48 protein-coding genes (1 of these 48 running past the window's edge) are annotated in these 57,671 nt (G+C 38.3%); 26 read left to right on the top strand and 22 right to left on the bottom strand.

What is annotated here, in order from left to right; translation table 11 throughout:
- Positions 1 to 701: 701 nt before the first annotated feature.
- The 6 genes from SOM16_RS00005 to SOM16_RS00030 all read right to left on the bottom strand — a co-directional run bounded on the left by SOM16_RS00005 (position 702) and on the right by SOM16_RS00030 (position 11,964).
- Complete coding sequence (locus SOM16_RS00005) at positions 702 to 1,820, bottom strand: glycoside hydrolase family 43 protein (RefSeq protein ID WP_320461954.1); 1,119 nt, start codon at positions 1,818 to 1,820, stop codon at positions 702 to 704.
- 53 nt (positions 1,821 to 1,873) lie between these two features.
- On the bottom strand, positions 1,874 to 3,118 hold the full coding sequence (locus SOM16_RS00010) for a DUF2264 domain-containing protein (protein WP_320461955.1): 1,245 nt from the start codon (positions 3,116 to 3,118) through the stop codon (positions 1,874 to 1,876).
- Between the two features lie 11 nt (positions 3,119 to 3,129).
- On the bottom strand, positions 3,130 to 4,263 hold the full coding sequence (locus SOM16_RS00015; protein WP_320461956.1) for a glycoside hydrolase family 88 protein: 1,134 nt from the start codon (positions 4,261 to 4,263) through the stop codon (positions 3,130 to 3,132).
- Positions 4,260 to 6,428 (bottom strand): family 43 glycosylhydrolase, encoded by a 2,169-nt coding sequence (locus SOM16_RS00020; protein WP_320461957.1) that lies wholly within the window; start codon positions 6,426 to 6,428, stop codon positions 4,260 to 4,262. The genes SOM16_RS00015 and SOM16_RS00020 overlap by 4 nt, the downstream gene beginning before the upstream one ends.
- A gap of 3 nt (positions 6,429 to 6,431) precedes the next feature.
- A complete protein-coding gene (locus SOM16_RS00025) occupies positions 6,432 to 7,790 on the bottom strand; it encodes a BNR repeat-containing protein (RefSeq protein ID WP_320461958.1) in 1,359 nt (452 codons plus the stop codon).
- An 88-nt stretch (positions 7,791 to 7,878) separates the two neighbouring features.
- Positions 7,879 to 11,964 (bottom strand): hybrid sensor histidine kinase/response regulator transcription factor, encoded by a 4,086-nt coding sequence (locus SOM16_RS00030; RefSeq protein WP_320461959.1) that lies wholly within the window; start codon positions 11,962 to 11,964, stop codon positions 7,879 to 7,881.
- Between the two features lie 801 nt (positions 11,965 to 12,765).
- On the opposite strand from SOM16_RS00030, the gene SOM16_RS00035 reads away from it, so the two are divergent.
- Entirely contained in the window at positions 12,766 to 13,275 is a 510-nt protein-coding gene (locus tag SOM16_RS00035) for a hypothetical protein (protein ID WP_320461960.1), read from the top strand.
- Between the two features lie 144 nt (positions 13,276 to 13,419).
- On the opposite strand, the gene SOM16_RS00040 is transcribed toward SOM16_RS00035, so the two are convergent.
- From SOM16_RS00040 to SOM16_RS00085, 10 genes are all read right to left on the bottom strand, one after another.
- Complete coding sequence (locus tag SOM16_RS00040) at positions 13,420 to 14,019, bottom strand: FMN-dependent NADH-azoreductase (RefSeq protein WP_320461961.1); 600 nt, start codon at positions 14,017 to 14,019, stop codon at positions 13,420 to 13,422.
- 195 nt (positions 14,020 to 14,214) lie between these two features.
- Positions 14,215 to 15,882, bottom strand: a complete 1,668-nt coding sequence (locus SOM16_RS00045; protein ID WP_320461962.1) for a protein-disulfide reductase DsbD family protein — start codon at positions 15,880 to 15,882, stop codon at positions 14,215 to 14,217.
- Positions 15,883 to 15,891: 9 nt separating this feature from the next.
- Positions 15,892 to 16,341 carry a protein-disulfide reductase DsbD N-terminal domain-containing protein gene (locus SOM16_RS00050; RefSeq protein WP_320461963.1) on the bottom strand — a complete coding sequence of 150 codons (450 nt, stop codon included), beginning with the start codon at positions 16,339 to 16,341 and terminating at the stop codon, positions 15,892 to 15,894.
- On the bottom strand, positions 16,341 to 17,417 hold the full coding sequence (locus SOM16_RS00055) for an alpha/beta hydrolase family protein (RefSeq protein ID WP_320461964.1): 1,077 nt from the start codon (positions 17,415 to 17,417) through the stop codon (positions 16,341 to 16,343). Before SOM16_RS00055 ends, SOM16_RS00050 begins: the two co-directional genes overlap by 1 nt.
- Positions 17,417 to 19,405: a TlpA disulfide reductase family protein gene (locus SOM16_RS00060; protein WP_320461965.1), complete on the bottom strand. Its 1,989-nt coding sequence runs from the start codon at positions 19,403 to 19,405 to the stop codon at positions 17,417 to 17,419. Before SOM16_RS00060 ends, SOM16_RS00055 begins: the two co-directional genes overlap by 1 nt.
- Positions 19,406 to 19,460: 55 nt before the next feature.
- Positions 19,461 to 20,858: a RagB/SusD family nutrient uptake outer membrane protein gene (locus tag SOM16_RS00065; RefSeq protein ID WP_320461966.1), complete on the bottom strand. Its 1,398-nt coding sequence runs from the start codon at positions 20,856 to 20,858 to the stop codon at positions 19,461 to 19,463.
- Between the two features lie 13 nt (positions 20,859 to 20,871).
- On the bottom strand, positions 20,872 to 24,354 hold the full coding sequence (locus SOM16_RS00070; protein ID WP_320461967.1) for a SusC/RagA family TonB-linked outer membrane protein: 3,483 nt from the start codon (positions 24,352 to 24,354) through the stop codon (positions 20,872 to 20,874).
- A 145-nt stretch (positions 24,355 to 24,499) separates the two neighbouring features.
- Positions 24,500 to 25,522 carry a FecR family protein gene (locus SOM16_RS00075; RefSeq protein ID WP_320461968.1) on the bottom strand — a complete coding sequence of 341 codons (1,023 nt, stop codon included), beginning with the start codon at positions 25,520 to 25,522 and terminating at the stop codon, positions 24,500 to 24,502.
- A gap of 159 nt (positions 25,523 to 25,681) precedes the next feature.
- Complete coding sequence (locus tag SOM16_RS00080) at positions 25,682 to 26,275, bottom strand: sigma-70 family RNA polymerase sigma factor (protein WP_320461969.1); 594 nt, start codon at positions 26,273 to 26,275, stop codon at positions 25,682 to 25,684.
- A 485-nt stretch (positions 26,276 to 26,760) separates the two neighbouring features.
- The gene (locus tag SOM16_RS00085) at positions 26,761 to 27,291 is read right to left on the bottom strand and encodes an NAD(P)H-dependent oxidoreductase (RefSeq protein ID WP_320461970.1); all 531 of its coding nucleotides are present in this window, start codon (positions 27,289 to 27,291) and stop codon (positions 26,761 to 26,763) included.
- Positions 27,292 to 27,389: 98 nt separating this feature from the next.
- Here SOM16_RS00085 and SOM16_RS00090 point away from each other — a divergent pair, with 98 nt between their 5' ends.
- From SOM16_RS00090 to SOM16_RS00110, 5 genes are all read left to right on the top strand, one after another.
- Positions 27,390 to 27,746, top strand: coding sequence for a helix-turn-helix domain-containing protein (locus SOM16_RS00090; RefSeq protein ID WP_320461971.1), 357 nt, complete (start codon positions 27,390 to 27,392; stop codon positions 27,744 to 27,746).
- A gap of 249 nt (positions 27,747 to 27,995) precedes the next feature.
- Positions 27,996 to 28,376: a hypothetical protein gene (locus tag SOM16_RS00095; protein WP_320461972.1), complete on the top strand. Its 381-nt coding sequence runs from the start codon at positions 27,996 to 27,998 to the stop codon at positions 28,374 to 28,376.
- A 17-nt stretch (positions 28,377 to 28,393) separates the two neighbouring features.
- Positions 28,394 to 29,545 carry a zinc-dependent alcohol dehydrogenase gene (locus SOM16_RS00100; protein WP_320461973.1) on the top strand — a complete coding sequence of 384 codons (1,152 nt, stop codon included), beginning with the start codon at positions 28,394 to 28,396 and terminating at the stop codon, positions 29,543 to 29,545.
- 4 nt (positions 29,546 to 29,549) lie between these two features.
- Positions 29,550 to 30,032: a hypothetical protein gene (locus SOM16_RS00105; RefSeq protein ID WP_320461974.1), complete on the top strand. Its 483-nt coding sequence runs from the start codon at positions 29,550 to 29,552 to the stop codon at positions 30,030 to 30,032.
- Between the two features lie 310 nt (positions 30,033 to 30,342).
- Positions 30,343 to 30,627, top strand: a complete 285-nt coding sequence (locus tag SOM16_RS00110; RefSeq protein ID WP_320461975.1) for a TIGR03643 family protein — start codon at positions 30,343 to 30,345, stop codon at positions 30,625 to 30,627.
- Positions 30,628 to 30,884: 257 nt separating this feature from the next.
- Here the strand turns inward: SOM16_RS00110 and SOM16_RS00115 are convergent, their stop codons facing one another.
- Complete coding sequence (locus tag SOM16_RS00115) at positions 30,885 to 32,669, bottom strand: ABC transporter ATP-binding protein (protein WP_320461976.1); 1,785 nt, start codon at positions 32,667 to 32,669, stop codon at positions 30,885 to 30,887.
- 546 nt (positions 32,670 to 33,215) lie between these two features.
- Between SOM16_RS00115 and SOM16_RS00120 the strand changes: the two genes are divergently transcribed.
- From SOM16_RS00120 to SOM16_RS00145, 6 genes are all read left to right on the top strand, one after another.
- Positions 33,216 to 34,541: a serine hydrolase domain-containing protein gene (locus SOM16_RS00120; protein WP_320461977.1), complete on the top strand. Its 1,326-nt coding sequence runs from the start codon at positions 33,216 to 33,218 to the stop codon at positions 34,539 to 34,541.
- Between the two features lie 202 nt (positions 34,542 to 34,743).
- Entirely contained in the window at positions 34,744 to 35,844 is a 1,101-nt protein-coding gene (locus SOM16_RS00125) for a sensor histidine kinase (protein ID WP_320461978.1), read from the top strand.
- Between the two features lie 4 nt (positions 35,845 to 35,848).
- Positions 35,849 to 37,111: a hypothetical protein gene (locus SOM16_RS00130; protein WP_320461979.1), complete on the top strand. Its 1,263-nt coding sequence runs from the start codon at positions 35,849 to 35,851 to the stop codon at positions 37,109 to 37,111.
- A 9-nt stretch (positions 37,112 to 37,120) separates the two neighbouring features.
- Entirely contained in the window at positions 37,121 to 37,873 is a 753-nt protein-coding gene (locus SOM16_RS00135; protein ID WP_320461980.1) for a LytR/AlgR family response regulator transcription factor, read from the top strand.
- Between the two features lie 55 nt (positions 37,874 to 37,928).
- Positions 37,929 to 38,999: a DUF5700 domain-containing putative Zn-dependent protease gene (locus tag SOM16_RS00140; RefSeq protein ID WP_320461981.1), complete on the top strand. Its 1,071-nt coding sequence runs from the start codon at positions 37,929 to 37,931 to the stop codon at positions 38,997 to 38,999.
- Between the two features lie 42 nt (positions 39,000 to 39,041).
- Positions 39,042 to 39,431, top strand: a complete 390-nt coding sequence (locus SOM16_RS00145) for a DUF3667 domain-containing protein (RefSeq protein ID WP_320461982.1) — start codon at positions 39,042 to 39,044, stop codon at positions 39,429 to 39,431.
- A 789-nt stretch (positions 39,432 to 40,220) separates the two neighbouring features.
- On the opposite strand, the gene SOM16_RS00150 is transcribed toward SOM16_RS00145, so the two are convergent.
- The gene (locus SOM16_RS00150; protein WP_320461983.1) at positions 40,221 to 41,075 is read right to left on the bottom strand and encodes an ion transporter; all 855 of its coding nucleotides are present in this window, start codon (positions 41,073 to 41,075) and stop codon (positions 40,221 to 40,223) included.
- Positions 41,076 to 41,126: 51 nt separating this feature from the next.
- Here SOM16_RS00150 and nhaA point away from each other — a divergent pair, with 51 nt between their 5' ends.
- From nhaA to SOM16_RS00200, 10 genes are all read left to right on the top strand, one after another.
- Positions 41,127 to 42,473, top strand: coding sequence for a Na+/H+ antiporter NhaA (nhaA, locus tag SOM16_RS00155; RefSeq protein ID WP_320461984.1), 1,347 nt, complete (start codon positions 41,127 to 41,129; stop codon positions 42,471 to 42,473).
- Positions 42,474 to 42,493: 20 nt separating this feature from the next.
- Positions 42,494 to 43,831 carry a TIGR00341 family protein gene (locus SOM16_RS00160; protein ID WP_320461985.1) on the top strand — a complete coding sequence of 446 codons (1,338 nt, stop codon included), beginning with the start codon at positions 42,494 to 42,496 and terminating at the stop codon, positions 43,829 to 43,831.
- A gap of 303 nt (positions 43,832 to 44,134) precedes the next feature.
- Positions 44,135 to 44,464, top strand: coding sequence for a metalloregulator ArsR/SmtB family transcription factor (locus SOM16_RS00165; RefSeq protein WP_320461986.1), 330 nt, complete (start codon positions 44,135 to 44,137; stop codon positions 44,462 to 44,464).
- A 43-nt stretch (positions 44,465 to 44,507) separates the two neighbouring features.
- Positions 44,508 to 44,978 (top strand): DUF6428 family protein, encoded by a 471-nt coding sequence (locus tag SOM16_RS00170; RefSeq protein ID WP_320461987.1) that lies wholly within the window; start codon positions 44,508 to 44,510, stop codon positions 44,976 to 44,978.
- A 793-nt stretch (positions 44,979 to 45,771) separates the two neighbouring features.
- A complete protein-coding gene (locus SOM16_RS00175) occupies positions 45,772 to 46,020 on the top strand; it encodes a hypothetical protein (protein ID WP_320461988.1) in 249 nt (82 codons plus the stop codon).
- The gene (locus tag SOM16_RS00180; protein WP_320461989.1) at positions 46,020 to 46,286 is read left to right on the top strand and encodes a type II toxin-antitoxin system RelE family toxin; all 267 of its coding nucleotides are present in this window, start codon (positions 46,020 to 46,022) and stop codon (positions 46,284 to 46,286) included. Before SOM16_RS00175 ends, SOM16_RS00180 begins: the two co-directional genes overlap by 1 nt.
- Before the next feature lie 614 nt (positions 46,287 to 46,900).
- The gene (locus tag SOM16_RS00185; protein ID WP_320461990.1) at positions 46,901 to 47,470 is read left to right on the top strand and encodes a Crp/Fnr family transcriptional regulator; all 570 of its coding nucleotides are present in this window, start codon (positions 46,901 to 46,903) and stop codon (positions 47,468 to 47,470) included.
- Positions 47,471 to 47,520: 50 nt separating this feature from the next.
- A complete protein-coding gene (locus SOM16_RS00190) occupies positions 47,521 to 48,477 on the top strand; it encodes an alpha/beta hydrolase (protein WP_320461991.1) in 957 nt (318 codons plus the stop codon).
- Positions 48,478 to 48,488: 11 nt separating this feature from the next.
- Positions 48,489 to 49,385, top strand: a complete 897-nt coding sequence (locus SOM16_RS00195) for an NmrA family NAD(P)-binding protein (protein WP_320461992.1) — start codon at positions 48,489 to 48,491, stop codon at positions 49,383 to 49,385.
- A 337-nt stretch (positions 49,386 to 49,722) separates the two neighbouring features.
- Positions 49,723 to 50,187, top strand: coding sequence for a hypothetical protein (locus tag SOM16_RS00200; protein ID WP_320461993.1), 465 nt, complete (start codon positions 49,723 to 49,725; stop codon positions 50,185 to 50,187).
- Positions 50,188 to 50,555: 368 nt separating this feature from the next.
- Here the strand turns inward: SOM16_RS00200 and SOM16_RS00205 are convergent, their stop codons facing one another.
- Positions 50,556 to 52,997 carry an outer membrane beta-barrel family protein gene (locus tag SOM16_RS00205; protein WP_320461994.1) on the bottom strand — a complete coding sequence of 814 codons (2,442 nt, stop codon included), beginning with the start codon at positions 52,995 to 52,997 and terminating at the stop codon, positions 50,556 to 50,558.
- An 815-nt stretch (positions 52,998 to 53,812) separates the two neighbouring features.
- Here SOM16_RS00205 and SOM16_RS00210 point away from each other — a divergent pair.
- Entirely contained in the window at positions 53,813 to 54,382 is a 570-nt protein-coding gene (locus tag SOM16_RS00210; RefSeq protein WP_320461995.1) for a hypothetical protein, read from the top strand.
- Between the two features lie 186 nt (positions 54,383 to 54,568).
- Positions 54,569 to 55,015 (top strand): DUF4468 domain-containing protein, encoded by a 447-nt coding sequence (locus tag SOM16_RS00215; RefSeq protein ID WP_320461996.1) that lies wholly within the window; start codon positions 54,569 to 54,571, stop codon positions 55,013 to 55,015.
- Positions 55,016 to 55,041: 26 nt separating this feature from the next.
- Here the strand turns inward: SOM16_RS00215 and SOM16_RS00220 are convergent, their stop codons facing one another.
- From SOM16_RS00220 to SOM16_RS00230, 3 genes are all read right to left on the bottom strand, one after another.
- Entirely contained in the window at positions 55,042 to 55,857 is an 816-nt protein-coding gene (locus SOM16_RS00220) for an RES family NAD+ phosphorylase (protein ID WP_320461997.1), read from the bottom strand.
- Positions 55,858 to 56,014: 157 nt separating this feature from the next.
- Positions 56,015 to 56,797, bottom strand: coding sequence for a hypothetical protein (locus tag SOM16_RS00225; protein ID WP_320461998.1), 783 nt, complete (start codon positions 56,795 to 56,797; stop codon positions 56,015 to 56,017).
- A 52-nt stretch (positions 56,798 to 56,849) separates the two neighbouring features.
- Positions 56,850 to 57,089, bottom strand: coding sequence for a hypothetical protein (locus SOM16_RS00230; RefSeq protein WP_320461999.1), 240 nt, complete (start codon positions 57,087 to 57,089; stop codon positions 56,850 to 56,852).
- 119 nt (positions 57,090 to 57,208) lie between these two features.
- On the opposite strand from SOM16_RS00230, the gene SOM16_RS00235 reads away from it, so the two are divergent.
- Both SOM16_RS00235 and SOM16_RS00240 read left to right on the top strand, forming a co-directional pair.
- Positions 57,209 to 57,505 carry an SH3 beta-barrel fold-containing protein gene (locus SOM16_RS00235; RefSeq protein ID WP_320462000.1) on the top strand — a complete coding sequence of 99 codons (297 nt, stop codon included), beginning with the start codon at positions 57,209 to 57,211 and terminating at the stop codon, positions 57,503 to 57,505.
- A 1-nt stretch (position 57,506) separates the two neighbouring features.
- Positions 57,507 to 57,671: the 5' portion of a hypothetical protein gene (locus tag SOM16_RS00240; RefSeq protein ID WP_320462001.1), read on the top strand. Its footprint extends 42 nt past the window's final position; only the first 165 of its 207 coding nucleotides appear in the window; it begins with the start codon at positions 57,507 to 57,509; its stop codon lies beyond the right edge, outside the window.

Below are 57,671 nucleotides of genomic sequence, written 5' to 3' on the forward strand. Positions count from 1 at the left end.
ATACCTCAAGGCTTGGATCTGATGTCGGATAAAATCGTTCAAGCTTTTTTCGGCAGCACAAGCACCCGATGAAGAATCGGGCAAAACGCGCTGCCTTGGGTAGTGGTAATTTGAAAGATTGTGGTCGAAGCTTTAAACGTTTTCTCCTTCCATCATCTCCTAGGCCGGAGCGCATGGTGGCCATAGCGATATTGTCATCCGGAGGTACGAAGAATCCCTGCGTTTTAACCTACTGCCTCCAGGTAACACCGAACCTTTTTTATTACGTCATTTCATGAACGGTAGGTTAAAGCGGTCGTCATTCTGAACTTGATTCAGAACCTATGTTTTATTGATTTTTTTGAATCGCTAGCCGCGAAAAGTCCTTATTATACCCCCTTTCCCATCCGGGGAAAGGGGGCCAATAGGCGGATAGTGGCTTTTTTTGCTTCATCTCGGCTGCGCCGAAAGGCTTTCTTCTTTATTCTTGATATAAAAGAGGCAAAACCGAGCTTTTCTGCGCGCTCATGAATGCCTGTAAAAACATACACAACTTATGAATACCTCAAGGCTTGGATCTGATGTCGGATAAAATCGTTCAAGCTTTTTTCGGCAGCACAAGCACCCGATGAAGAATCGGGCAAAACGCGCTGCCTTGGTAGTGGTAATTTGAAGATTATGGTTGAAGCTTTCCTTTTCCGCTCGCCTGAACGGCAAACTATTTACTTATTAAAAGTACTCAAATCCCATTCATCCTGCCAGTTGATTTTGATTTTTTCTCCCTCAAACTTAATTGGGAGCCAAAGGTAACGACCATCAATGGCATTTTTCGGTTCCCATTTATCGGCCATAAAAATGAAGTCACCTTTTTTCCCGGGCGCGGGTAGTACATGAGTACTTTGTCCGCCATAGGTGATATTTGCGCCAGGACCTTCGCAAGGGTTGCCCATAAAAGTCCAGGGGCCCCAGATGGAAGTTGCTTTGAACCACCTTGCCGGGTTGGGTGCCCAGCCTGTACAACCCGAACCCACCATATAGTAATTGCCGTTTTTCTTAAATAAAGCAGGCGCTTCGGTTTGCTGCCCTACATAAATCCTGATGAATTTACCTGTATGGCTTAAATAATCAGGCGATAATTCGGCCAGCTGAAGCGTAAAGTTTTCTTCAGAAGAAAATACATGATAAGCTTTTCCATCATCATCTACAAAAACCGTCATGTCTCTCGCCATTTGTCCGCCTGGCAAATCTCTGCAAAAGAAACCATCACTTTTATTTGCAGGCTTTTCACAATTCACTTTTTCATCAGCTGGTGTACCTTCCGCATAAAAAGGCATTTTCCCTGCGTTTGGCCGGTAGCTTTTAACAAAGGTATATGGTCCGGTAGGCTTATCTGCAACGGCTACACCCGATCTGGCTGCCTCATAACTTTTGCCAAGCAGTTCCAGGTGAAACCACATCACAAATTTTTTGGTTTTTTTATTATAAACTACTTTGGGTCTTTCCAGAATACAACCCTTTGCGATATCACTTTTTAAATCGTCAGAAACGGCTAAAGATATGCCCTCATCTTTCCAATTGTATAAATCTTTTGAAGAATAGCAGTGTACGCCAACCTGTGCAGTGTTTCCCTTTTCTCCTTCAACTTTATGTTCGCCAAACCAATAATAGGTTCCTTTATATTCCACTACACCACCGCCGTGGGCATTAATATGAACGCCCTTATCATCATTCCAGATTTTGCCTGGAGTAAATGAGGCATATTTTTGCTGTGCAAAAACAACCTGCTGAGCCATTAGGAAAATGGTTAAAAAACACATTATAAAATCGATTTTTCTCTTCATGATAATTTGCTTGTTAAATAGATGAATGGGTTATTAAACGCTATTGAAAAATTCTATTTTAGATTTACGCTATGGTCATTTTGGAAATTTTCGCCGCTCCATATTTTTTGTGCGCTCCATTTTGCAGCTGGATTTGCCCAGAAAGGGTCAGTGGCTGCCAAACCTAAAGGTAAAAAAATATTAGAAGCGATATAAGGACTTCCCTGATTATTATAAAAATCACCTAACTCCGGCTGCTCTCCGTATAGCCCGATCGTTAACCAGCCATTTTTATAAGTGCCCGGGCTTTCCAATGTCTTCCTGATTACCGCTGTTAATGCACATCGGACCTGTTCCGGACTCAATTGCTTAGGTAATGCATTTCGCAAAGCCATGTCTGCCAGATGGTGAAAAGCGGCACCACGGTAGATAATTGAACGGCCCGTTGCAGGGTAAGTTCCATCAGTATTGATTAGTCTTTCCTGGATAATGGCATAACGCTCATTCCTTTTTTTAATCTTTTCGAACATGTCTTTGTAGGCATTGGTTTTCTTCCCCACGATATCAACTAGTGTGGCCAGGTAAGGATGAATTACATAACTATTGTAATAATCAAAAGCGAACGAAGTACCATCAGCATACATACCATCGCCCACATACCATTGCTCCATTTGTTGCAATGCATAATCTACACGCATCGGGTCCCAATCATAACCAAATTTAGCCAGGAAGGCCTCATTCACCGCAGAAAACAACAGCCAGTTAGAAAAAACAGGCTTAAATCTCCTCGTCGTAACAATAGACTTCATCAATAAAGTTTGATTTTTTTTATCCAGATTTTCCCATAACCAGGGTGCGCGGATTACGGCAAGGGCTACGTAAGATGCATCTACCAGTTGTTGCCCACCGATATCAAAATTCATAAAATCTTTGGCATTAGAATCAAGCGCATTTTTTAACCCACTCAATGCCCATTCACGATATTGTTTGCGCAAAGCCACTTCTTCCGGAGCGCCGCCTTCCAGTTGTAACCAAGGTGCAATGCCACTTAAAACCCGACCTAGCACCTCCACGTATTGCACTTTAATCCGGTGGTCTTTATTATCCACATGGATAGATGTTACCTTGGGCATTGCAATCCTAAGGCTGTCTTTCGCCAGGTTACACATCACCGGACGAACCATTTTATCCATCTGTTGAAGCCAGAATTGCCTGTCGCCTAGTACTACATTCTTTTTACTTTTTGTCTTTTGCGCAAGAGCTGTTCCACTGATGCAAACCAGCATCATCAACCCAACGGTAATATTTTTAATTCTCATTTTGAAAACGTTTATTTTTGATCAGCTAAATAACGATACATTTCACAGCCAGCTAATAAAAAAGCTCCAACTCCAAAATTTGCGGTAGAGTTAGCATTAACTACCTGGCCAGGAATGGCTTTTTCGCCAATTGGCTGTACGTAACCTACTTTACCATCTTGCTGCAAGGCAGTTTCTGATAAATATTTCCATGCTTTTTTTGCAGTTGGCAGATAAGTTTTTGCTTTTAAGTGGCCATTATTAATGCCCCAAAGCAAACCATAAGTAAAAAATGACGTTCCACTTGTTTCTGCTCCCGGCGCATGTTCAGGATCGAGCATGCTCCGGGTCCAATAGCCTTCTTTTTGCTGAGATTTAGCAATTGCTTTGGCCATATTTTTATACTTGGTTAAATATTCCTTTCTATGTGGATCATTTTCAGGAAGATCTTTCAGCACCTTGGCCAAACCGGCGAAAACCCAACCGTCGCCCCTTGCCCAGAAATCCTTTTTGCCGTTGGCACTTTTATGTTTCGGGTAGATATATTTGGCATCGCGGTAATATAATTTCTCTTCCTGATCGTACATAATGCTATTGGCATAGGTGAAATATTCGTACAGTTTTTCTGAATATTTTTGATCGCCGGTTAATTTGTAAAGCTTCGTCATTACAGGCATCACCATGTACAAGCCGTCTGCCCACCACCAATAGTCATTTTTCGCCGTGCTCATTTCAAATTGCATTACTTCCTTTGCACGGGCGATTTTATGTTCAGCAGGTTGCAAATGGTACAGATCGATATAAGTTTGAAAGCAGATTTGCCAATCGCCGAAGAGCACATAATCATCCGTTTCGCCATAAGAATATTTCCATTTGGATTGGTCTGAAGACTTCGCTCCCATCCATTGATTATGCGCTGCCCAGTCTTCTGCATATTTCCGGTAAGCCTCATCTTTGGTTAAGGCATAAAGTTCCATGTTTCCAGTCTGATAAGCTGCATGATCCCAAAAAGCCCGTACTTGTGGCTTATTGTTTGTTTGCCAATAAGCATTAGCCAGATTTAGTTGTTTAAGAACCGTTTCTTTTGTTTGAGCAGTAGTTTTCGTCGCGACAGCAAACAGCAATACCACTGCTGCTACAACTGGCAATAATTTTATATTTTTCATTGTTTAATCGGTTTAATGCCCGCTAGCGTTGGTATCACTTTTTTAATGGCACCATTTTCATCAAATTCCATTTTATCAATGCAAACCTCCCGGTTATAACCTGCAGATTCGCCCATTGTGATGCCTTTTGGTCGGGTAAAACGGTGATAAACGATATACCACTCATCTTTTCCGGGGATTTGAATAACGCTATTATGCCCGGTACTATAAATGGCCTGTTCTGGTAATTTTGTTAAAATTAAATTATTCTCTGGAATGGTGATTTTCCCTGTAGGTGAATCAGAGAAGCCATATCTTACCCCATAATCAGGATCTCTGGTATCATTCTCCGACCATAGAAAATAGTACTTTCCATTTCTAAAGAAAACTTCTGTACCCTCTCTGAAAGTTTCATCTGGGGTAATTACTTTGATGCTGTTCGTATCTATGGAAACCATGTCGGCATTTAGTTCGGCAACCGCCATGTGGCCATTTCCCCAATACAGATACGTTTTACCCGTTTTCGGATCGGTAAACACATCGGGATCTATTTCCTGTCCGCCTTTGGTACCTGCTGGTCGTTTAGCAATCAGTGCTTTTCCGCTGTCTTTAAAAGGACCTGCCGGATGATCAGCAACTGCAACCCCAATTTTCTGCGCCGCAGTGAAGTAATAGAAATATTTGTAGGCTCCATTTACCTTCTTTTCAATGGCTGTTGGTGCCCAGGCATTTTTCTTGGCCCAGGAAACATCCTTATTTAAATCTACAATTACCCCTTCATCTTTCCAGTTCACCAGATCTGGTGATGAAAATGTTTTAAAATAGGTACCACTCCAACCTGTAAATCCATCGCTGGTTGGATACAGATAATATTTTGATGTTTGATTAGAATAAAGAATCTCTGGATCTGCATAATAACCGTTTAAAACAGGGTTGTTATTTACCGCTGCAGATACCACATAGGTTTCTGCCGCCTGGCTGCCAACTTTAATGGTATAATTTACTGGTCCTTTAGAAAAATCTACTTTTCCGGCAGGTTTAATGTTTACCCCAGCGAATCTGGCAAATTCTGGATCGAATGCCTTTAAATCCGTACCAAAGTTAACCGGTAAAAAAGCAGTTTTGGTTACAGAATCAATTACGATATTATTTTTCTTAATGGATGAATTTTGTGCGCCTTGCAACACTGACTTTGCTGCATACCATTTACTCAGCAAGCGGTTTTCTTCCTCAGCCGTTATGGCCATCACCGTACCATGGCGGGGATGAAAATCCATACTGATTTCCTCATCAATTACTTTAAAGTTATTTAAGTCTTTTGATTTCGTAAACTGGTAACGGCCTTTGGTATACACATCATACATCAAAATATACTCATCAGTATTGTTCAGCTTAAAAACACCAGCACCTTCAACCGCATCTTTTGTTTGCTGTAAATACTTATCGCCAAGTACATAACCCTTCGTTAATTCGTTGGAAACAGCTTTTTTGATTCCGTTACCATTTCCTTCGGTTTTAAAGAAAAGGTTATATTTTCCTTTATCATAAATAATGTCACCATCAATACAAGAACCATTTGTAGGACTGAAAAACAATTGCTTTGGCGTTCCTTCCAGATCTGTAAAATCGGCATTTGCATAGGCGTAATAGATTTTATCCGGCTCATCGCCATGTTTCATAGACCAGTAAACCATATATTTTTTCGCCGCCGGATCGTAAATGGTTTGAGGTGCCCATACCCTTTTCAAATTTTCCTGGTTAGGGTATTTTTTCTGGATGTTGATGATACTGGAGGTCCATTTAAGCAGGTCGTTAGATTTTAAAAGCACCATCGCCCGATTGGCATCCCAGCCTTTTGCCGAAACCATATCGGTAACCACCATATAAAAGGTTTTTCCATCGGCACCACGTAAAATATGTGGATCGCGAACCCCACCTGTAGAACTGATTTGCGCTGAAGAAATAATTGGCTCATTGTTATTCAATGCTTTATAACGGTAACCATCTTCACTTATGGCGAAACGAATTGATTCTTCTGCTTTGGTATTTCCGGTAAAATAAGCAAACAGGTAAGCACTTTTTACGCCATATTTTTTACCTTGTGCAGATGCGCTGGCACCCAGCGTAAAAGCGTATAAAAACGCGAATACAACTGTTGCCCTGGCATTTATCTTCAATCTTCTCATATTTTATTTTACGGATTTATTTGGTTTCCAATTTAATACTTGCACGGCAGTAGGCGGCTGATTTGCTTTTCCTTCGCCATCAATTTGCTTCACTTCCTGCAAAAACAAACTTAACACTTTTCTATTTTTCCAGAGTTCGGTATCGTAACTGGGCTCCCAATCGCCAACACTTTTCTCTGTTAAATCTTCAATGCGCCAATCATTCGATTCGATATTAGTGTTTAGGGCTATAGAAGCTTTTCCACCCCGCTCTTCATCTCTAAAAACTAACCCCGCAGCATAAAATCCGGCAGCTTTCCAAACGATTATTTGAGGCCGTGCGATGGGAATACGTTTGGTACCCCCACCGATTAAGCTAAATGCCGTTTTTCTGAAGTGTAAATTATTTACCCGCCAACTGCTATCGGTTTTATATACCAGGTGATATTGCGGAATTTTTTCATTTTCCTCGCGCCAGTAACCTGCGATAAATACCCGCCCGCTGGCATCTGCAAACATCGAGGTCTGATTAATCAGTTCGCTCTTTTGTGGAATGTTGAGTGCATATTCTGCATTACCCGCGTTAATGGGAAGCGTATAGTTTTGTCCGCTGGATTTTTGCCAGGTTAGGCCACCATCTGTAGATTTTGCATAACATAAATCATGGTTGCTGGCCACATCCGGGCTTTCCCGCCACACCCAGGAAATGTGAATTACACCTGCCAGGTCAATAGCCACCTGCCAGTAAGCATTCCGCTTTCCTTCTCCATCGATCAGGTTATTCTGAATTCTGCTCCATCTTTGTGTGTTCAACGCATAGCGATTAATCACCAGGTTACCATTTCCTGATCCGCCATCACGGTAAAGAAACAATAAGTCGCCATTGGCAAGCTTGTAAAACTCAGGATAACTTACTTTGTTCTCCCGTTCGGCCAACATGGATTTTTTCTCACTTAAAATTAAACCGCCACTGATCGTTGAATGTGCATAATTTAAATTATTGTTGTGCTGACTCCAGGCCACATGTAAGATTCCTTTTCCATCAACCATAATACTGATCGATTTATGGGCATCAGCGGCATCACCTTTATAATTGCTTTTTAAAGTTTCCCATTTGCTATCACTTGCTTTTCTTTTGGCCAGCACCAGGTATTCATCACTGTCGTAGAAGGCTGCATATTGAACATTTTTGAAGGTGACTAATGCGTTTTTTCTAAATATTACGGTGTTTACTGAATTGTTAGACCAGCCATTTTGCGCAATGGTGCTTAACCCACTTTGTTGGGCCGTACAACTTAACGTTAACAAACCTAATATTGCACTGAAAAGTATACTCTTAATATGGAAATGCATTTGCGGTTTAAGCTGCTCGTTTTTTTTCATTTGGTTAATGTTCGAAGTACCGAATTTTTAAGGTTTTAAACAGGGGGCTAAATCACACTTTAAGGGGGACAGATTAATATTAGCCCCGCTACACTGTAGCATTGATGTTATAATACTTGTGAAAGCTTTTGCGGTGTTTCTTAATAAACTCTGATGGCGTAAGCTTAAAAAGTTTCTGAAATTGCTCTCTAAAATATTTAATATCATTGATACCTACCCTAAAAGCAGCTTCATTAATATTTAGATTTGTATTAATAAGTAACTCCGCAGCTTTACGTAACCTAATGAAACGGATAAAGCCATTCACCGACTGACCGGAGGTAGATTTAATTTTTTTATACAGATTTGAGTGACTCATTCCTAAATCAGAAGCCAGTATTTTAACGTTGAAACTTTGTTCCATCAGGTTTTCTTCAATAATGGTAATGCACTTTTGCAGAAAGCCTTTGTCATCTTGCGATACCTTGTGGGCATCAGATTTCAAGGTAATCTCATTATAAAAATAAGATTGCAGATTGGTTCTGTTTTTAATGATTCCATTGATTTTTGCCGTAAAAAGTTCCGTATCAAAAGGTTTGCTGATGAAATCATAAGCCCCCACTTCAATGCCTTTCAATTTCACTTCCGGGCTTGGATCGCCGGTAAGGAGAATCACCGGAATGTGGCTCAAAGCCGAATCTTCTTTTACCGCCCTGCACAGTTCTATTCCGTTCAGGCCATCCATATTTACATCAGAAATCACAATATCGGGTAAATATTCTTTACAAAGTCTGAGTCCTTCCAATCCATTATCAGCAGTGTAAATTCTAAAGTTTTCTTTAAAAATTTTACGGATATAATCGATGATTTCCAGGTTATCATCAACAATTAAAATGGTATGGAGATCAGAAATCAGCAGTTCCAGGTTGCCCATACTTTCGTTGGTACTATTTCCGGAATCTTCCTGCTCTTGGGCAATCAGCTCATTTACATAGGTTAACTCATTTTGAAAAGCAAGCACTTCTTCGTTCACGTTGGCTTCTCCTACCGGAAGTTCGATTGAAAAGACGGTTCCAGTACCCGGATTTGATACAAAAGAGATCTTACCCCGATGCAGTTCAACAAAGTTTTTGGCGAGATAAAGTCCGATTCCAAAACCCATTTTAAGCGATTCGTTAGACATTACCTTGTAAAACTTATCAAATAATTTTTCGCCAACACCTGCCGGAATCCCAGGTCCGCTATCACTCACTTCTATTTTTATACCGCACTGGTTACTTTGAATCGCAAGCGCTACAAAACCACCTTTCGGCGTAAATTTGAGTGCGTTGGATAACAGATTGAACAATACGATTTCAATTTTATCCTTATCTCCATAAATGATCAGTTCCGTTTCTTCGCATTCGAAGGTATAATCGATATCATTGTTTTTAGCAAGGTAATTAAAGCACAAAAAGATTTCTTTAGCAAAGCTATACAGGTTTATCCGCACAATTTTTAACGCATCATTTTCGCTTTCGGTTTTCCTGAAAAGTAGCAGCTGATCTACCAGACTCAATAACCGTCGAGAATTCCGGTACACCACATTAAGGTTATCTTTCTCTACGCCTGACTCTTTTTTGTTTAAAATATCTTTAATTGGATTTACAATTAACGTTAACGGCGTTCTCAGTTCATGAGAAATATTGGTAAAGAAATTCAGTTTTTTCTCATTCAAATCCTTTTCGCGCTCCATTTTTACGTTTGTGATTTCTATTTCATGTTTTAACCTGCGTTGACGGTTTCTATAGGTTTGGAAAAGATAAAAGAGTGATGAGCCGATGATTAAATAAAAAGCATATGCCCACCAGGTACGGTACCATGATGGTAGAATAATAATGGTAATCACCTTTTCGTTATTGCTCCAAACACCTTCTGTATCTGTGCTTTTAATATGAAGCTTATAAGTGCCTTCATCGAGGCGGGAATAGTAAGCGGTGCTTAATTTGTTAACATAATTCCAGTTCCGATCCCAACCTTCCAGGTAGTAGGCATAAGATATCTGATCCTGAAAAGAAAACTCTATGGCCGCATAGTTTACTGATATAACTGCTGACTGATGGGGAATCGAAATCTGTTTGAGGTTAATTACAGAAATATCCTGATAACCGGAATCCTGATCGAGCGAAATATTATTGATCTTAAAATCCGTCAGCATGATTTTAGGGATCCGCTTATTCTTCCTGATGCTATCTGGCGAAAAGAGGTTAAAGCCTCCAATGCCGCCGAAGAGAAAATCGCTGTTTGATAATTTTAATGCAGCATTGTAGTTAAACTGATTGCTTTGTAAGCCATCATTCGCGAAGTAATTTTTAAAAGTCTGGCTTTTCACATCAAACCTGGATAATCCATTATAAGTACTCGACCATAAATTTCCGGCCTTGTCTTTTAAGATGTTTAAAATAGAGTTACTTGGTAAACCATCGCTTTCCAAATATCGCCTGAATATTTGGGTTTGCGGATCGAAAAGCAACAAACCACCACCTTCAGTACCAATCCATATCCTGTTCCCTGCTGCTTCCTGAATGGCACGAATTGCCGCATTTATTTTCACATACCTGTGCTTTTTCCTTACCGGATCAATCTGAATAAGCTGGCTGTAATTCCCGGCCCATAATCGCCCCTTACTATCCTGAAAAAGGGTATGAATATCTTTAAGGTTGCGATCAAAGAGTTCAAATTGATCTAAGGCTTTGTTATAACGGTAAAGCGAACCGCCCTTAGTGGTACCCGCCCAGATGGTTTTCTGGCTATCCTGATAAAGTTTCCAGATATTTTCTTCGTCGATGCCTTTAACAGAATCGTAGCAAGTGTAATGAATAAATTTGCCCGTTACCGGATCAAACCGATCGATCCCCCCGTTAAAAGATGCCACCCATACCTGGTTATCTGTATCATTTAAAATGCTGGTTACAAAGTTGCTGGTTAAAGCACCTGGCTTACTGCTTTTAGCATAATTGGTAAAGGTATCGGTCTTCCGGTTCCAGACACTTAAACCTCCACCATCTGTTCCGATCCAGATATTATGATTTTTATCTTCACTAAATGAAAGCACAAAATTATTGATGAGCGAATTTGGTTTTGATGGATTGCGTTTAATCGTTTTGAACTGCCCCTGCTCCGGATCGATAATATTTACCCCACCACGAAGCGTTGCAATCCATTTTCTTGATTCATGATCTTCGTAAATCTGTGCCACCGAGTTGCTGCTCAACAATCCCTTTTCCCGACCAGCCGGAAGATGATTTACCATTTTGGTCACCAAATCATAAACGATTACGCCTCCCCCATCAGTAGCCAGCCAAAGTTTCTGCCGACTGTCTAGAGTGAGGTTCATAATGTTTTCCTTACCAGATAACTGAATGCATTTCTTCAATAATTTTTGACTGGTGTGGTAGGTGTAAAGCCCACGTTCTGTTCCAATCCAAAGATCCTCACCCCGGCCTTTAACAATACTGGTAACCAGGCGAATATCAAATCTGATTAATTTAACGACATTGGTTTCCGGATTTAGCTGACACAAACCTACATCTTTAATAAAAAGCCAGACCTGGTTTTCACTACCTACACAAATGGCTTTCACGCTAAAATCTTTCGAGCCCCTGAAGGTGATCCTTTCGGCCAGTTTTTCCTTATTTTTGAGGAGGAACAAACCCCGGTCGTCTGTTGCAACGTACACTGCCTTTTTTGAAATGGCTATTGCATTAATGGCATAACTCACTCCTGTTTGCTTTTTATTTTCTAAATATTTTAGCTGATGAAATTTAGAATCTGCATAATCGTAATAAGAAATTCCTTTTTGAGTGCCCACCCAAACGCGGTTTTGCTGATCGCCGTTTAATACCGTAATATGGTTGTTGATTACACTGCTTTTATCGCCCCAACCACTCCTGAAAATTTTAAATTTATAGCCATCATAGCGATTTAAGCCATCGTATGTACCCATCCACATAAAACCAAAATGATCCAGATACAAGGAATTGACTACATTATTGGAGAGACCGTTTTCTACCCCAAGATATTTTATCGCACCAAATGAGGTTTGCGCTTTTAAAGGATTAAGATTGTTTACCAGTAAAAAAACGAAAAGGAAAAAAATCTTAAAGTTTGACAACATTGCAAAATTGGGTAATATTTGGTCTAAACGAATATACATGTTTTTTCTAAGGCATGATAGCTTTTGTTAATTTAAGCGAATAAATTAAGGGTTAAAAACTGGCTTGTAGAGATTATAAAGCAGGTTTTAAACCTCCTGTATATTATGGATTAACTAAGTAGTATGCACCCAATATGTTTTATTCCGGCCCCTCACCCTCACGATTCGCCTGATCCTTAAAATATATTAAAACAAAGGTAAACCTATCTATTTGAAATGCCATCAAACAGCCAGCAGTAAAATACCCGTTTGTACCCGGATTTTGACCTAATGCGTTTAGCGAATATTTTGCGTAGTTGGTTATCCAGTAAAATGAATCTATCCGTTCGCCATTGTGGTTTAGCTTTGTATATCTTTGTCAGTGATAATCTGATAGGTCTTGTGTTTACTTATCCTCCCTTTTACCGATTGGTTGATGCCTCACCAAACATCCTGAATCTTCGCCAGTCAATCTGTTAATCCTGAATTTATAGATATAAGTTTTTCGGTTGGTAAGGCACCAAAAAATAGAAGGAATAATACGACAACTTTAATGATCAATCCAAAATGAATGCATCCTCTCCACTTCACTAGCAACTGGTAATGAATTTTTGCCCATTCTACTGAATTATTTTGTGCTTCAAATTATAGTTACTACCTTGCCTATGCGAAATAATAACTAATATAATTTTTACTTAAACAGAGTTCTAAAATCAATCAAATTTATTCACAATATTCTGGGTGAGCGGTTTGGAGCCGTATCTTAAATTTTCTCTGTAAAGAGTTAGTTGTTGTTTCGCAGCACCCAGGAACTTTTTAACCATGTTATGCGAAACGACAACGGTAAAAACCCCAAATACTCAGCTCCTTAACCAGGTAGCAGCTGTAAATGAATTTCAAAAACTGATTGCAGATTATTTTCAGGTTAATAGTTTAGCAGATATTAACCGGATCCTGATTGAAATGATTAGTGCTGCCATTGGGCCAGATTCTTCAACAGGAAAACATGCGCCTATTGATATTGCCAATACGCTGTATTATGTACGCAACACCATCAACCTGATTGCCAAAACAAAAGATTTAGCAAATCAAGAATCGGTGCAACACTATGCAGACAAACTTATTTATCAAATCTCCTCTGTTAATCGTTTTGATGTAGATCATCTTAATGACTTATTATTTTCTGGATTAGATGCTTACATTTATCAAGATGAAGGTTTTGAAGGTGCAACCCTGAATTTTTCGACCGAAATTACCCATGCATATAAAATAATTTATGATTGGCTGGCGGAATGCGATGCCTGGTATAAATCTTTAAATTTGGAGGAATAGCAGATCTTTAATATTACCAAATGGTTGGTGTCTCACCAACAGGTAGAACGAAAGCAGTTGCTTAAACTGCTCCTAATATCTCTAAACCAAATAAGGCCAATACTTTCGTGTTGGCCTTATTTATTGTTTAAGAAAAGAATTCGTTTATAATACGATACTGTCGATAGCTTTATCTAAAGCTGTTTCTTGTAAATCTGCTACAGCAAAACCTTCTGCTCTTACTACCGTTACATCGGTAATTCCGATAAAACCTAAAAAGGCTTTAATATAAGGAACCACAAAATCATAACCTGCCGCAGGACCTGAACTATAAACCCCACCTGTTGCAACAGCAATATATGCTTTTTTACCAGTTACCAATCCTTCCGGACCGTTAGCGCCATATTTGAAGGTGATGCCTGCACGTGCGATATGATCAAACCAAGCTTTTAATACTGAAGGAATTCCAAAGTTATACATTGGCGCACCAATCACAATTACATCAGCATCCATAATTTCTTTGATGGCTTGATTAGAGTGACTAATTGCTGCTTTGTTTTCTTCAGTATGGTGCTCAATCGGCGTAAAAAATGCATTTAAATGCGCTTCTTCCAAATGTGGAAAAGGCGATTTAGTTAAATCTTTTACGTCTACAGCTGCGCCTGGATCTTGTGCTTTTAGCTGATCAATAATCGCGTTAGCCAGTTTGATACTATTTGATGCCTCGCCCCTTGGGCTGGAAATAACACTAAGAATTTTTGACATATTGTTTCTAATTTTTATGATCTGATTGAGATGATAAAATTGCGGTGTTTTATTTTATCCGGTCTTGATGTAGGATAAGAAAACATATTTTATAAAAATAAAAAGCATAATCAATTTAGTAATTAGGGTAAGCCATCCGGCATTACCCTAAAATCAATCATTAACTTACACTATTTAATGTCTTAATAAACCCTGCTATTTAATCTTAAAAGCCTCCAGGCCACTTTCCAAGAATTTTTTGTAGTTAGCAACTTCATAATCTGCACCTTGTGGTGATACGAGTTGCATTTCTGTTTTCGGATCTAGAAGCACATAAAATGGTTGTGAATTAGATTGGAATTTTCTAGCTTGTAAATCACTCCACTTTTTCCCAATCGTATTTAATTTTCTTCCTTCGGGTGTAATCAATACAACGGCAGCAGCCAGTTCAGATTTATCATCTACATAAAGTTGTATGAGTACATAATCCTGACTGATCAGTTTATATACCTCTTTATCTGGCCATACATTGGCTTCCATTTTACGGCAATTCACGCAGGCATGCCCGGTAAAATCAATTAAGACAGGCTTGTTAAGTTTTTTGGCTTGTTCAATTCCTTCTTTATAATCAAAGTAGGCATTCAATTTTAATGGTGCCTTAAACTTATCGGCATACTTGTGCGGAACCTCATCTGCTGTATTAACAGCATGAACAGAACCGCCAATTAAACTTGCTGTGTATAAATCAAAATCTTGCGTTTCTTGTGGTGGTAAAAATGCTGACACCGATTTTAATGGTGCCCCCCACATACCAGGAACCAGGTATACGGTAAAAGCCAGCACCACTATTGCCATAAAAAGCCTTGGTACGGAGATAAAAGCCACTTCGCTATCATGTGAAAACCTGATTTTTCCTAACAGATAAATGCCCATCATGGTAAAAATCACAATCCATAAGGCTAAGAAAATTTCGCGGTCAAACCACTCCCAATGATAGGCTAAATCTACATTGCTTAAAAACTTGAGGGCAAAAGCCAGTTCCAGAAAACCCAGAACCACTTTAACACTGTTTAGCCAGCCTCCGGATTTTGGCAACTTACTCATTACCGAAGGGAATAATGCAAAGAGCACAAATGGAATGGCTAATGCTAAAGAAAAACCGAACATACCAATGGCTGGCCCCAAAAGCGCTCCGGTAGTTGCCGCCTGAACCAATAAAGTGCCAATAATTGGCCCTGTACAGGAAAAAGATACCAAAGCTAGTGTGCCTGCCATGAAAAACAGGCCGGCAATACCACCTTTATCGGCGTTTGCATCCATTTTATTTACCCAAGATGAAGGCAAGGTAAGCTCAAAGGCCCCAAAAAATGAAGCAGCAAAAACCACTAACAATAGAAAAAACAAGAAATTAAAAATCCCGTTTGTGGATAAACTATTTAATGCATCTGCACCAAATATGATGGTAACCAACAGTCCGAGCACCACGTAAATGATTATGATAAAGATGCCATAGAGTGATGCCCTTCTAAAAGCCTTACCCTTTTCTGCTCCTTTAGTAAAAAAACTTACGGTTAAGGGCAACATTGGAAAAATACAAGGCATCAGCAATGCCGCAAACCCACCTACAAAACCTGTGAGAAAGATTTCCCAAAAGCTATCTTGATTGGGGCTTGCCACGGTTGCCGGTTGTTGCTTTACTGGAGAAGATACTGTTGCTTCTTTTACTGTAGTATCGACCCCAATGGTGGCCGTATCTACTGCATCTGCCTGGATTTCGGTAAACTGTAAATCATCTGTTGATACACTATCCTGAGCAAAACTACTAAAGCATAACGAACAAGTGAAGAGCACACTAAGAACAGTCTTTTTTAAAGATATCATCATCTTTTCAAATTATTTAACTGCAATACTAAACGCAATTTCCTCTGGTGGCAAGCATTGTTTATCGTTGCAAACCATCGATTCTACCGTTCCTTTTACAAGAGCGCTCTTCCCGGTAAGTTTTATTTTTTGTTGAAAAATAACACTGTGTTCAAAATAACTCACATTCATTTTGAAGGTATCTTCATACTTGACAACTGGTTTTGGCTCTATTGTTTTGCCAACTAATGTATAGCCAGCTGCCGCAGGAAAGGTGAAAGTAGTTTTTACCGGGCCGCCTGCCTTAACAAATTGCGAATAGAGATGCCATCCATCATCTATCGTTGCTTTAATATAAAGTGTAGCCGTAGTTGCACTTGTTCTTTTGGCGGCATAAGACCAGGTAATAGGTTTAAGAATCTGGCTACTTGCGCTTAGACTCATCAAACCGATGACGAAAAATAAAATTATTGCTTTTTTCATTATTTAATTGTTTTCTTTAACCAGGTAATGATGATGTTTATGGCTTCAGGAGATACTGAACTCTTGATATTTGGAAGTTCAGCCTGATCGCAAGTTTGACAAGGAAGCAAAAGATGGTTTACATCTTTTAATAAGTGGGTTTCTACCTTTGTATTGCCACCTGCTGTGATATAGTTTTTCCAGTTGTCTAAATTAGATGCTACAACATAATAGTCTTTATCGCCGTTTATAGCCAATACCGGAACTTTAATTTTTGCCAGCGTACGTTGTGCATCGTATTTGATAAAATACCTGTACCATGGGCCTATAGCATAATTTACATAGCTGTAAACAGGAAATCTAAAGTGATCAAATTCAATTTTCAATGTTTTAAAGTAAGCATCATCCTTTACCTTCCAGGTGGTATAAGTCTCATTTAGCTTTGCTTCCATATTTGCAGAATCAGCATATTTTAAAGCTGTTTCGAACATCAGTTTATTAATTTCATTTGAGCGTGCTTTATCATAATCAGGTAATTTAGATTCGGCAATGATCTTTTCATTCTGCGAAACAAGCGCATCAAAACCGTTCATGGCTATCCCGGAAAGGCTAATTAAAAAACTAACATCCTTATTTTCTGCTGCTGCAATAGCCATGGCTGCACCGCCCTCGCTGTGGCCAATTAAGCCTATTTTCTTGGTATTTATTTGCTTTACGCCTTTAAGATATTGAACCGCCAGTAATGCATCTTTTGCAAAATCTGCTGTAGTGGCCGTTTCATAAACACCTGTAGTAGCTCCAACTCCTCTATCATCCAGTCTTAACACGGCATATCCATTCGTGGCAAGCGCATTGGCAACATCCAGAAATATTTTATGCCCGGCCATTAATCCATCTCTATCCTGTCGGCCGGTACCCGAAACCATAACCACGGCCGGGTACTTTTTATTACCTTCTGGCAGAGAAAGTGTTCCACCATAGGTAATTTTTCCATCAGGAGATTTAAAGGTTACTTCTGTATTTAAAAATTTTTGTGCCTGGCTTACCTGAAGTAAACCCATCACACCGATTAGTAGTAAGGTGATCTTTTTCATCATTATTCAGCAGTTTTAGTCATTTCAATTAAAGCAGACATTTCATCTGCTAACCCCGTAGCACTTCCTTTAAAACCAATAGAAACAAATCTTAAAAACCCGTTTTTATCTATAATTAATTTTTGTGGGATACCAGAATTCATTGTTACCGAACGGATTTTGTTATACACCTCAGAGTTCGTTTTCAAATCGCCTGTTTTATTATCAAAAAGCACATTAAACGGATAGTTATTATCCTTAATAAATTTAGCATTCTCTGCTTTGTAAGTATCGCCACGTTCTTCTGTATCTACAAAATAGAAAACAACATTTGGATCATTTTTGTACTTCTCTACGGCGATTTTCATTCCCGGAAAAGATGCTTTGCATGGCACACACCACGTTGCCCAGAAATCAAGAATAACCACCTTGCCTTTTAAATCTGCCGAGTTAACTGTTTTGCCATTCAGATCTTTCATGCTCCATGATGGCATCTCCCTTTTTATCATGGTTGACTTAATTTCTTCAGTTTCCTTCACTTTATCAGCTGGATTCTTGAGCGAATCGGTATAAGCATCAAAGCCTTTTTCAGATTTATGCTTATGAACATAAATCTCTTTTAACATGGCTAACATCTCTGGCGAGCTTTGGTTATTGAACATGCTTTTAACCAGTAAATCCTCCAATAATTCTGTTTTATTTAATTTCTTTAAGCTTAGTGCCTGCTCATTATTGATATCGGCTTGGCTATAATTCAACTCGGCCTGTGCATCTTCTGCATATTTTAGTGCCAATTCATATTTGCCGCTTTGATTTAATAAGCCAATATGGTCTGCAGCTATAATTGATACAAAATTCCTCTTGTACTCCTTTTGCCATTCTGATGGGGAGAGATACCTCATATTTTCCGGACGGTTTTGCTTAAAGGATTCGTATCTGCGAACAAGTAAATCAGAGTACGTGGCTACCTTTTTCATATCGCCTTCTTTTCTGTGATAAGCGATGCCAACCAATTTATAGTAAATTGAAGTAAGCATATTGTAAGCAATAGAATCTGCATATTTGGCTACATAATCTGTAGGAGAATTTTTCATGGCACCGAAAACCATTATGTTTTGATACACCACGCCATAATTGATGCGGTTTTCTAAATCGAATTGCGCATTTGCCTTATATTCCGGAAAATCCTGAAGAAATTTTGCCGAAGCATTTATTACTGAATCAGGATCCCGGTTTTGAGAAATGCTTTTATAAGCGACCAGCCTTGCTAAACTCCCTTTTGGAAACCTGGTGGTTAACACTTTGTTAACTGAATCTGATGATTCTTTTTTACCCATCAGGTTCTGATAGATATATCTGGCTTTTAGCAAATCTGCTTCGGTTGCATCCGGTCTGGTTAAATATTTACAAACCAATACTAATTTTGGTGTTGCAGCATCGCCCATAAATCCCTTGAGCGCAATAGCGTAATCGAGCGCCAATACAGGCTTAGAATTTGGATTATAAGAAATCTCCTGGTTTAACCAATGATAGGTGGCGGTATCACTTACGCCTTTAAAATTAATATATCCAGGAATATCTTTTCCATACTTTGGAGAACGTGCTAATCCCCAGCCGGCATAAGCACCGGGAGCCATCGCCCCTGCCCTGTCTTTATCGTTCATCAGAATAAAATAACCCAGGTTGTGGTTATTGTCTACCGAATCACCGGCTATAAATTTAAGCCCCAGTAAACCGCAATTGGCAGGAATATTAAAATCAGCTTTCCATTCCTTATCTGCCTTACTAAAGTTTAAATCTACAGCATTCCATTTATAATTAATATACTGATAAACCACTGCCTTTAGTCCATTTTTACCTGCTAAGCTGGTGCCTGACGGATTATACCAGATGGTTATTGGCTTTCCGTTATAGGCTTTTTCTGGTGTAAACCGGAAGTTCTTGGTTGTTTGTGCAAATACCGAAAAGGAGAGTGAGATAAGAAAGAGTAAAAGGGCATTTTTTTTCAACATGATTTCAAAAGGTTAAAGGCACAGCCATTAAGCTGTGCCGGATGATTATTGTGTATTAAGGATTTGGTTCTAATTCAGGATTTAAGTTACGGTAGTATTCTGCTATCGGAAAAGTGTATCTATTGCTATTGGGTACCAGCGTAGTGGTTACTCCGTTAAAAGTTCTGGTATAAGTTCGCTGAAAAAGGGCATCAGTATTAAGCCTCCGCATATCCCACCAACGTAACATGGTTCCAAAAAATTCTCTTCTGCGTTCATCAATTACCTTAACAAGTGCATCATTTGCACTGCTGGCCACTAAGGGCACATAATCTGCAGGCTTAAATCTTTTAATTCTCAGGGCATTCACCAAATTCATGGCATTGTTTATATCTCCGCCCCTGGCAAAGGCTTCCGCACGGATTAACATCATTTCTGGCACCGATACCCCCTCATTTCTGGTTTCTCTGGTTACTGATTCCTTAGAAAAAAAGCGACCAGTATACGTCGAAGAAATGGCGCTAGCAGGAGCAGTAAAAAGTGTATATCGCTGATCTTTAGTTCCTAATAAATTTAAGTATTCAGTGCTTAATTTCATTACTGCAGGCGCAGTAGTCATAGAACCGCCCGTAGGTATTTTAGAAAGTAAAATTTCCGGGTTACTTATTCTCAATGGATAATTTGTGCTGGTAATGGAAGTTAAATTGGAAAGATCAACAAGCGTATTTCTTAATTTCAATGCTTCATCTGCATACCTTGCGGCATTGGCATAATCATTCCTCATTAAATAACACCTGGCCAATTCACCATAGGCTGAGGCTTTTGATGGCAAAGTATTATAGGCTTGCGAATTAGGTAAATATGGAACTGCTGCAGTCAGATCATTTATAATTTGTGTATAAACAGCTTCTACACTCGCCCTTTTTAGCGATTGGCTAACCGTTTGTACCAATAGTAAAGGCACACCTAAATCGGTAGACGCAGAAGCCGCATTATACGGCTTGGCATAAGTATTAATCAGGTTTAAGTAAGCATCTGCGCGATGAACGAATGCCTCAGCCATTAATGCATTTTTATCTGCTGCTGTGCCATCACTGGCAGGAAGTTCATTAATAATGGTATTACAATTAAGAATGGTAGCATATAGGGTAAGCCAGCTCTGATCCTGCTCGTATGGCGAGCCAAATGGAAAAATAACGGGTTGCCAACTGTAGCTCTGCGTGAAATAATAGTTGAATTGGCTTCCGGATAAATCAAACTGTTGTGCTGCATCGTTTAGGTCTATATCTGAAGAAGCAAAATCAGATAAATTGGCTACACCGTCAAATCCTCTACTATTATTTAACAGGTAACGATAGTTAATGGTTTGATTGGGTACCAGATTGCCCTGTGTTTTAATGTCTACAAATTTTTTACATCCGGATAGCGCTGTTGCTATTAGTAGAAAACTATATATTGTATGTTTTATATTCATGATTTGCCGGGAATTAAAAGTTAACATTAAGTGAGAAATTATAGGAAACTGCCGACGGTAGGCCTAACGTGGTTGCAGTTAAACCACTCACAAAGTCTGGATCAAAACCTTCTTTGTTGGCAGTCCAGATTAAGCCAAGATTCCTTACCGCAAAAGCTAAATTTGCTGCCCTAACCAGTTTCGTAATTTGCGCTACAGGTAACTGATAGGTTAATGATAATTCCCTTAAACGTACATAATCACCCTTAAGTACATTAATATCCGACTGCTGATAACGTAAAAGGCTCACTGCTGCAAAAGTTCCGCCTGCCCCAGGCACATTGGTAATGGCCTCATCTCCAGCTTTAATCCAGCGTCTGGTTATATCTTCATTCAAATCGTATCTTACTCCGATTCTCGCTGTTGGGTATGAAGAAATAGTTGGCCTTAAAAAGACATTACCGAACTGATAAGAGGCTACAGCCATTAAGGTTAGTTTTTTATACCGGAAGTTGGTATTAAAATTACCGAAATACGGTGCGTTTCTCCGCCCTGCATAGCTAAGCGCATCAATGGAAGTAAGATTTCGGCTTGCAGCAACTTTAGCACCCTTTTCATCAAATACCTGGGTAAGCCCTGTGGCATCTAAACCAGCATTTTTATATACAAATACTTTATCGTTAGGATAATCATTAAGGAGGTTTCCGTAAGCAGGATTAGCATAGAATGAAGAGGTAAGGGCAAATCTTACATCCGTAATTTTATTGTTATTATAGGCGAAATTAATTCCGGTATTCATTTCGAAATCATCATTTCGAAGAATTACTCCCCTTAAGTTCAAATCTACTCCATTACCAGAAAGGCTTGTTGCATTGCGGAATAGTGAGGTTATCCCATAAGTACCATTTATAGGAAATTCATAAAATAAATCTTTTCCTCTTTTGGTGTAGATATCCACCGCACCTGATAACCTGTTGTTTAACAAATCAAAATCTACACCCAGATTTGCTACAGCAGTTTTTTCCCACCTGAGTTCTGGATTTGCCGGCGAACTGATTGAAGCGTATGGAAGCCCAGTGGTAAGATCGCTGGCAGCCAATGCAATGTAGGTAAAAGGGTAAATGTTGGTAGAAATATTTCCGTTCACACCGTAAGTGGCACGGATACTTAAATTATTAATCCATTTGGTGTTGCGCAAGAATGATTCTTTCGCCACATCCCATTTTAAACCGGTAGACCATAAGGGTGTGGCCCTGAATTTACGATCTACACCAAAGTTATTATAATCATCATAGCGAACACTTCCTGATAGTGTGTATTTACCTTTAAAAGTATAAGCAGCATTACTGTAATAGGATAAATACCTTCTGGTTTTATCTTGCTGAACCGGACTTCCATTTAACGGAAAGCTGAATCCCTGAATGGATGAATAAGGTGTAAAAAAGTCTACAGGCCTGGCCAATCCGGTGCCTGTGTTATATCCATACATGGTATTGGTACCCTGACCAATCTTCGTTTGACGGATTTCTGAACCAGCAATCATGGTTAACTGGTGAATGCTATTAAATATATTATCATAATTTAATTGCCCCCTTAAAGTGTAGTTATTACTGGTTGTATTAACCGCTGTAAGAATACCGCTACCAGGAGATAATCCGATTGAATTAATAGCAAGTGCACCTGATGCCGGTAAAGGTGTATAGCCGTTTACCAGGTTTCTATATAGGTAAGTTTGCTCGTTATAATAGCTTCTTGAATTACTAAAACCTCTTTCATTACCATAAAATGCATTGGCCGAAAGCCCTTTAAAGATTGGTACATTTAAATTCAAATTAACCGTATAGTTGTTATCCTCCTGGCGATTATCGGCATTATCCATTTCATTAAGTGAATTGTAGTTCCAGTTTAAATAGCCCCTGCTCTGGAGCGAATTTACCCATCCAGAATAATATTGCCTTGAATAGCTCACTCTGTTGCCCTGATCATCTACAAGTTGGTTGTAGGGCATAAAGGTGGTTGAGGATGGACTTAATAACGCATTTAAAGACTGTCCATTATTATTAAACTTAAAAAATGAGCCTTTTACGTTTGTAGACAGGGTTGCTACTTTAAACAATTTAAAATTATTGTTCAAAGTAAAAGTTAAGCGTTGCCCATCTACGCCAACGGTTTGAGGATTTTCTTTACTGTATGATGCTGAATAAAAATAATCACTGCTTTTTCCACCACCGCTAACAGAAAAATCATATTGCTGATTGTTTGATGGCCTGAGCAGGTATTGAGAGATTTGATCCAGGCTATTGATGGAACTGTATTTGGCAATAGCCTCATTATAGGCCGCCTGGGTAATTGTTCCTGCTCTAAGTTTAAACGTTAAATCTGTTACATCGGCCACTGGTTGCCCGAAAGGGTTTAAGGCATTTGGCGTTGTAATTAAATTTTTGGCGACCAGATCTTGCTCATAGGCAATGGCTTGAGAAGCGTTCATTAAATTCAGATAACCCAGATCAGGTTTATTAGAAACCGTAGCAGATGCCGAAAAACTAATTTTTGGTGCCTGATTTTGTGATCCCTTTTTAGTGGTTACTACAATTACGCCATTTGCCGCACGTACCCCCCAGATAGAGGCCGCTGCTGCATCCTTTAAAAAAGTAATGCTTTCTACATCATTTGGATTCAGGGCAGATAAATCCAGTTCCGAAATCGCACCATCTATAACTACCAGCGGAAAACTCTCCCCCCTTACGGTACTAACACCTCTTATAGACATGCTGTAATCGGTTGTTCCCAATGTTCTTGTTCCACCATTAATGGCTACCTGCGTATTTCCGTAGGTAAACATGTTATCAGAATTTAAATTAACCTTTAATCCTGCAACCTGATTTTCCAAACGCTGTACAAGGTTAGGCGTCTTAATTTTTTCAAGATCTGCAGCCGTAATTTCAACTGCGGCACCGGTTGAACGTTCTTTAGGCAATACCTGGTAACCATTAGAAACAATATTAACATCATTTAACTGGCTGCCTGCTGTTGGCGATAACGAAATTATGAGGCTTTTTGGCTGGCCTACCACCGATCTTACGGCTGTTTGATAACCTAAATAGGAAAAGCTGATACTGGTTGCCGCCTTTGGCACAAAAAATGCAAATTTACCCTCACGATCTGTCATGGTTGCACGATTTGAACCATCCGATTTAATGGTTACGCCAGGCAACCCGCCTCCGGTTTCGTCTGATACCTTACCGGTAAGATAAAACTCTTCATCATTTCTGTTTGCCAAAGGTGCAGATGGAGCGTCCTGCTGGAGGGTTTTATCCCCGCGGCTAACAATTGTATAACTCCCTTCACTAACATATAAGAAAAGTAAATTATTAGGATAAAGTATCCTTTTTAAAGATTCATCGAGGGATTTAGCCTTTAAACTCTCCGCTGGAGTAAACTTCCCCTGAATAATGGCATGCTCATAAGCAAATTTGGTTTTATATTTTGTTGAAATGGCATTAAGTGCTGCTTCCATTGTTATTATTTTATCCTGAGCTGAAACAGGATGACTTATATTCAGCAAAAAAATAACGGATAGCAGATAGTAGATTGGTTTAGTTAAATTTCTAATCATCTTAGTTGTTTGGTTGGTTTGGTTTGGTTGATTAATTTTTTAATGTTCAGCGTCGTGTTTCCAGCCGAATAGTCTTCCCTTCTTTTTTAACATTCACATTTAAAATATTACTGAGCGTAAACAGTAAGCTTTGTTCACTCCTTATAGAAATACTTCCATCGATTTTTTTATTGCCCAAGGCCGGATTATCTAGAATAACCTTGTAGCCATATAAATCTTCGAAAGCAGTAATAATTTCATTAACAGTTGCCTGGTTTACGATGAGTTTGCCATCCACCCAAGCTGTTTGTTCAAGCGGGCTTTGTTGATTAAGCATCAACTGACCATTAGTAGAATTGATTTTGATGGTGTTGCCCGGTTGCAGAAAATATCCTGCATTGGTTTTTATTGATCTAACCTTAACCTTACCGTTCACCAATGCGACATTTGCAAGGCCATGTCTTTCTTTCAAATTAAACTCAGTACCCAAAACCGAAACTTCCACACTTTTAGTTTTGGCCTGAAATAATTCTCCTGATTTAACTGCTGAAGGATTTTGATTGAGGTGTTTTACCTTGAAGTAAGCCTCGCCTTCAAGAGCAATGGATCTCACTTTTTTCCAGGCATAGGCACGCGGGTAACTCAGCGTTGAGTTTGCATTTAACAGAATTTCTGTGCCATCTGAAAATTGAATCTTTTTCGTTTCACCATAATTGGTGAGTACAACAATGTTACTGGTAAAGTACCAAACAGATAAAATGCCGACCACTAAAGTTGCTGCAATGGATGAAGACCAAAGGATGTAAGATTTGGCTCTTTTTCTTTTCGCTTCAATCTGAGCAATTGAAGAATTGATATCCATTCTTAGGTTCTCCATAAAACCATGGGGTACCATAATCTCCTGAGCACTAAAAATAATCTTCAACTCTGAGTAGGCTTCCTGAAAAGCAACCTGGTGATCTGGATTTTCTACACTCCAGTTTTTCCAAAACGAAACATCGTCTGGAGATTGGAATTTTACATAGCGAATAAAATCGCGATCTGCTAAAAACTCAGCAACAGTATAAAACCGGTATATTTCTTTATTCATTTAGACTGCCTTCTTGCACTTATTACGGTAAAGACAGTTAATATTTAAATATTACCCCATGGAATTTAAAATATTTTAAAAAAGACTTAAAAAAATTGCATAATGCCACGCTAAAAAATATTTTAACAGGAAAAATGAAGAAAACAGCGTATTTTTTTTTTATTTCCTGACTGATAAGAGCATGGCCAATAAGAGCGCATTATCTATGTTTAAGATTTGTCTTAGCGCTTCCAGGGCCCGGGCACTTAGTTTGTAGGTACCTTTAATGGTTAAATCCATTATTTCAGCAATTTCAGCATATTCCATTTCCTCGAAATATTTAAGGTAAATAATCTCTTTTTGCCTGGCCGTGAGTTTATTCATTGCAGCAGACAACTTCATGGATTTTTCGCTATGCTCTTCTTTTTTTATAAAATCAGATTCGACAGTGAATTTGAGGTCGAAATGATCTTCACCATTTAATTCAACGGTGTCATATTTACTTTCAGATAACCTGTAATTGGTAATGCCGTTGCGCAAAGAAGAAATAAGATAGTTGCGAAGACTGGTAACTTCGGCTAAAGTACTGTGCTTAACCCAAAGCTTAACAAACAAATTCTGCAGACAATCGTGAACGGCATCCTCATCCTGGAGCATGCGCATGCCATATTGGAAAAGCGAATTGAAATGTCTGGTGTAGATCATATCCAATGCAACTTTATCACCCTTTTTTAAAAGGTTCCACAGTTCAATATCGTCGATGCTTTTTTCCACAAGTTAAAGAATTCTAAACGCCTAAAATACACATCTAGATTATTGCAATGGTGTTTATTATTTGATGTTTAATGATCTTTAGATTTGAGTTCGGCTATTGGTTTAAAAGATGTTTGGGTTTCTGAACAAACCTATTAAATAAACTAATTAAAACGATACATTTTTAATATATTTTGTATGATTAAACCGAATACTACATTTAGTATTCAGTTTAATCTATTTAATTGGAAATGGTAATCACTTTAATTATAAACTTAAAAGGTTTTGGTGGCCTATGCGGCGAAAATACTTCAAGGTTTAAACCGTAGCCTTCCTGCCGTTCAAGCATTTTCTATTATTTGGTGACTCACCAACCGAAAACTCACATCTCTACACCCTATGTATTAAAATTGATAATCAAACTTAAACAGCGGGGCGGGCCAAGGGCTAGTTTATTTTAACTGGATTAATACCTAATACGGTTTCAAGTGAAGGTTTGAATCATGTTACAATGAATTCAAAAAATCCATATACAGCGGTACACTTTTTTCAATCCATTCTGCTGAAGAATTATATTCGATTCCATAATACGCAAACGCGGGCTGGTAATTGGCTTTTACAAAATTAAAGGAAAGCTCGAACGGGCGCAATAACTCTTCCAGCGGATAATGGTAAACTCCCGATTCTTGATAGTCGGCTTCATCTGCGCCAAGAGAAATGGCCATGGAAATCTTTTTCCCGGCGAGTTTATAACCACTTTCACTCCCATAAGCCCAGCCATGTAAGAGCACTTCATCCAACCACTTTTTAAATAACCATGGACTGTTAAACCAATAATACGGAAACTGAAACACAATTTTATCATATTCTTCCATCAGCTTCTGCTCTGCTAACACATCAATTTTTCCATCGGGGTAACTTTTATGCAGCTGATGAATTTCGTATTGCTCAGGAAATTTTTTCAATTCTTCTACCCATCTTTTATTAATAATGGAACCTTCAATATCTGGGTGAATAACTACGATTAATGTTTTCATTTGATCAATTTTAAATTTATTTATTGCAAAAATAGCGTAGGTACGCTAAATTAGCCACCTTAGCCACCCATTGTTATCTACTATAAAAAATGTAAGTAATGTCTAATATCAAAGAAACATCTACCAACTTTGCCAATAAACAAGCTTTGGCAGAAGAATGTGGCGAAGCCTATGCAAGCAATATTATTAGCGGCCAATGGGCATTGGTAATTTGCTCTTGGTTAATGAATGGAAAGCTAAGGTTTGGTGAACTGAAAAAACGTTTGCCAAATATTACAGAGCGAATGCTTACCCTGCAACTGCGTAAACTGGAAGAAAATAAACTGTTAATCCGAACAGTTTATGCAGAAGTACCGCCAAAAGTTGAATATGAACTCACCTCAATTGGGTATGAATTAGGGCCTATTATTCAACACCTTGATCAATGGGCACAGAAACATAAGGAAATAAAATAAAGCCGGGCTAAAAAACAAAAATTGCCTGAACCTTTTTGCTTGTGGCAAAACATTAACCGGCAAAGCTTTGGTGGCCTTTGTTGGGGGAAATACTTCGAAAGTTTTATGGTATGCCCGCAAAACCTGCGAAATCTTCAGTACACAGGAGATTTAAATTAAATTGAATTGAAATACTACAGTTTTTAGATAGCCTCAAAAGTTAATTCATCTTATTCTAAACTTCATTTCACATGCCCTTGTTCTTTAGGCATGGAAACAAAAAAACTATCCTACGATCAGCATGGAATAAGTGATTACTTATTTACGGCTTCTGCTCTGGTTTTACCTAAGGTGATTGGATTGGATCGGTCTTCTGTAATCCGTTATGGTGTACTGGGCATCAATTTATTGGCCTATAATTTACTAAGCAATCATTGTTATGGTGCAGTAAAAACCATCAGGAGAAAAACTCACCTGCATATTGATCTTTTCAATATCGCGCTCCTATCTACTCTTTCTGTTTTTCCTTTTGTACGCAGAAAGAAAAAAGTACTTGCTTACCATTTGGCTTATACTGCTCTTGCTGCCTTGAATGTGGCGGTTAGCGACTGGAAAGAAGAGCCAGAAGAGAATAAATATCTGTTCATATAAATAAAAAAGAAGAAATTATGTTAGCAATGAATTATCGTGGCCCTTACCGGGTCAGAGCAGAACAGCGCCAAATGCCAGAAATCCTTCATCCGGAAGATGCAATTGTTCGCGTAACCAGAACCTGTATTTGCGGATCAGATTTGCATTTATACCATGGTATGGTTCCTGATACCCGGGTAGGCTCTACCTTTGGGCATGAATTTACCGGTATTATTGAAGAGGTTGGTCCATTGGTTACGAATGTAAAGGTTGGAGATCAGGTTTTAGTGCCTTTTAATATTGCCTGCGGAAAGTGTAACTTCTGTAAGCAAGGCCTTTACGGAAATTGTCATGAATCCAATTCTATGTCAACCGCGGTTGGCTCCATATTTGGCTATTCGCATACCGCAGGTGGTTACAATGGCGGGCAGGCAGAATATGTACGCGTGCCTTATGCCAATACAGGCCCGACTGTAATCCCTGCAGATATGGATCCTGATGATGCTGTTTTACTTACCGATGTCGTACCTACGGGCTATCAGGCGGCAGAAATGGGTGGAATAAAAGAAGGCGATACAGTTGTTGTTTTTGGCGCTGGTCCTATCGGGATTATGGCTGCGAGGTGTGCCTGGTTTTTTGGAGCTGCCCGCGTAATCATCATTGATCATGTTGATTACCGCTTAGAATTTGCAAAAAACTACGCCAAATGTGAGGCGTATAATTTTAAATCGATGGAAGATCCGGTAATGTTTATTAAAAAGATTACCGATTGGTACGGAGCAGATGTATGTATAGACTGCGTAGGCTGCGAAGCGGAAGGAAATACCCTGCAAACCTTTACCGGCAAAGTAACCTTAATGCAGGCTGGTTCTGCAACAGCTTTACAATGGGCCATTAATAGTGTTAAAAAAGGTGGCATTGTTTCCATTGTTGGTGTTTATGGTCCGCCATTTAATTATGTACCTATTGGTAACGTCTTAAATAAAGGAATTACCATCAGGGCAAATCAGGCATCTGTAAAACGGCTCTTGCCAAAGCTAATTGATCATGTACAATCAGGAAGACTGAATCCTAAAGGATTAATCACCCACAGAATTCCTTTGGAAGAGGTATCAGATGCTTATCACATTTTCTCTTCCAAACTGGATGAATGTATCAAAACCGTTCTCATTACTTCTACTAAAGCATAAAAAGATGAACACAGAAAATTTCGATTATAAGAGCATCCCGGGATGGGGAATGGATATAGACCCGGAGAATGAGCCAACCTACCCGATGAAGAACTATACCGGCGATGACCATAAACGCAGTGATTATGAAAAATCGCCTCCGCAGCCCGTTGATGTTGAAGTACTTAAATCTATTGAAAGGCCACAATATTCTGCTGTAATTGGAACCACTGTTCCACCTTCAGGTTTGAGTGGTGCCATCAGGCGGTATGCTTTTAAACATAGCGAAGATCGGTATCGCCATTGGATTCCTTTAATTCTGGCCGACAGGGTGAATAGTTGGGAAGGCATTTTTGAAGATTTAAAAAAAGGGTATATTCCAAATATCCTTGCAGAGCGTGGCTTCAAAGCTGAGTTAAAATACAACCCCCAGGGACTGGTGAAAAAAGTATTTGTTACGGCATTAGTTGCCTCCCTGGCAATTACTTATTTATCCAGAAGAAAATAGATTAAATTTTTCCGATGAAAAACATTACCTGGAAAAATAATTTCAGGTAATGTTTTTGATTTAAAAACAAATAACATTTATTAAGTAAATCTTTTTCCATCCAGGTTATTCTATCCTGTAAAGTAATAACGGTCAATTTATTACAGTTCACGAGAACCTCCAAACTATAAATCCAATTAAAGGATTTAATATCTTAAGGTAGTTAACACCTGCTAAAAAACACATTACTAACCGAACAGTTTCCGGCATAAACTGTTTAAGTAGGTAATAAATACCATTACTTAAAGCAGCACTAATACACCTAAACCAAATGATGGAAGAACGAATATTTTCGCCCGTAGAAATTGATAGAATTATAGAAATGGCATGGGAAGACCGTACCACTTTTGATGCCATTGAAATTCAGTTTGGCCTAAACCAGACAGCTGTGATCGCACTCATGCGAAAAGAGATGAAAGCAAATAGTTTTAAACGGTGGCGCAAACGCACAAAAAACCGCCCGACCAAACATGCTGCTTTGCGCACAAAAGACATCATCAGGTTTAAGTGTGACCTTCAAAGATCAATTACTCACAATAAAATTTCCAAAAGATAGGTTATCGGGAAATTAGTAAGTACCGGAAGGCAGCCTGGATAGCACTATGATTTAAACTTAAAGGCATAAAAGTTATTACCCGTACCGCATTGGGATTGGATATCTGTAATTATTTATATGTTCATGAATATAGTTTAATCTTTAAAGCCATCGCAACCAGCAATAGCCTATTGCCGGGCTGATTAATTCTCTTATAACTGCTTACTTCTTTTTTTAAAAAATATTTCTGGAGTTTGTTAACTATTTTAAAGAGCTGATTAATTCAACAATAATTCATCGAGTTTATTAATTTCATCAACCAGTTTACGCCTGCCGATCTGTTGGCGCCACATGGCATAATAAAGTCCCTTTTGCTCAATTAATTCTTCATGATTGCCGCTTTCTACAATCTCCCCGTTTTCTAAAACATAAATTCGGTTAGCATGCATAATTGTTGATAAGCGGTGGGCGATGATCAAGGTGATATGGTCTTTAAGTTCAGACAGCTTATTCACCGTTTTAGTAATCTCTTCTTCTGTCAGGGAATCCAATGCCGAGGTAGCCTCATCAAACAGCAAAATATTTGGATTTCTTAACAATGCCCTCGCTATAGATAACCTTTGCTTTTCGCCACCAGAAACTTTTACACCACTTTCTCCAATAAGCGTATCTAGACCATCTTCTGCTCTTGATAATAACGATTGGCAGGCGGCTTTATTAAGTGCTGCCATGCACTCCTCATCTGTTGCATCAGGTTTTACAAACCTAAGATTATCTCTGATATTGCCAGAAAACAGCTGCGTATCCTGAGTCACAAAACCAATCTTCCTTCTCAACTCATCAAGATGAATTTCATCGGTATGTGTTTTATTGTAAAATACATCGCCTTTAAATGGCTTGTACAGGCCAACCAATAATTTAATTAAGGTGGTTTTACCTGATCCAGATGGTCCTACAAACGCTACTGTTTCCCCTTCTTCTGCATGAAAGGAGATGCCATTTAAGGCATTGCGATTGCTGTTTTTATATTTAAAGAACACATTCTTAAATTCGATATGATCAATTTTATGTAATGAGGTTGGATCGTCAGGTATGGCTTCTACAGGCATATCCATAATGCGTTTAAAGTGACCGAAGGATATTTGAGCTTCCCGCCAGGTTAATGCCATGTGTCCGAATTCCTGTAATGGTCCGAATAGAAAATAAGAGTACAACAGGAAACTAAAATACTGACCTGCTGAAAGTTCTTTATCAAAGATCAGCATAAGCATCACTACAATCATCACACTTCTTACAATATTAACCGTACTTCCCTGAATAAAACTCAGCATCCTTAAAATTTTGGTCTTTACAATTTCAAGGGTTAGAATTTTATAAGTTGCCGTATTTAAACGATCAATTTCCTGTTCGCCCAAGCCATGACTTTTAACCAGCTCGATATTTCTTAGTGACTCTGTGGATCGCCCTGCCAAAACTGAAGTTTTAGATACGATAGCCCGGTGAACAACCTTTACCTTTTCAGAGAGTTTCCAGCTCAAATAGGTAATAATCGGAACGGAGGCAATGAATACCAGCGTGACTTTATAGCTAATCAAGGCAGAATATACGCTTACAAAAATGATCCCAAATAAGGCCATAAAGGTGACATTAATGGAAGATTTGATAAAGTTTTCGGAGTCACTTCTTACCCTGCCCAGCATGTCGAGTTTTGCTCCGCTTCGTTGCTCTTCAAAAACATAGTAAGGCATATCCAGGGAGTGTTTCATTCCGTCGGCATACATCTCGGCTCCTGTTTTCTGAGCAATGGTAATGGTATAAAAATCCTGAAAATTATTTGCAATTCGGGATACCAGTGCTGCACCTATACCTAAGCCGATTAGCGTCATAATTCCGGTAAAATATTCATGCCTGGTAAGCAGTTCTCTCTTATTAATGTAATCATCAACAAGTTTTCCAGTAATCAATGGCTCAACAAGGGAAAAGCCCTGATTAATTGCCGTCATCAACAACGCCAATAGTACAATATACTTGTGCTTTTTTAGATAGCTAAATAAAATCTTCATAGTTTCGGCAAATTAAACGCAGTATTTTATAACGAAATAAAACTTGTTTTATGATTTCTACCTTAAAATCACTACCATCTTATTTTATTTAATCATTAACGGCCATACAACAAGGAGGAATGTATATTTGTTTTATATGTAATCTTTAACACCCTAAATTAATTAATAAAATCACCAAAAACGATTGCCCTACATAATTAAAACCTTATTTAGCACAAATTCTTCAGTGCTTTTACTTCTTTAATACATTTTTAAACAATTGTTGATATAAATTTTTTAAAAATATATTTTGTAAGATAGAAAATCGATCGGATACTCAACACAAAACACTCACAATTAAACTTTTAACTGTAATTACCCAGTTTAATCTTAGAACTCGATTTAATAGCAAAAGATTTAGCAGATTTTTAACTTTCTGAATGTATAGTTTAGTTTAACCGGTATGATTCCAGTCATTTAAACTTTTATTTCAGCAAATCGGGAAGGATTCAACTTGGAACACGAATAAAACCTTATATTGTTGTACCATCCTAACACGCCCTATATATGAATTGCAAAAAAATTGCACCTATTGTTGTATTTCTATTGAGCATTATTTTTAATGATACCCAGGCGCAGTTGCTTAACACGGTCAAACTGGATAGTTTTTTCAAAGCAGTTTCTTCCAATAGTCAGGTAATGGGTAGTGTACTCATTACTAAAGAAGGTAAGTCCATTTATCAGAAAACCATCGGCTATAGTCAGATCGATGGCGAGAAAAAGATCCCTGCCACTTTACAAACGAGATACCGGATTGGTTCTATTTCCAAGAGTTTTACAGCAGTGATGATCTTCCAATTGATTGAGGAAAAGAAAATTTCGCTGGACACTAAGCTTTCCATGTTTTTCTCACAGCTGCCTAATGCAGATCGAATCACCATAGCGCACCTGCTCAATCATACCAGCGGTCTTTCTGACTATGTAAACGAAAATAAGGAATGGATCACAGTGCCCCATACAAAGGAAGAATTGCTGGATAAAATCGCTATGGTGAAACCACATTTCGAGCCGGGAGCGAAACAACAGTACTCTAATGGCGGTTTCCTGTTGCTTGGATATATAATAGAAAAGCTTACTGGCCAAACTTATCAGGCAGCACTAAAGCAGCGAATCACCGATAAGATTAAATTAAAAAACACCATAGCAGCCACAATAAATAACAGTCAAACGCTTGAAGCCAGACCTTACATTTTTAACGGATCCTTGGTTCCAATAAAAGACATCTATTTCCCAAATATTGTTGGTGTCGGCGATATTCTGTCTACTCCTCAAGATTTATCAGTATTTATAAATTCGCTTGCTAATGGAAAATTAGTTAGCACCCAGAGTTACAATTATATGAAGACTTTTAGCGGCAACAATCTGTTAGGAATGGGCCTGCTAAAATCTCATTTTTACGAAAAAATACTTTTGGGCCATAATGGTGGCACTTCTGGGAGTTACAGTGCAATGTACATGGTTCCTGAAGATGGCGTTACGTTTATCATTACAACCAATGGTATGAATTATGCATTAAATGATGTTTTACTCGTGCTGCTTAAAGCATATTATAATCGTCCATACGAAATACCCAAACAGCTAAAAGAGGAAGATTTGGATGAATTGCTGGGCAATTATCAAAGTGAAGAGATGCCTTTAAAAATCTCCATTACAAAGTCGGGACCAGTCTTAATTGCTCAGGCCAGCGGTCAGTCTGCTTTTTCACTGGATGTAATAAACAGAAACGATTTTAAGCGTGAGCAATTTGACGTGCTAATGAAGTTCGACCGTGCCAGGCATGAGATGACTTTAGTACAAGGTGGTAAAAGCTATAGGTATGTAATCATCAAGTAGGAAATAGTATAATCCGTTCGAGATACAATCATTAATATTACCTCAGTTGCTGGTAACATTGGCTATCAAAAAATATAGATTGGTAAATAATTACAGGAGTACCCGACCAAACCTTATGAGTATTATGTCGCTTCATCCTTTAATATAGTCCAGTCGTCGTTTTTACCAGAGAAATATAAAGGAATTTTAACAGATTTGCGCTATGCCGCCATCCAAATTACCAACGCTCATTACCAGTTCGCTTATTAAAGCAAACTGGCAGTATGCATTGATTGGTTTTAGTACTGGCCTCGCTCTGAGTATGCTGCACACAGTATTTACTGGCCAGCTAGTGTCGGCTAGAAAGCTGTTTTTTTATCTTGCATTCAGCATTTTCATTACCGTTAGCATTGCCAATTGCCTTTTTGTATTCGAGCATTACATCAAGCCAAAAAAGATTGGCAAATGGCAGCTTATCATCATCTACTATCTATGCAATTTTGTAGGCATGTTTATTGGTACCGAGATAGCCTACTTTGTCCTTTCCAGTGTTTTTGGTGTCCCATTCCATTTTCTTACCCATTATAACGATTACAAACTTAGTCCGATCATCGCCGTTATTGCAAGCACACTCATCTATCTTTATCAAAACCAGCGTTCGATCATGCATCTCCGGCTTCAGGAAAAAGAACTTGACGTAATTAAGCTCAAAGAACTGAAAACAAAAGCTGAATTGCAGACTCTACAATCTCGAATCAATCCTCATTTTTTATATAATGCACTCAATAGCATCGCCAGTTTAAGCATTACCAATGGTAAAAAATCTGAAGAAATGACTTTATTGCTTTCAAAGCTATTTAGACATAGCCTTGATTCTCAACAGCACAATCTTATTACCATAGCTGAAGAAGTGGAGATTATGAATGCATACCTGGCTATTGAGAAGGTACGCTTCGGCAATCGTATCACTTTTGAGGTAAATGTGACACCTGATTGCAATACCTTAACCATACCTCGGTTTTTACTCCAACCATTGGTAGAAAATGCGCTGAAACACGGTTTAAAAAAGGTAATCGATCATGGTCAGCTCTGTGTGAATATTAATTGTGAAAACAATAAAATCCATATCCAAATTATAGACAATGGTGCAGGCTTTCCAGAGCAGCTTGATATGGGCTATGGCTTGCAGAGTACTTACGAAAAACTTAATCTCATCTATGGCGAAAATCATCAGTTGCAGGTGATCAACGAACCCATTAAACATATCAGCATTAAACTGCCGATTAGTACGGAGAACCTTTCCCATAATAATCAAACAAATTAAGTTTATGATCAAATATTATTGCATTGCAGTATGCTGCTTTTTTACCATAACAGTAAAATCGCAATCAGTTGCCACCTATCTACAAAAAAACAGTGTTATTCTCGGCAATACCATGGAACAGGGCACTGTTTTAGACAAAGATTTTTTCAACAATCAGATTTTTCTTATAGGCGAGTCTCATGGAATCAAGCAGCCACAGGAAATTGACTTTAACTTTCTCAAGCTCTTGAATCAAAAGGTTGGAGTACATACTTACATTGCAGAAATCGACTTTGCAAAAGCTTGGTATCTCAATAAATATTTAAAAACAGGTAATGAAAAATGTTTGGACACCGTATTTGTAGATTGGATAAAATATGATGCGCAATGGGCCAATCAGGATTTTAAGGAAAAAATCAGAAAGATCAGAGCGCTCAATAAAACCCTTTCCGCTGAAAGAAAAATACAATTTGTAGGAATCGATCAGATTCATAACCCAGTTTTAGCAGCTGATTATTTTCAGGAGGTTATCGATAAAAACAAATTTCTTTCTGAGATTATGGAATTTAAACCCTTAATCAGTTTGTTGAGAACGCGAGGCGAAGACAGTTTAATTGTGCAGGAAAGCCGTAAATTATTAAACGTAATGAATAATGAAAGCTTCCCAAAAATAAGTTCTGACGAACGTTGTAATTTAACCTATGCCTTAACTAATTGTTCCAAAATAGATTCAAAAAGTCGTGAACGCGTGATTTTTGAAAACTTTAAAAACCGCTATAAAGACTTAAACTGGGCAAGGGAAAAGTTGTACGGACTCTGGGGGTTCTCCCATATGCTACAGGCAAAAGCCAATGGAGGAAAATCAGTGTCGCTTGCTTATCTACTCTCAAACGACAAAGAGTTATCACTAAAAGGAAAAATCGCCTCAATAGGTATGCTCTACCTGGATTGCCAGATGGCCTTACCCACCCGGTTTATGCCGCCTGCTTTACAAAACAAAGGAAAACATTATACGGTGAGCAGTGATATGAATTACGATGGACCATTAACAAAATTCGAATTCATCGAAGATTTTAAAAAGGCTTCCAGTCCAAAAAGCGCAACCCTCTTTAAGATGAACGGTGCAAACAGTCCGTTTCTGAAACAACAAGTCCGCATTATCTATAGTCCTATGATGCCAGTACAGCAACAACTGCAACTGGATGAAGCTCAAAAGAGCTTAACAGATTATTTTCAGTATGTGATCTTGATCAGAAATTCTCCTGCAGTTACCACTATTTTGCCTTAAAATGTGTTTATGAAAATCTGGAAAACATTACTTATCGAAGATGAAGAACCAGCCATTGAGCGTTTGGCAAGGATGCTGTCAGTTTATGATGATTTCAATATCAACGGTTATGCAACCAATGGAATTGATGGCGTTGCACTGATAGATAGCCTACAACCAGACCTTGTCTTTCTAGATATAGAAATGCCCGGTTTGAATGGTTTTGAAGTGCTAAGCCGGATTAAACACCAACCAAAAGTGATCTTTACTACTGCTTACGATCAATATGCGATCAAGGCATTTGAAGAAAACACCATTGATTATCTCTTAAAACCAGTTGTAGAAGACCGATTGGAAAAAACCGTCAAAAAACTTCGTCAAACCCATACCCAATCTGTTGAGGCGATTGCTATGGCATCTAATCTCATGCGATTCGATGCCCAAGAAAAACTAAAGACGCTTACCGTTAAGGCTGGTAACAGAATTTTACTGATCAGACTGGAAGAGATCGTTATCATAGAAGCAGAAGACAAGTTTGTATTTCTAAACCTGAAAGATGGAAGGAGACACCTTACTGATTTTACATTAACGGAATTAATTGCTCAATTACCAAAAGAATTCCAACGGATTCACAGAGGAAGTATCATCAATACCGAACACATTAAAGAAATCAGGAAAGCCCTTAATGGCACCTTGGTCTTTATCATGAAACATGCAGACCAGCGGAGGCTTTCTTCTAGCCGACAATACCAAAACATGCTCAAACAGTACCTTCATCTCTAATAGGATGACAAATTTTATATTTCAGAAAATGACCAAAAAAATTAAAATCCAAACAATGAAGTCAATCTTAATAATCTCATTCCTATGTATATCGGCCAATGTATTCTCTCAAAACCTTACTGACAGCACTTGCAGGCGCTATTTTGAAATGACCGCCCAGCTGATAAAAGGTGACACCATCAGTAAAACAGACTTTTATAATTTCCTACAAGATAAAAACATACAAATCTATTTAAAGGATCAAGGTCTTGGTGATGATTATGGGGAACGCTACCGCAGGAGCATGCAAGTAGTTTATATGCCTAAAAATGCCTCCATTTTAGCCACACGATTGAAGACGCCCGAACAGTATTGGTTAACCTATATAATTAATGAATACAAAATTCATGAAACAGAAATGAAGGCTTATCTAAACAAGATCAGCAGTAATCCAAATGCCTATTATGATACCTGTTATCAATATGCCTTCAGCGCTCTGGCTAAAAGTTCGAGACGAAAATTGCCCAACGCAACGTTTTCTATAATACCCATCCATAATGATGCCCACGCCAGTGGAAACACGGTCATTTATACCCTACTATGTGCTTATGCCAACGACGCCAACCATTACGGTGCCTTAGGCGGACATGAACTTCACCACATGCTCAGGCCACAGGCAGATTTCGTTCCACAGCCAAAAGATGAAGTGTTAGTTAATGTACTTAACCGTGTGCTCAATGAAGGAAGTGCGGATATGATCGATAAAAAATATTCGACCGACACCGCGAAGTTGCTAACCCCATACCAACGTTATTTCCAAGTATTTTTTGATGATGCAAAGATTGTGCTGCCAAGAATGGATTCCTTGATATCAGCAAGCGCAAAGCGTGAACAAAAATTTAAGGTAAGAGACTTCTTTAAAGGCAGCGATTTCAGTAACGGCCATGTACCAGGCACATATATGTCTCACTATATTGAGAACAATGGATTAAAACCAAAACTGTTGAAGCACCTGGACGACCCCTTCTATTATTTCCTGGTATACAACGAGGCTGCAAAAAAAGACAAAAGCAAGCCATTTGTATTCTCGAAGCAAAGTATAGCCTATCTCACTTCGTTGAGAAAGCGCTATCTAAAATCAAAATAACGTGATGAGTCATTTCCGTCAAAAAGGTCAATCAATTTCAATATGATTCAAGACCAGTATTTAAAGTCAGAAACCTGCCCTTCGTGCCAAACGAAATTCAAAGGTAAGTTTTGCCATGATTGTGGGGAGAAAGCTTTTCATGAGTCGGATTACCGTATTAAAAAATTCATAACACAAACGATTGATATTTTTACACATTTTGATGAAAAATTTCTTCGCTCTTTCCTTTATATATTTACCAAGCCTGGTTTCCTGACCAGGCAAAATATGCACGGCATCCGCGTAAAATATGCAAAACCGATGCAGATTTTTTTACTTTCAAATATCTTTTTCTTTTTGGTTACACATGCAATTGGTGTAACTGATTATACACCAAATATTGGGGATGAAAAATATGGTGGTTTGGTAACTATTTCGTTTTCCGGTGGCTGAGTGTTGTTGACAGCTGGGTTATTGACAGGATAGCAAGCTTAGCCAAATATAAACAGGAGCATTTTGGGTTGAGTAAAATCCAATTTTCTGAGCGATTCTGGCTGAACAGCTACATTTATAGCAAATCTTTTATTGTCGTTATTATTCCTTTTTTCGCTGGTACAGTTTATATCTTCTTTAAAAATCGGTTTAAGTATTTTGCCAACGCATTAATATTTGCAGCTCACTTCTTATCCTTTCAACTTATCGTATTCTCAATTTTATCATTTCTGAGATACAACTATGACATCAATATCCTAAAACCCTTTCTTTGGTTATTAAAGCTTGATGGAATCAGATTAGTCACGTATTTTTTATTTTCCTCAGACTTTGAAATTGTTAATATGCTTTATTTTATTCCCTATATCTTCCTAGCATTAAAAAGAATTTTCCCGACTGCAAAACCGTCTTTAATCTTACTGAAAGCGTACTTTATTTCAAAAATACTATTTTTCATCAATTTCGTAGTTTATAAGAAAATTCTAATTGTTTTAACACTATTGCTCATGCATTAGCTATACGACCTTTAGATTCAAAACATGTTCAATTACTATATACAGTAAATCAAGTATATACAACAGCAATAGACACAATTTATAGTTCATTGAGACGATCCCCGCCTGATACCAAAACTCCGTGTCTTTCAAAAACCAATTTCGACCAGTCCTGCATTGTTCCAGCTCTTTCCTGATGATTAATCAATGGTAGAAGACTATAAGAGCTGTAGCTTAATGAGAGAATAAATATACTTTACTTTTTTAATTGATGCCCACAATTAAAACAGAACCTGTCATCTTCGCTGTGGAGTCCTGCATAACAGTTTGGACACTTCGACTTTGCTGCATCGGTAGCCCTGGACATTTCAACGGATACGATGCCCGTAGGAACGGCAATTATCCCATAGCCAATTACCATCAGCACACTGGCAAGCATTTGCCCCAGCGGACTTTGAGGCGAAATATCACCATAGCCAACAGTAGTGATGGTTACAATGGCCCAATATATAGACATGGGAATGCTTGTAAACCCACTCCGCTCTCCTTCTATAATATACATCAGGGTGCCAATGATGGTGACCAAAGTGATGACACTGGAAAGGAACATCACGATTTTATAGAGGCTTGCCTTAAGCGCTTTTTTCAAAATATTGCCTTCATAGAGAAATTGGGTAAGTTTGAGTATCCTGAATACGCGCAGCAAACGAAAGGCGCGCACCACTACCAGGTATTGTGTGCCCAGAAAGAATAGACTTAAATAAGTTGGAATAAAAGCGATCAGATCCACGATCCCATAAAAACTGAAAATGTATCGAAATGGCTTGTGGCTGGCATATATCCGAAGCAAATATTCCACCGTAAACAAAACGGTAAAGATCCATTCCAGTGCATGAATCGTATGATAAAATCTTTCCCTTACAGCGGCCACGCTTTCCAGAAAGACTGAAAGAATGCTCAGCAGGATCAGTATCAACAGTACAACATCGAAGGATTTACCCGCCCTTGTATCTGAGCGGAAGATAATGATGTATATTTTTTTCCGTATGATATCGTTCGCTCTGATCATTCCCTTATCGGTTTTTTTGGCAAAATAAGATATTAACGCCATAATAAAAACCCATAGTTTCTCTAAACCTGTATATTTGGAATTTTGAAGAATATGGAAAAGACAACAATAGAAAAGATCATGGCCCCGGTTAGTCGCTTTATCCACCTGGAATACACCAGTGGCATTGTGCTCCTGATCAGTGTGGTAATCGCCATTGCATGGGCAAACTCCCCTTTTCATGAATTTTATGAACATCTATGGCATATCAATTTTTCTGTCGGGTTTGACAAGTTTTTACTCAGCCATCCCCTTCATATCTGGATCAACGATGGCCTAATGGCTATATTTTTCTTCGTAATCGGTCTGGAGCTGAAGCGGGAATTTATGGAAGGAGAACTTTCCTCTTTGCAAAAGGCCTCTCTACCAATGACCGCGGCACTGGGGGGAATGCTGGTTCCGGCAGTTATCTATTTTGTTATCAATAAAGGCACCCATGCAGCCCACGGCTGGGGAATTCCTATGGCCACCGACATTGCTTTCGCACTGGCATTACTTTCCATGGCCAGCAAACACATTCCTGTCTCGGTCAAAATCTTTCTTTCTGCATTGGCCGTGGCCGATGACCTTGGCGCGGTACTGGTCATTGCATTTTTCTATACCGAACAGATCAATTTTACGCCATTGGCAATTGGTGCAGGATTTTTGATATTGCTGATGGTGGGAAACCGGATGGGTATACGAAGTGCCCTGTTTTACCTTTTACTGGGCATAGGTGCCTGGATAGGCTTTTTGCTCTCCGGCGTACATGCCACCATCGCAGGTGTGCTGGTGGCCTTCACTATCCCTGCCGTTACCAGGATTGATGAGCAAATCTATTCCAGCAACCTCAGAAAACTTTCCTATGACTTTGAAGCCGATATACCACAGCGGGGAAGCCTGATTACCCCCCTGCAAAATAAGACTATCCAAAAAGTAAAGACTTTGAGCATGGCAGCTGAAACCCCCTTGCAAACTATTGAGCATGCCCTCCACCCTTGGGTAGCGTTCGGGATCATGCCACTGTTTGCACTGGCCAATGCTGGCATTGTGATCACATCAGATTTTTTTAGCTCAATTATAAATCCTGTATCCATAGGAGTAGCTGCAGGACTCATCGTAGGCAAATTTACCGGCATTCTACTGTTTTGCTGGATTATGGTCAGGTACAAAATTTCCAGTCTTCCTGAAGGGGCCAACTGGAAACATATTGCCGGCGTTGCGCTTCTTGCCGGAATAGGCTTTACCATGTCGCTTTTTATCAGTGGTCTGGCCTTTGGCGACCCGGTATTAATCAATCAGGCCAAATACGGAATTCTGATCGCGTCAATCATCGCCGGAATATCAGGTACAATTGTACTTAAACGCGTTGGCCAATCTAGTGAGATCCAACAACCAGCCGGAGATACAACCAACAGCTAAAAAACAAGATCAAAAAAGACATGGAGAAAAAAACCGATGATGTACGCGGCGCGATAAGGGCTTTCTTGGCAAATCGCTTTAACTTGCATATTGATAAAGCAAATGAGAGTGAGGTGGTAGATTCCATCTCCAGGAATTCGGTATTTGTAGGCGGTCCTTTATGGACGCTCATCTTTGCAATCATTATCGCATCGGTTGGCCTCAATGTAAACTCAACAGCAGTGATTATTGGCGCCATGCTCATCTCGCCACTAATGGGCCCAATTATGGGAATAGGCCTCGGCATTGGCACAAATGATTTTGAACTTGTTAAAAAAGGTGGACGAAACCTGCTCATCGCCACTTTTATCAGTATAGTAACCTCCACCCTATACTTTTACATCACCCCATTGCATGAGGCCCAGAGTGAACTACTTGCCAGAACAACGCCATCAATATGGGATGTGTTTATCGCTTTCACAGGCGGACTTGCAGGAATTATTGCCGCCACCAGAAGGGAAAAAAGCAATGTAATCCCAGGCGTGGCGATCGCGACCGCGCTAATGCCTCCGCTCTGTACAGCAGGCTATGGACTCGCCATGGCTAACTGGCCCTTTTTCTTTGGTGCATTGTATCTGTTTTTCATCAACAGTCTGTTCATCTGTATATCTACCTATCTTATCGTACGCTTTCTAAAATTCGATAAAAAACATTTTGAGGATCCGGGCGTAGAAAAAAAAGTGTCCAGGTATATTTTGATCAGCGTACTCATCACCATCATTCCCAGCATATACCTTGCTTATGGCATCGTGCAAAAAAGTATTTTTGAAAACAATGCTCAAACATTTATCCGGGAGCAGTTCGATTTCACCACAACCCAGGTCATTAACCGAAACCTGCGTTACGCAGAGGGGGAAAAAGAAATCGATTTACTGTTGATCGGTACGGAACTTCCAGAAAATATCATCCAGACTATAAAGTCAAACTTAACAAAATATAAACTCGACGGAACTACCTTAAGGATCCGGCAAGGCCTTAATGCAAGGCAGGAAATTGATTTCTCACAGATCAAGGCCAGTATCATGGAAGATGTATTTAAAAAAGAAAAACAGTCTGGCACTGCCATTAAGGTAAATAAACTCTCCCAACCCTTACCCGATATCAGGTCCGAAGTAATCGCACTGTTTCCTGAAATCAAAAGCTATTCACTCTCCAATACTGTGATCAACAGACTCGATACGCAAATTAAAGACACCCTTACATTGTTCAGCGCAGAAGTCTCCAAAGTACCCAACCCGGTCAACCAAACCAGGATCCGTTCCTGGCTGAAAGGCAGATTGAAGGTAGATTCTCTCAAAACCATTTATGCTCCCCGGTAATCACTTAAAATAGAAAGCTAATCGAGCTGAGCAACTGGCAAGCTGAGTTCATGGAGTGCCTATCTAATCACTAAAAGCCTTATCACAAGATCCTGAACAAACTAATTTAATTATTATAGCGCAATTACCAGGTACATCAACATAGTGGCTTTATAACTTCAAAGCGTAATAGCAACAAGCGACGGCGGGGCAGCCTTTGTGATTTTTGGAAAAAAACACCAGAAACGAAGCTAATTTTTTTTATAACCTCTAAAATAATTCTTAGTTGCCAAATTAAATATCGTAATATTGCAATGTATAATTATGGGACTTACAAGAACAGAACTATTCAGCACCGAACAAAATCAATTGGCCACGTTATTAAAAGCGCTGGCTCACCCTGCCCGCATTGCAATTTTGCAGAGGATACTTGCTTCTAATACCTGCATCTGTGGTGATCTGGTAGAAGAACTAGGTCTTGCCCAGGCAACTATATCTCAACATTTGAAAGAGCTTAAGAATGCCGGAATCATTCAGGGTACCATTGAAGGGGTCAGTGTTTGTTATTGTATCAATCCGATAACATGGAAATTAATAGCGAACCAGATGGGTGCTTTTCTTGGTGCTTACAAACAAGAAACTGACTGCTGTTAATTTTTTCAAAGCTAAATCAATTGCTAAATTATAATATACTATTATGAAACTATCAGAAATTAAAGAAATTCTGGCTAAAAGAGAAAGCGTTAATTTCAAACTAGAGAGCGGGCAGGTTGTGCCTGAACACTTTCATGTTACTGAAGTAGGCGTAATCACTAAAGATTTTATTGACTGTGGAGGCACTGTACGCCATGAGAAAGTAGCCAGTTTTCAGCTTTGGAACGCCAATGACTTTGAGCACCGTTTGAAAGCAGGAAAATTAATGAACATTATTTCCTTATCAGAGCAGGTGATTGGCATGGAAGATCTGGATATAGAAGTAGAATACCAATCTGAAACCATTGGTAAATATGACCTGGCCTTTGATGGGGATAACTTTGTGTTAACTTCTAAAACGACTGCTTGCCTTGCTGAGGACAAATGCGGCATTCCGGCGAAAAAAGAAAAAATTGAGATGGTAAACCTGGCAGGCGCTGCAAACACATGTACTCCAGGGGGTGGCTGCTGCTAACTAAAAGAATCTGGGTATTAGGAATTTATATTCTTCAAACCGGGAGCAGGTTAAATCAATTTATGAAAAGGGCATTGCAACCGGTAACACCACTTTTCAAACCGCGGCCCCATCCTTTGAGAAATGGTACAATTTCTCATTTGAAAAACTGACGCTTTGTTAATGAACAGGATGGTAAGTTCATGGATGGGCAGCTTTAACTCAACGCAAGCGAGGCCTGTCCATATTTTCCGGCAAAGAGGAGCGCTTTCATCATAATTTGCCGGAGCAAACACCAATGCAAAGCTTCGAGAAAAAGGTTCAAGACATCTTTGAGGGACCAGCCGAGATCTTTCTGATACTATTAGAGTAAAATGATATATACTGCCTATCAAGGGTGGCGGAAGGTGGTCACTAGATAATCATTATCAGATACTAATCTCAGTTAGACATCAATAGACGAGCGTATGATTCGTTGCTCTATTTTTATTTCAGTTTTAATTTTAATTACTGCTAGTTACAACAAAGAGAAAAAACACTTCCGAAATAGCCCAATTTACCCATCTTCACCTGCAATCATCACTTATTTTAGACAGCTTATGTTTATATTAACCTTGATAAAACGCCAGAAGAAACTTATAAAGGACTTCGATTAACCAATGCAACATGATATAGATATGCAAAAATATTTGATACTCATACCAATGAGGAAGTAAAAAATGCAGAACAATTAAAAATATTAAAAACAAAATATATCTTATACATCATACATATAATATGTTTTGTATATATTTACTTTAATAAAATGAATTAAATGAAAAAGAACATTGATATTGATGAAAGTCTTTTAACTAAGTTAAAGATATTGTCTGTTTTTGAAGAGGTAAGTGTTAAATCAGTTATGGAAAAAGCTGTTTCTTTTTACGTCGAATATAAAGAGAAAGAACGCTTGAAGACATTGTCTGAAGAAGATAAAGAGGATTTGGGTTTACTATTACTGATGCAACAAGCAGATAGAAATGACGTAGTAAGTCGTGAGGAATTAATGAAGGCTTTGGACTAATGGAAATTATTGTTTTACAAAGTTTTCTAAATGATATTAAGAAGCTCAACGATAAAAGATTGAAAGATAAAATCAAAGAGTTTATTATAGAGATTGAAAATGCTGAAAGCTTAGAAGAGTTTGCAAATATTAAAAAAATGAAAGGTTTCTCTACAGCTTATCGTTGGCGAGTTGGGGATTATCGATTGGGATTTTATAAAGATGAAAACACTATTGAGTTAGCCAGATTTGTAAAAAGAAACGACATATACAAGATATTTCCTTGATCTAATTTAAATAACAGAAAATCTCAAAAATGATCAATTGGTCAACAGGCTGTTTACCGTATTTTTTTGTTGATCACCTTTTTATTCAGAAGTTTTTACAGTTATTTTTCAGAAGAGCGCGTTTAATTAAGCTGATAATTTTGCCCTCTGATCAGTATTGCACAAGATAATTCTAACCTATTTCCATTCCCGCGATAGTATCTCGAATATTGTATTTTTCCATTAAGAAGTGCTTATATTACCGACAGATAAACAGTTAGCGGTCTCAAAAAACGAAGGAATTTAATAGCATCTAAAGATGCTGAACACAAATCTGGAATTATTCCTTAGCCTGATTAATTTCTGCAGCGGACACGTTATTGTGCTTGAAATGATTGATTCTCTATATTTACTGGTAAAAATTAATTTCAGACCGTCTAAATCAAACCAAATAATAGCTGAACAGATAGCGAGTTTGCAAACCCGACTGAAATTTAAATGGAATCTTTCCGGTAGCAAATTATTCTGAATCGGGTGTGCAATGAACAATGATGGGTTTAAGCATTAGATTTCTAATAATTAAAATGCTAATCATGGTATGACTTTTAAGCTTTGTATTAAATTTGTAAGTATAAATGGAAGTTGAAAAATTTAGGGAATTCATTAGCGAAATAGTTTATCTCGAAGCGCAGGAATTAGATCTGGTCATCTCGAAATGCAGGCTAAAAGTGATCCCTAAAGGTAAGTTGGTTTTAAAAGCTGGACAGATTGCTAGCCAGTACTATTATATCGTTCGAGGTGGCTTAAGGTTTTATTATGAGCTCAATGATAGGGAAACTACTACCTGGGTATGCTTTAAAAATGAATTCTTTACCGAAATTTCCAGCCTCCATCCACAAAAGCCAACCCGGTTTAATATACAGGCCATTGAAGAAACAGCGCTAATTGTCTTAGATAAAAAGGATATGGATTTCCTTTATGCATATATCCCTGGCTGGGAGGAATTCGGGCGCAAAATTTGGGAGGGAACCGTTGCAAGAATGATAGACCAGTTATTAAATTTCCAAACGCTGTCTGCCGAAGAAAGATATCGAAGATTTTTATCGACTCCCGAAATGCTTCAAAAAGTACCAATAAATCAGCTTGCTTCGATACTGGGAATCACGCCTAATGCCTTGAGCAGAATCAGGAATAAGATTAAGTAAGCGAATTTCCTACCATCTGGTAGTTTTGATGATCTGATCTGGCGTTAACTTTGTCTAAACAAAACAAAGGATACAACATGATCGATCAGCTTAAAGAGCAAAAGAACTTATATTCAGACGAAGAACTAATTCAACAATTTCCGGGTTTTTCCAACCACTATGTTAAGGTAAATGGAATTGACCTTCATTATGTAGCCGGTGGAACCGGAGACCCATTGATATGCTTGCCTGGCTGGCCACAAACCTGGTACTCTTATCGTCAGGTGGCGATAGAACTATCCAGGAAACATCGGCTGATTATAGTAGACATCAGAGGTATGGGTACTTCAGAAAAACCAGACTCCGGCTTCGACAAAAAAAATATGGCCAAAGATATTTTAGAATTAATTATAAAACTTGGTCTTGAAAAGGTAAATATAATCGGTCATGATATTGGTGGAATGGTGGCAATGAGTTTGGCATTTAATCATCCGCAGTATATAAAGAAACTAATCGTGGCTGATGGACTGCATCCCAGCCAAGGGATGTTGCAAATGCCTTTAATACCTACCGCAGGTACTTTCGGGGATAAAATGGATACCAATATGCCTTATGCCTGGTGGATGGGATTTAATCAGGTTAAGGGACTTCCTGAAAAGATTCTCGAAGGCCGTTTTAGATTTCTTATTGATTGGCTTTTAAACTACGTTATGATCGATGCTGCGAAGATGACCGAGCACGAAAGAGCTATTTATGCCGATGCTTATAATGATAAAGAGAGCATAAGAGCATCAAACGCTTGGTATCAAAGTTTTGCTCAGGATATTGAAGATGCTAAAACTTACCAACCACTCTCAATTCCTGTACTTGGAATTGGCAGTAATGTAAGCTATCAGTATATGAAAATGGCTATGCCTTACCTATGTAAGAACAGTTCCATGGTAGACCTCACAGAGAGCGGTCATTATATGTTCGAAGAATGCCCTGGAAGGGTTGTTGATTCTATAAATACATTTCTTAAAAGTTAACGAAGTATATCATGAAAAAAATAATTTTAGTAGCAGGCGCCACTGGAAATCTAGGCTCAATGATCTCTCTAGCGCTAGTGAAACGTGGTGCGGTAGTAAAAGCACTGGTACGGAATGACAGCGATGTTACCAAAACATCTATTTTAAAAGATGCCGGAATAGAAGTGATTCCTGTAAATTATGATGATGTTGAAAATCTGAGAAAAGCCTGCGAAGGTGTTAACTGTTTGGTCTCTGCACTGGCGGGACTTTCGGATGTGATTTTAGCCACGCAGAAAAATTTGTTAGATGCAGCATTGAGTGCTGGCGTGAAACGATTTATACCATCAGATTTCTGCACCGATTATAACGCATTGATTCCGGGAGAAAACCGGAACTTTGACCTAAGAAGAGAATTCAAAGAACATATCGATAAAACCGACATATCGACCACCTCCATTTTTAATGGTGCCTTTGCTGATATTCTGAAATATAACACACCCATATTAAATCTTAAAAATAAAACTATTGGGTATTGGGGCGATAAAGCGGATTGTAAACTAGACTTTACGACGGTAAAAAATACGGCTGCCTTCACTTCGGAGGTAGCCCTACAGGAGCAAACCCCGCGTAATTTACACATTGCCAGTTTTCAAATCAGCCCAAAAATATTATCTGAACTTATTGAATCGATTACCAGACAAACGTACACCGTTCACAAGCTTGGTGAAATGGATCAACTCTCCGACTCGATCAAGCTGCAACGGGCAAGCAATCCTTCGGGAGAGATGGAATTATATTCAAAGTGGCAACAGTCACAGTACCTTTATTCCATGTATTCTACCCAACATTCGGTAATAGACAACAATAGGTATGGAAATTTAGAATGGACCTCTGCTTCAGAATTCCTGAAATCTTTCCTAAAATAATGATAAAACTAAGCGTACTTATCTCAAGACAATTGTTTTGAGATAAGTATGTTAGGGTATATTAGGATTTGGTTTTTAGCGAAGTATTTGTGGGTCTTAGACTGTTCGAAGCTTTTTTATTCAAATATTTAATGCCTTGGTTGCTCCAAACCAAGGCACTGCAGGTTATAATGGAACAGGAAGCAACAATATTGTTTTCAATGATGAAGAAAGATCATATATTAGCGATCCTTTGATTGTGATCTTGATGGCGGAATTGAATAGAATGAAATATTTTTTACTAATTTCTCTAAATTGCATTAGTATACTTTTGTTAGCTCAAAAAAATTCAAGAAATATGGAACTTTCATCAATTGTTACCCATGAGAAGGAAACAATTCGCTTCGTGAAGAATCACTTTCAGGATGTGAAAGCTTTAGATGATGTGGAGAAAGTTTTCCATCCTATGGGTTTAGTTAAGTTCAATAAGGAATTGAAGGACAAGGGAAGAAAGTATACAATTTTTGGAAAACCAATTGATTTATTTTTTGCTTTCTATGATGAGAAAGAAAGTGATAAGTACGCGATTTATATTATCCTGGATATTCCGAGAAATGAACTTAAGATGTTTTCGAAAATATGGGGCCATCCTGAAAATGTTCCCACAGAAGATTTCGTATCAGGAGATTTTGATTCACAGATATGGAGGAAAAATGGGGCAGATGTGATCGTTGGAAGGTCTTTTGTATATGAATATAGTGCTGATAGCCAATTGATACAAATTAGCAATATCAAATTAGCAATTTTGTATGGAATAGAATAATGACATATAGAAACATAAACATGAGTAGTGGTGTCGACAGCCCGTTTTTATGATGAGTTAGTATTTAATTCGTCCCATAAAAACGAAGATTCTAGTAATCTAATTGCAAAAGATTTACCTATCTATAATTTCTATATAGAACCTCACCGTACAATTACTCTAATATAAAATGGTATTGAAAGAACCTTCAATGTATTTCCAAAGAGAACAATTTGGATTGGAAGCAGATAGGACTAATCACAATTTTACGCATAGTAAATTTCAATAGATATTAACATTAATCTCACAAAATGATTGTTTTATCAAAACATGAAAAACCTATTTTAATGGGTTTATACGTGCCCTTATCAGATACTTTGTATGAAGCATTATAGCCTTTGCGATTCATTTTGCAATCCTGATTCGCGCGCATCCTTTGTCTTTACCTTATTATTTCCGAACCGATAAGTAAAGTTCAACCTTATCTGACGGGTTTCTCCCGCGTAAGTGGTATGGAGTAATAAATTATTCAACTGGGTATCGGTAATGATTTTATTTGCCCTGAACAGATCAGAAACAGCGAGCCTTAACGTTGCCTTCTTATTCATTAAATTCCTTTGGAAGCCCAAATCAACTTGCGAGTTCCCTTTTACATCAGTATTTAAGCCACTTATATTTTTGGAGTTTACTACTCCTGCAAACTCAGCAGTGATTTCGCCAGGTAGGTTAAAGTTTTGCTGAACGTTAATGGTCCCTGCAAAACGCTGCCGGCTATAATTCCCATATTCTATAGTACCTACTTTATTTTCCAAAAGATATCCCATAGCTGTAAAACTGACATTCCACCACTTCGCAAGATTAAGCTCCTGGGTCACGGTCATATTCAGGTTATTCTGAAACCCAATATTTCTAGGTATCATATTAATAACATTTCCAGTCAGAACTTCAGTTATTTCGTTGCTGATGTCGTTGGTATGGGTGTAACTTGCAGATATGGTTGTCTTTTTATAACTGTACTGCAATGCAAGCGTATTGGCATACTGGGGCCGGAGAAACGGATTACCTTTCCAGTAGGAAAGTTCATCAACAGGGTACGAAAACGGATTCAAGTTATTATAAGCAGGACGGTCAATACGACGCGCAAAACTTAAGTTGTAAGTACCAGATCCCTTGGTTTTATAAGTGATCGAAGCGGTTGGAAAAATATTCAGATAATTTCTCACAACAGAATTTGTAGACTGGATGCTTCCGTCGCGGGGTTGCAGGTCTCCTGTGGAATGTGTGTTTTCCAGTCTTAGGCCTAAATCCATAGCTAAGTCTTCACTAAAGGATGTTTCATACTTGACATATGCGGCACTGATCTGTTCCTTATAATTAAAAGAATTTGATAAACTGATATCAATGACCTTCTCGCTCCCGTTGGCATCATATTGATCGAATACATTTTTAGCGTTTACACTGGAAAATTTTGCGCCTGTCAGCATCTTCCCTTTGCCTATTTTAAAACTATAATCTGCCTTAAGTGCGTATAGTTTGATGTTCCTGCTATTGGCTACCAGAAATTTATTGGCTGACTGAAACTCGCCGCTTGGGTTATAATAGGCATTGGTGCTCAAGTTGCTTGTTGATGCGTCAAAAATTCCATAGTCTGCATCAATATCCAACGTAGTATGATCAGTGCCTTTATACCGGTAATTTAGATTGGTATTATACCGTTGCGTCATTTGCTCAGGATAGCTGCTCTGGCTTCTAAGCGTTTGCAATAGCCGGCCGGTTAACTGATCATAGATACCGGTAACCGGGGTGATCAAACCACCCCCGGCTGAAAAGTTTCCATTCAATACAACTCCGATAGTTTTGGTGGTATCTATAGCATAATCCGCACCCAACGTTGAGGCGATGTGATGCTTCTTATCTACATCATGATTGGCGTTCAAATACACTTTTCCATTTGTTGTCCTGTCATTATCATAGTCCATTGCATAATGCCCAAAACTATGATTGTAGCTACCGAACATATTCAGTTTTCCCTGTCGGAAATTAAGATTCAGATTGGTATTTTGCTTTATGGTTTTACCATAAGCAAGGCCGTTGTTAATACTGCCATTGAAACCTTCAGTAGTTGATTTCTGAAGTACAAGATTGACAATGCCCCCCGTTCCTGCAGCATCATATTCAGCTGAGGGATTTTTTATAATTTCAATTGATTTCAGATCAGAAGCGGAAATAGACTTCAACAGTTGCGCTAATTCTTCAGCCTGGAGATAGGTTTGCCTGCCATTGATCATCACTAATGCTGTACTTGCGCCATTGATTGAAACTGAATTATCCTGTTTTACCATTACCCCTGGTGTTTTCTTTAAGGCCTCCAACGCTGTACTCCCTTGTGCAGTTATACTCCTCTGTACGTTATAGATCATCTTTCTGCCTTCAACCTTAATTAATGGTTGATTACGGGAACTTTGAATGACGATTTCTTTTAGGTTAAGGTTAGCGGTTTTGATTTTTAGCTCACCCAAATCAACAGATGCCGACAGTTGCAGTTGATCGTTCTGATAAACAAAAGCTCCTAAATAACTGACAGCAAGCACGTAACTCCCAGCTGAAACAGCAAAGGAGAAAGTCCCGTCTGCTTCACTCAATTCCTGTTTCACCACCTGACCATTCTCAGCGTCTTTTAATAATAAAGTTGCACCTTCAACTGGCTCGTTGTTTTCATTTTTTAGCTTGCCCTTTAAAATGATACCCGTATTGCCTTGCCCATACCCCTTTAAACAAAATGTGAGTAGAAAAATAAAAAGATAAGTAGGTATTGATTTATAATTTATCATGAGTAATGTTAAGAGCGTTTACAAGGTTATTTAAAAGGATCCGATATTTGTAAGTTTTAATGATTGCTAAATTAACCTCTAGTGCATTATAAATAAAGCTGTTCATCGACTAAAAATAAAATACCGTATTGACTTTCAAATATTTACAATAACGAACGGCCTTATTTAAAAATACGATTTAATCCTAAAGACTTTTAGACGTATTTCAACATCAGATAACCCCTATTTCAAGCCCATTATGCCAAAGTTATCTGATTTAAAGCTTATTACTTAAATATTACTACTGAATTATCTGGTAGTTCCTAAATACCAGTTATTTAGGGAGCTCAGGCTTTCAAAGCTTTACGGCCTGATTGAATGGAGCGTCTACAATGGGAGAAGGAGAAAATTATTTCCCTATATGGAAGAACTTAGAAAAAAACTTGCTGTTGATTTGACTAGAAACCAAAAATATTTCATCGTTGATTCAATGCCATTGGAGGTTTGCAAAAATGCAAGATATTATGCTATAAATTGCATGCTGCCTGTTCTGTAGACGGTGTATTCGATAATTTACTTGAGATAAAATTCAAATAATTATGTCAATACTAAATTCAATATCAACAGAGCAAAAGATGTTTATCGCCACCGACACGGTCTGCGCTATGTCCAACAAAGAAGGCAAAACTCCATATCCTGGAGTTCTTGCTGGGCACCAATCAAAAATTATGCAATTCCCGCATTTAAAATGCTGTGTGGTAGGTATGGGGTCGTCATTAGTGTCATCAATGCACTGTAGCTTTATTAATGATAATTAATTTGATAGTTTAGAGGATATGGTCGATAGAACCTTGGTAGAGTTTATAGATACTATTCCAGACCGAGGAACTTATGTTGAGGGGGAAGATAACATGATTGCGGCATTAAGCATTTTTGGATATATTGAGAGTGAGTTAAAATTAGCCGCATATTCCATACAGATATTACGTGGCGATGTTGTAGAATATAAACGAATTGATTTAGCACAAAATGAAGGTGTTGCTACCATGTGCACTCCAAGATTACCGGAAGACGAGGTCGATGCGTTGATGCCAGAAGTTATCACTCATGATGGCGGAGCAATTGATGCAATGTTCAATATTTGCACTAAACTTGTAAAGAACTCTGAAAATCCAGAGAGTTATAAGTTTCCGGTAGGTGGTCAATTTATTATGACTGTTATTTCTTTAGACGGTGGGTTTTATTCTTGCATAACCTCGAATTTGGCTAGGTTTTATAACTGGAATGTTACCGAATCAAAAATTGCTTTATTTAACAGTCAGATGCAGGAGGCAAAAAAATTGAAGTCCCAAATGTCGGACATCGATAATAAAATAAAACAGCTTGATCTTTTATATCCCATTTAAATAAATTATTATAAATCCCCTTCGCATAACTTGCGAGGGGGATTTTGTAGTTTTGTTATTCAAATCATCCATGATAATGAAAAGACTGCTCTCTTTAATCCTGCTCCTTATACCAATTGTTACGATAGCTCAATCTAAAAGCGAATTTGTATTGACTCCAAAGGGTTTTGTAAATAAGGAACATACTTGGCTAATTATATTGTAATTGATTGCCCAGGAGAGAGCAAAGCCAACTTATACAAGAATACTTTAAAGTATCTTAATAGCCAGTTTACTTCACCAAAGGATGCGTTCTCGTTAGTTGATAACGAAAGCATTACAATTAACGGAACGGATAGCAGAATCCCGGTGAAGGGATATACCGGCTCGTTTATTCTTGATTATTCATTAACGATCGAGGTTAAGGATGATAAACTTAGAATTCTCGCACCATCAATCAATCAAATATACGGCTATCCGGTCCGCGATATCATAACAATCGGGGTTACTGGAGATAAGTACAATAAAACTATTTACAACTCTAAAGGTGAAGTAAAGCTTGAAAAAACGAAGAAGGTTATTGAGTTAATATTTAAATCTTGGATTATTAAAACTAAGATAGCGATCGAGAAAGCTAAATCAGATAAGTGGTAATTTTTAGTTACAAACCATCATGTTAGCTACCAGATTATATTGCCACAATCATTGACTTTACCTTCGCTCATGAATTCGTTAATGTAGTCATCTTTGCTTAGCTTCTGGATTTTCCATCTTTCTACAACCTTACAGTTTAGCTTTTGATAGTTCTTGATCGCCACATTATACCCTTGGAATTTATCGGACACAGCACCATAACCTATTCCGTCCACGTGTTGTAAAGAATAACATATAATTGATAATACATTAGTTATATTGAATAAACCCGGCGCCTGTTTGGCTTTCATTTTATTTGCGAAATAATCTAGAAGTAAAAGGGACGATTTCCGAGGCGCATCTGGCCAGTCTTTCACGTATTCATCTGGTTTACTGTGAACTAAAGAGAGGTCTTTAAAGTCTTCGTCTGATTTATTCACCAAATTAACAAGGCACAAATCATCTTTACTATCCCAAACACCAATTGTTATTTCGTAGACTCCTGGCGGCTGGTGTTGTAATATTTCATATGCGGCTGTCATGCGCCTGTTTGCAGCATAAAAAATCGGAATACTATCCGGATTTGCCCTGCCCTGAGAAATCCTATTAAGATTTACCCCTATTTGCTCGATGTGTGATGCATGTTTGAAAGAGCTATCGTTTAATCTGGCTCTAACTAACTGTCCTTTAGTGAATGCCCTTGTTATTGGGTATGTATCGCCAGCTTTTATTCCCAAACACTTTTCAAAAGCAAAAAATAATTGCTTGATTTCTTTGTTTAAGCATTCATTATCAAGAAGATTAAGTGCTTTTTGCACTTGATCAGGATCTTGAAGATAGGAGGGGAAGGATATACCATTCATAAATTTAAATTATTATTTTATTACTTTGCTTTTTGGATTTGTTGAAGCTATTTCTGGTATCCGTTTATTAGTTGTTCCCTTGCTTTGGTTTTCTTAATACGATCTGTAGACTTAAGGACTTTATTTAACTAATATTAATTTTTTCTGCTAGGTCTAACTAGACTTTATTTAATGATGAATTTCTTTCTTTTTTTTGAATTTCCGTTTTCTGCCTTAATGTTTCACCATAACTTTTTTCTAATTGAGCGTACAATTTTACGTTGCTATACCAAATATCGTATAAATCACGATCCAAAGTTTCCCATATCTCAGGATGAATAGTTTTTCCAAACGGATGAAAGATCATCAGGTTGAAACTATTCTCAATTTGGATCAATCTTTCTAGTATTTTAGTATCAACAACATCTTGTAAAAGCAATATTTCCTTAAGTGTAGTTTTGCTCTCTACGTGAAGAAAAGTTAGAAGATTACTCCAGTTCAAAAAACTTCCAAAATTCTGACTTTGAACGACTGTTGCTGGATCAATTACTTTAAGTGCTTCTTTAAAAGATTCTTGTGATAACTTTACAAACGGAGATCTATCCAATTTCAAACCTTCCGTGATAATACTCATCTTGGCATACATGATAATTATACGGTTATGTATAAAAAGTGAAGATTTTATCTTTTTGTGTTCTTTAGGGATTTGAACATTGATAAAGTAGAAAATTGTTGATCCGAAAATAGCATAGCAAGCTTTGAGGTAAATCGTACCTATACTGTAAATGAAATGGAATGGTGAAGGTATATTTATCAAATAAAGCTCAATCAAGAGTATTGATAAAGTAGCAAGAATAAAAGCCATTTTGACCTCCTTTCTTATTCCAATTAATGCGGTATAGATTATACTTTTTGCTTTAGATTCTTTATGGAAGTTGTGTTTTGTTTTTTGAGCGTTCATTATCAAATATAATTGTTCCTATTACTGCTAACCTATGTTATTTTTCCATTACCTACTTTTCTTCCTCTGGTGCTTTACTAAGAATATCATCTGCAAGATCTTTTAATACTTCCCATCCTTTTTTAAGATCATCATCTGTAAGACGGGCGAGGCCGTTGCCAGACTTCCTGCCTGCAAGCTTGGCACTTAGCGTTGTTCGGGCATACTTAGTTTCTGGGTACATTTTGTCAGCGATAGCGGATTTGTTCAATTCTTCCCTTTCTAACAAATCCTTAAAGTCTTGTTGTTTCATTGAGCAAAGATAACAACCAAAAATAGACGTAATCTACAAGTGTAGATTATGACAAATCTATGACCATATACTAAACCATATACACTACTCTTGTAGAGTACAAAAAGGGAAACCGTAATATGAAATCAAGAGTGTTTAAAACAGCATGGCAAATCGCCTCCAACTTCAAAACTTTTGCAGAAGCATTAAAGCATGCCTGGGAATTGGTAAAGCTAAAATACGCTATGATAAAAGGCGTCGTGAAGTTCACTTACAAAAGGGTTGACGGAACAAACAGGGCTGCGGTCGGAACACTGCAGAATGTTGATGCAAAATATACCTTCCAAGGTAATGCTAAGACCAACAGCAACATGGTCTACTTTGATTTAGAAATGGATGCATTTCGTTGCTTCAAAATTGAAAATTTAATCTTCTAATATGAACAATTACACCAGACCAGCAAAACACCTTGCCCGTCATGTACAGTGCCTTTACGGCATTGCCATTGAAAGGGATGAGATTAAGCTCAAAGCTATTAGCGAAATTCAATCAATTTGCCGTGTGCCCATCGAAAGCAAAGATCACTATACAAACATGCTAGAT

It is taken from the genome of Pedobacter sp. CFBP9032 (genome assembly GCF_034045265.1).
Classification (GTDB): domain Bacteria; phylum Bacteroidota; class Bacteroidia; order Sphingobacteriales; family Sphingobacteriaceae; genus Pedobacter.

Coding starts and splice junctions, on each gene's coding strand:
- SOM16_RS00005 (WP_320461954.1), bottom strand. CDS start 1,820: ATGAAGAGAAAAATCGATTTTATAATGTGTTTTTTAACCATTTTCCTA.
- SOM16_RS00010 (WP_320461955.1), bottom strand. CDS start 3,118: ATGAGAATTAAAAATATTACCGTTGGGTTGATGATGCTGGTTTGCATC.
- SOM16_RS00015 (WP_320461956.1), bottom strand. CDS start 4,263: ATGAAAAATATAAAATTATTGCCAGTTGTAGCAGCAGTGGTATTGCTG.
- SOM16_RS00020 (WP_320461957.1), bottom strand. CDS start 6,428: ATGAGAAGATTGAAGATAAATGCCAGGGCAACAGTTGTATTCGCGTTT.
- SOM16_RS00025 (WP_320461958.1), bottom strand. CDS start 7,790: ATGAAAAAAAACGAGCAGCTTAAACCGCAAATGCATTTCCATATTAAG.
- SOM16_RS00030 (WP_320461959.1), bottom strand. CDS start 11,964: ATGTATATTCGTTTAGACCAAATATTACCCAATTTTGCAATGTTGTCA.
- SOM16_RS00035 (WP_320461960.1), top strand. CDS start 12,766: ATGTTATGCGAAACGACAACGGTAAAAACCCCAAATACTCAGCTCCTT.
- SOM16_RS00040 (WP_320461961.1), bottom strand. CDS start 14,019: ATGTCAAAAATTCTTAGTGTTATTTCCAGCCCAAGGGGCGAGGCATCA.
- SOM16_RS00045 (WP_320461962.1), bottom strand. CDS start 15,882: ATGATGATATCTTTAAAAAAGACTGTTCTTAGTGTGCTCTTCACTTGT.
- SOM16_RS00050 (WP_320461963.1), bottom strand. CDS start 16,341: ATGAAAAAAGCAATAATTTTATTTTTCGTCATCGGTTTGATGAGTCTA.
- SOM16_RS00055 (WP_320461964.1), bottom strand. CDS start 17,417: ATGATGAAAAAGATCACCTTACTACTAATCGGTGTGATGGGTTTACTT.
- SOM16_RS00060 (WP_320461965.1), bottom strand. CDS start 19,405: ATGTTGAAAAAAAATGCCCTTTTACTCTTTCTTATCTCACTCTCCTTT.
- SOM16_RS00065 (WP_320461966.1), bottom strand. CDS start 20,858: ATGAATATAAAACATACAATATATAGTTTTCTACTAATAGCAACAGCG.
- SOM16_RS00070 (WP_320461967.1), bottom strand. CDS start 24,354: ATGGAAGCAGCACTTAATGCCATTTCAACAAAATATAAAACCAAATTT.
- SOM16_RS00075 (WP_320461968.1), bottom strand. CDS start 25,522: ATGAATAAAGAAATATACCGGTTTTATACTGTTGCTGAGTTTTTAGCA.
- SOM16_RS00085 (WP_320461970.1), bottom strand. CDS start 27,291: ATGAAAACATTAATCGTAGTTATTCACCCAGATATTGAAGGTTCCATT.
- SOM16_RS00090 (WP_320461971.1), top strand. CDS start 27,390: ATGTCTAATATCAAAGAAACATCTACCAACTTTGCCAATAAACAAGCT.
- SOM16_RS00095 (WP_320461972.1), top strand. CDS start 27,996: ATGGAAACAAAAAAACTATCCTACGATCAGCATGGAATAAGTGATTAC.
- SOM16_RS00100 (WP_320461973.1), top strand. CDS start 28,394: ATGTTAGCAATGAATTATCGTGGCCCTTACCGGGTCAGAGCAGAACAG.
- SOM16_RS00105 (WP_320461974.1), top strand. CDS start 29,550: ATGAACACAGAAAATTTCGATTATAAGAGCATCCCGGGATGGGGAATG.
- SOM16_RS00110 (WP_320461975.1), top strand. CDS start 30,343: ATGATGGAAGAACGAATATTTTCGCCCGTAGAAATTGATAGAATTATA.
- SOM16_RS00115 (WP_320461976.1), bottom strand. CDS start 32,669: ATGAAGATTTTATTTAGCTATCTAAAAAAGCACAAGTATATTGTACTA.
- SOM16_RS00120 (WP_320461977.1), top strand. CDS start 33,216: ATGAATTGCAAAAAAATTGCACCTATTGTTGTATTTCTATTGAGCATT.
- SOM16_RS00125 (WP_320461978.1), top strand. CDS start 34,744: ATGCCGCCATCCAAATTACCAACGCTCATTACCAGTTCGCTTATTAAA.
- SOM16_RS00130 (WP_320461979.1), top strand. CDS start 35,849: ATGATCAAATATTATTGCATTGCAGTATGCTGCTTTTTTACCATAACA.
- SOM16_RS00135 (WP_320461980.1), top strand. CDS start 37,121: ATGAAAATCTGGAAAACATTACTTATCGAAGATGAAGAACCAGCCATT.
- SOM16_RS00140 (WP_320461981.1), top strand. CDS start 37,929: ATGAAGTCAATCTTAATAATCTCATTCCTATGTATATCGGCCAATGTA.
- SOM16_RS00145 (WP_320461982.1), top strand. CDS start 39,042: ATGATTCAAGACCAGTATTTAAAGTCAGAAACCTGCCCTTCGTGCCAA.
- SOM16_RS00150 (WP_320461983.1), bottom strand. CDS start 41,075: ATGGCGTTAATATCTTATTTTGCCAAAAAAACCGATAAGGGAATGATC.
- nhaA (WP_320461984.1), top strand. CDS start 41,127: ATGGAAAAGACAACAATAGAAAAGATCATGGCCCCGGTTAGTCGCTTT.
- SOM16_RS00160 (WP_320461985.1), top strand. CDS start 42,494: ATGGAGAAAAAAACCGATGATGTACGCGGCGCGATAAGGGCTTTCTTG.
- SOM16_RS00165 (WP_320461986.1), top strand. CDS start 44,135: ATGGGACTTACAAGAACAGAACTATTCAGCACCGAACAAAATCAATTG.
- SOM16_RS00170 (WP_320461987.1), top strand. CDS start 44,508: ATGAAACTATCAGAAATTAAAGAAATTCTGGCTAAAAGAGAAAGCGTT.
- SOM16_RS00175 (WP_320461988.1), top strand. CDS start 45,772: ATGAAAAAGAACATTGATATTGATGAAAGTCTTTTAACTAAGTTAAAG.
- SOM16_RS00180 (WP_320461989.1), top strand. CDS start 46,020: ATGGAAATTATTGTTTTACAAAGTTTTCTAAATGATATTAAGAAGCTC.
- SOM16_RS00185 (WP_320461990.1), top strand. CDS start 46,901: ATGGAAGTTGAAAAATTTAGGGAATTCATTAGCGAAATAGTTTATCTC.
- SOM16_RS00195 (WP_320461992.1), top strand. CDS start 48,489: ATGAAAAAAATAATTTTAGTAGCAGGCGCCACTGGAAATCTAGGCTCA.
- SOM16_RS00200 (WP_320461993.1), top strand. CDS start 49,723: ATGGAACTTTCATCAATTGTTACCCATGAGAAGGAAACAATTCGCTTC.
- SOM16_RS00205 (WP_320461994.1), bottom strand. CDS start 52,997: ATGATAAATTATAAATCAATACCTACTTATCTTTTTATTTTTCTACTC.
- SOM16_RS00210 (WP_320461995.1), top strand. CDS start 53,813: ATGGTCGATAGAACCTTGGTAGAGTTTATAGATACTATTCCAGACCGA.
- SOM16_RS00220 (WP_320461997.1), bottom strand. CDS start 55,857: ATGAATGGTATATCCTTCCCCTCCTATCTTCAAGATCCTGATCAAGTG.
- SOM16_RS00225 (WP_320461998.1), bottom strand. CDS start 56,797: ATGAACGCTCAAAAAACAAAACACAACTTCCATAAAGAATCTAAAGCA.
- SOM16_RS00230 (WP_320461999.1), bottom strand. CDS start 57,089: ATGAAACAACAAGACTTTAAGGATTTGTTAGAAAGGGAAGAATTGAAC.
- SOM16_RS00235 (WP_320462000.1), top strand. CDS start 57,209: ATGAAATCAAGAGTGTTTAAAACAGCATGGCAAATCGCCTCCAACTTC.